The 55950-nt window shown below is 71.8% G+C and carries 54 protein-coding genes; 24 read left to right on the top strand and 30 right to left on the bottom strand.

The annotated features are described in order from the left end of the window. The first annotated feature begins 74 nt into the window (after positions 1 to 74). The 3 genes from ABD327_RS13320 to ABD327_RS13310 all read left to right on the top strand — a co-directional run bounded on the left by ABD327_RS13320 (position 75) and on the right by ABD327_RS13310 (position 2477). Entirely contained in the window at positions 75 to 887 is an 813-nt protein-coding gene (locus ABD327_RS13320) for an SAM-dependent methyltransferase (protein WP_344450649.1), read from the top strand. A 118-nt stretch (positions 888 to 1005) separates the two neighbouring features. Then, positions 1006 to 1878 carry a metalloregulator ArsR/SmtB family transcription factor gene (locus tag ABD327_RS13315; protein ID WP_344450648.1) on the top strand — a complete coding sequence of 291 codons (873 nt, stop codon included), beginning with the start codon at positions 1006 to 1008 and terminating at the stop codon, positions 1876 to 1878. Then, entirely contained in the window at positions 1875 to 2477 is a 603-nt protein-coding gene (locus tag ABD327_RS13310; protein WP_344450647.1) for a dihydrofolate reductase family protein, read from the top strand. The genes ABD327_RS13315 and ABD327_RS13310 overlap by 4 nt, the downstream gene beginning before the upstream one ends. A 7-nt stretch (positions 2478 to 2484) precedes the next feature. On the opposite strand, the gene ABD327_RS13305 is transcribed toward ABD327_RS13310, so the two are convergent. Then, positions 2485 to 2832 carry a zinc ribbon domain-containing protein YjdM gene (locus ABD327_RS13305; protein WP_344450646.1) on the bottom strand — a complete coding sequence of 116 codons (348 nt, stop codon included), beginning with the start codon at positions 2830 to 2832 and terminating at the stop codon, positions 2485 to 2487. Between the two features lie 166 nt (positions 2833 to 2998). Here ABD327_RS13305 and ABD327_RS13300 point away from each other — a divergent pair, with 166 nt between their 5' ends. Continuing rightward, positions 2999 to 3577: a hypothetical protein gene (locus ABD327_RS13300; RefSeq protein WP_344450645.1), complete on the top strand. Its 579-nt coding sequence runs from the start codon at positions 2999 to 3001 to the stop codon at positions 3575 to 3577. A 30-nt stretch (positions 3578 to 3607) separates the two neighbouring features. Here the strand turns inward: ABD327_RS13300 and ABD327_RS13295 are convergent, their stop codons facing one another. The 3 genes from ABD327_RS13295 to soxR are packed head-to-tail and all read right to left on the bottom strand — an operon-like array spanning position 3608 to position 6576. Further along, positions 3608 to 5392, bottom strand: coding sequence for a carboxyl transferase domain-containing protein (locus ABD327_RS13295; protein ID WP_344450644.1), 1785 nt, complete (start codon positions 5390 to 5392; stop codon positions 3608 to 3610). A 34-nt stretch (positions 5393 to 5426) separates the two neighbouring features. Continuing rightward, a complete protein-coding gene (locus ABD327_RS13290) occupies positions 5427 to 6074 on the bottom strand; it encodes an SDR family oxidoreductase (RefSeq protein WP_344450643.1) in 648 nt (215 codons plus the stop codon). 43 nt (positions 6075 to 6117) lie between these two features. Continuing rightward, positions 6118 to 6576, bottom strand: coding sequence for a redox-sensitive transcriptional activator SoxR (gene soxR / locus ABD327_RS13285; RefSeq protein WP_344450642.1), 459 nt, complete (start codon positions 6574 to 6576; stop codon positions 6118 to 6120). Positions 6577 to 6637: 61 nt separating this feature from the next. Here soxR and ABD327_RS13280 point away from each other — a divergent pair, with 61 nt between their 5' ends. After that, positions 6638 to 8092 (top strand): MFS transporter, encoded by a 1455-nt coding sequence (locus tag ABD327_RS13280; protein ID WP_344450641.1) that lies wholly within the window; start codon positions 6638 to 6640, stop codon positions 8090 to 8092. Then, positions 8070 to 9056 (top strand): alcohol dehydrogenase catalytic domain-containing protein, encoded by a 987-nt coding sequence (locus ABD327_RS13275; RefSeq protein WP_344450640.1) that lies wholly within the window; start codon positions 8070 to 8072, stop codon positions 9054 to 9056. The genes ABD327_RS13280 and ABD327_RS13275 overlap by 23 nt, the downstream gene beginning before the upstream one ends. Here ABD327_RS13275 and ABD327_RS13270 read toward each other — a convergent pair. Beyond that, positions 9037 to 9639, bottom strand: a complete 603-nt coding sequence (locus ABD327_RS13270; protein ID WP_344450639.1) for a TetR/AcrR family transcriptional regulator — start codon at positions 9637 to 9639, stop codon at positions 9037 to 9039. The two genes, ABD327_RS13275 and ABD327_RS13270, sit on opposite strands and share 20 nt — an antisense overlap. A 71-nt stretch (positions 9640 to 9710) precedes the next feature. On the opposite strand from ABD327_RS13270, the gene ABD327_RS13265 reads away from it, so the two are divergent. Beyond that, positions 9711 to 10553, top strand: coding sequence for an oxygenase MpaB family protein (locus ABD327_RS13265; RefSeq protein WP_344450638.1), 843 nt, complete (start codon positions 9711 to 9713; stop codon positions 10551 to 10553). A gap of 25 nt (positions 10554 to 10578) precedes the next feature. Here the strand turns inward: ABD327_RS13265 and ABD327_RS13260 are convergent, their stop codons facing one another. Together ABD327_RS13260 and ABD327_RS13255 are read right to left on the bottom strand one after the other, a co-directional pair. Beyond that, positions 10579 to 12048, bottom strand: a complete 1470-nt coding sequence (locus ABD327_RS13260; RefSeq protein WP_344450637.1) for a serine/threonine-protein kinase — start codon at positions 12046 to 12048, stop codon at positions 10579 to 10581. 112 nt (positions 12049 to 12160) lie between these two features. After that, positions 12161 to 13354 (bottom strand): PucR family transcriptional regulator, encoded by a 1194-nt coding sequence (locus ABD327_RS13255; RefSeq protein ID WP_344450636.1) that lies wholly within the window; start codon positions 13352 to 13354, stop codon positions 12161 to 12163. Positions 13355 to 13553: 199 nt separating this feature from the next. Between ABD327_RS13255 and ABD327_RS13250 the strand changes: the two genes are divergently transcribed. The 6 genes from ABD327_RS13250 (at position 13554) to ABD327_RS13225 (ending at position 19269) form a co-directional block, all read left to right on the top strand. Continuing rightward, on the top strand, positions 13554 to 14408 hold the full coding sequence (locus tag ABD327_RS13250) for an ABC transporter ATP-binding protein (protein WP_344450635.1): 855 nt from the start codon (positions 13554 to 13556) through the stop codon (positions 14406 to 14408). Continuing rightward, positions 14405 to 15211 carry an ABC transporter ATP-binding protein gene (locus tag ABD327_RS13245; RefSeq protein WP_344450634.1) on the top strand — a complete coding sequence of 269 codons (807 nt, stop codon included), beginning with the start codon at positions 14405 to 14407 and terminating at the stop codon, positions 15209 to 15211. The genes ABD327_RS13250 and ABD327_RS13245 overlap by 4 nt, the downstream gene beginning before the upstream one ends. After that, entirely contained in the window at positions 15208 to 16098 is an 891-nt protein-coding gene (locus tag ABD327_RS13240) for a branched-chain amino acid ABC transporter permease (protein ID WP_344450633.1), read from the top strand. Before ABD327_RS13245 ends, ABD327_RS13240 begins: the two co-directional genes overlap by 4 nt. A 112-nt stretch (positions 16099 to 16210) precedes the next feature. After that, a complete protein-coding gene (locus ABD327_RS13235; RefSeq protein ID WP_344450975.1) occupies positions 16211 to 17239 on the top strand; it encodes a branched-chain amino acid ABC transporter permease in 1029 nt (342 codons plus the stop codon). Next, positions 17236 to 18495: an ABC transporter substrate-binding protein gene (locus tag ABD327_RS13230; RefSeq protein ID WP_344450632.1), complete on the top strand. Its 1260-nt coding sequence runs from the start codon at positions 17236 to 17238 to the stop codon at positions 18493 to 18495. Before ABD327_RS13235 ends, ABD327_RS13230 begins: the two co-directional genes overlap by 4 nt. Before the next feature lie 114 nt (positions 18496 to 18609). Then, the gene (locus ABD327_RS13225) at positions 18610 to 19269 is read left to right on the top strand and encodes a GNAT family N-acetyltransferase (protein WP_344450631.1); all 660 of its coding nucleotides are present in this window, start codon (positions 18610 to 18612) and stop codon (positions 19267 to 19269) included. On the opposite strand, the gene ABD327_RS13220 is transcribed toward ABD327_RS13225, so the two are convergent. Next, positions 19257 to 19880: a pyridoxamine 5'-phosphate oxidase family protein gene (locus ABD327_RS13220; RefSeq protein WP_344450630.1), complete on the bottom strand. Its 624-nt coding sequence runs from the start codon at positions 19878 to 19880 to the stop codon at positions 19257 to 19259. The two genes, ABD327_RS13225 and ABD327_RS13220, sit on opposite strands and share 13 nt — an antisense overlap. Before the next feature lie 89 nt (positions 19881 to 19969). Here ABD327_RS13220 and ABD327_RS13215 point away from each other — a divergent pair, with 89 nt between their 5' ends. Further along, positions 19970 to 21616 carry a serine/threonine-protein kinase gene (locus ABD327_RS13215; protein ID WP_344450629.1) on the top strand — a complete coding sequence of 549 codons (1647 nt, stop codon included), beginning with the start codon at positions 19970 to 19972 and terminating at the stop codon, positions 21614 to 21616. A 60-nt stretch (positions 21617 to 21676) separates the two neighbouring features. Continuing rightward, a complete protein-coding gene (locus tag ABD327_RS13210) occupies positions 21677 to 21895 on the top strand; it encodes a hypothetical protein (RefSeq protein WP_344450628.1) in 219 nt (72 codons plus the stop codon). Positions 21896 to 22000: 105 nt separating this feature from the next. Here the strand turns inward: ABD327_RS13210 and glnII are convergent, their stop codons facing one another. Beyond that, the gene (gene glnII / locus ABD327_RS13205; protein ID WP_344450627.1) at positions 22001 to 23017 is read right to left on the bottom strand and encodes a glutamine synthetase GlnII; all 1017 of its coding nucleotides are present in this window, start codon (positions 23015 to 23017) and stop codon (positions 22001 to 22003) included. A gap of 336 nt (positions 23018 to 23353) precedes the next feature. On the opposite strand from glnII, the gene ABD327_RS13200 reads away from it, so the two are divergent. Further along, on the top strand, positions 23354 to 23779 hold the full coding sequence (locus ABD327_RS13200) for a limonene-1,2-epoxide hydrolase family protein (RefSeq protein WP_344450626.1): 426 nt from the start codon (positions 23354 to 23356) through the stop codon (positions 23777 to 23779). A gap of 62 nt (positions 23780 to 23841) precedes the next feature. Here the strand turns inward: ABD327_RS13200 and ABD327_RS13195 are convergent, their stop codons facing one another. From ABD327_RS13195 to ABD327_RS13175, 5 genes are all read right to left on the bottom strand, one after another. Next, positions 23842 to 25113, bottom strand: coding sequence for a citrate synthase (locus ABD327_RS13195; protein WP_344450625.1), 1272 nt, complete (start codon positions 25111 to 25113; stop codon positions 23842 to 23844). Between the two features lie 197 nt (positions 25114 to 25310). After that, the gene (locus tag ABD327_RS13190; protein WP_344450624.1) at positions 25311 to 25802 is read right to left on the bottom strand and encodes a hypothetical protein; all 492 of its coding nucleotides are present in this window, start codon (positions 25800 to 25802) and stop codon (positions 25311 to 25313) included. A 124-nt stretch (positions 25803 to 25926) separates the two neighbouring features. Then, positions 25927 to 26775 carry an inositol monophosphatase family protein gene (locus ABD327_RS13185; RefSeq protein ID WP_344450623.1) on the bottom strand — a complete coding sequence of 283 codons (849 nt, stop codon included), beginning with the start codon at positions 26773 to 26775 and terminating at the stop codon, positions 25927 to 25929. Between the two features lie 18 nt (positions 26776 to 26793). After that, complete coding sequence (locus tag ABD327_RS13180; protein WP_344450622.1) at positions 26794 to 27534, bottom strand: hypothetical protein; 741 nt, start codon at positions 27532 to 27534, stop codon at positions 26794 to 26796. Positions 27535 to 27543: 9 nt separating this feature from the next. Continuing rightward, the gene (locus tag ABD327_RS13175; protein WP_344450621.1) at positions 27544 to 28443 is read right to left on the bottom strand and encodes a cyclase family protein; all 900 of its coding nucleotides are present in this window, start codon (positions 28441 to 28443) and stop codon (positions 27544 to 27546) included. A 114-nt stretch (positions 28444 to 28557) separates the two neighbouring features. On the opposite strand from ABD327_RS13175, the gene ABD327_RS13170 reads away from it, so the two are divergent. Then, a complete protein-coding gene (locus ABD327_RS13170; protein ID WP_344450620.1) occupies positions 28558 to 29046 on the top strand; it encodes a YfbM family protein in 489 nt (162 codons plus the stop codon). Here ABD327_RS13170 and ABD327_RS13165 read toward each other — a convergent pair. Continuing rightward, positions 28956 to 29747: a DUF4184 family protein gene (locus ABD327_RS13165; RefSeq protein WP_344450619.1), complete on the bottom strand. Its 792-nt coding sequence runs from the start codon at positions 29745 to 29747 to the stop codon at positions 28956 to 28958. The two genes, ABD327_RS13170 and ABD327_RS13165, sit on opposite strands and share 91 nt — an antisense overlap. Positions 29748 to 29987: 240 nt before the next feature. Between ABD327_RS13165 and ABD327_RS13160 the strand changes: the two genes are divergently transcribed. Beyond that, positions 29988 to 31901, top strand: a complete 1914-nt coding sequence (locus ABD327_RS13160) for a PhoX family protein (RefSeq protein ID WP_344450618.1) — start codon at positions 29988 to 29990, stop codon at positions 31899 to 31901. Between the two features lie 34 nt (positions 31902 to 31935). After that, the gene (locus tag ABD327_RS13155; protein WP_344450617.1) at positions 31936 to 32502 is read left to right on the top strand and encodes a DinB family protein; all 567 of its coding nucleotides are present in this window, start codon (positions 31936 to 31938) and stop codon (positions 32500 to 32502) included. Here ABD327_RS13155 and ABD327_RS13150 read toward each other — a convergent pair. The 13 genes from ABD327_RS13150 to ABD327_RS13090 all read right to left on the bottom strand — a co-directional run bounded on the left by ABD327_RS13150 (position 32493) and on the right by ABD327_RS13090 (position 47671). Next, positions 32493 to 34415, bottom strand: coding sequence for a CASTOR/POLLUX-related putative ion channel (locus ABD327_RS13150; protein WP_344450616.1), 1923 nt, complete (start codon positions 34413 to 34415; stop codon positions 32493 to 32495). The two genes, ABD327_RS13155 and ABD327_RS13150, sit on opposite strands and share 10 nt — an antisense overlap. Continuing rightward, positions 34416 to 35264, bottom strand: a complete 849-nt coding sequence (locus ABD327_RS13145) for a spermidine synthase (protein WP_344450615.1) — start codon at positions 35262 to 35264, stop codon at positions 34416 to 34418. A 24-nt stretch (positions 35265 to 35288) separates the two neighbouring features. Continuing rightward, positions 35289 to 35987 (bottom strand): purine nucleoside phosphorylase YfiH/LACC1 family protein, encoded by a 699-nt coding sequence (locus ABD327_RS13140; protein ID WP_344450614.1) that lies wholly within the window; start codon positions 35985 to 35987, stop codon positions 35289 to 35291. Between the two features lie 27 nt (positions 35988 to 36014). Beyond that, positions 36015 to 36497 (bottom strand): helix-turn-helix transcriptional regulator, encoded by a 483-nt coding sequence (locus ABD327_RS13135; protein WP_344450613.1) that lies wholly within the window; start codon positions 36495 to 36497, stop codon positions 36015 to 36017. A 26-nt stretch (positions 36498 to 36523) separates the two neighbouring features. After that, positions 36524 to 37231, bottom strand: coding sequence for an ABC transporter ATP-binding protein (locus tag ABD327_RS13130; RefSeq protein ID WP_344450612.1), 708 nt, complete (start codon positions 37229 to 37231; stop codon positions 36524 to 36526). Continuing rightward, entirely contained in the window at positions 37228 to 39033 is a 1806-nt protein-coding gene (locus ABD327_RS13125) for a dipeptide/oligopeptide/nickel ABC transporter permease/ATP-binding protein (RefSeq protein ID WP_344450611.1), read from the bottom strand. Before ABD327_RS13125 ends, ABD327_RS13130 begins: the two co-directional genes overlap by 4 nt. A 16-nt stretch (positions 39034 to 39049) precedes the next feature. Then, positions 39050 to 39985 carry an ABC transporter permease gene (locus tag ABD327_RS13120; protein WP_344450610.1) on the bottom strand — a complete coding sequence of 312 codons (936 nt, stop codon included), beginning with the start codon at positions 39983 to 39985 and terminating at the stop codon, positions 39050 to 39052. Between the two features lie 3 nt (positions 39986 to 39988). After that, a complete protein-coding gene (locus ABD327_RS13115) occupies positions 39989 to 41572 on the bottom strand; it encodes an ABC transporter substrate-binding protein (protein WP_344450609.1) in 1584 nt (527 codons plus the stop codon). A 104-nt stretch (positions 41573 to 41676) separates the two neighbouring features. Continuing rightward, on the bottom strand, positions 41677 to 43242 hold the full coding sequence (locus ABD327_RS13110; RefSeq protein ID WP_344450608.1) for a PucR family transcriptional regulator: 1566 nt from the start codon (positions 43240 to 43242) through the stop codon (positions 41677 to 41679). A 33-nt stretch (positions 43243 to 43275) separates the two neighbouring features. Next, a complete protein-coding gene (menC, locus tag ABD327_RS13105) occupies positions 43276 to 44379 on the bottom strand; it encodes an o-succinylbenzoate synthase (protein WP_344450607.1) in 1104 nt (367 codons plus the stop codon). Then, positions 44376 to 45173 (bottom strand): GNAT family N-acetyltransferase, encoded by a 798-nt coding sequence (locus ABD327_RS13100; RefSeq protein ID WP_344450606.1) that lies wholly within the window; start codon positions 45171 to 45173, stop codon positions 44376 to 44378. Before ABD327_RS13100 ends, menC begins: the two co-directional genes overlap by 4 nt. A 91-nt stretch (positions 45174 to 45264) precedes the next feature. Further along, positions 45265 to 46356, bottom strand: coding sequence for a M20 family metallopeptidase (locus ABD327_RS13095; RefSeq protein ID WP_344450605.1), 1092 nt, complete (start codon positions 46354 to 46356; stop codon positions 45265 to 45267). Continuing rightward, complete coding sequence (locus tag ABD327_RS13090) at positions 46346 to 47671, bottom strand: serine hydrolase domain-containing protein (RefSeq protein ID WP_344450604.1); 1326 nt, start codon at positions 47669 to 47671, stop codon at positions 46346 to 46348. Before ABD327_RS13090 ends, ABD327_RS13095 begins: the two co-directional genes overlap by 11 nt. A 140-nt stretch (positions 47672 to 47811) precedes the next feature. Here ABD327_RS13090 and ABD327_RS13085 point away from each other — a divergent pair, with 140 nt between their 5' ends. Beyond that, positions 47812 to 49350 carry an N-acyl-D-amino-acid deacylase family protein gene (locus tag ABD327_RS13085; protein WP_344450603.1) on the top strand — a complete coding sequence of 513 codons (1539 nt, stop codon included), beginning with the start codon at positions 47812 to 47814 and terminating at the stop codon, positions 49348 to 49350. Positions 49351 to 49396: 46 nt separating this feature from the next. After that, complete coding sequence (locus ABD327_RS13080) at positions 49397 to 50071, top strand: uracil-DNA glycosylase (RefSeq protein WP_344450602.1); 675 nt, start codon at positions 49397 to 49399, stop codon at positions 50069 to 50071. A gap of 15 nt (positions 50072 to 50086) precedes the next feature. Here ABD327_RS13080 and ABD327_RS13075 read toward each other — a convergent pair whose 3' ends face one another. Beyond that, complete coding sequence (locus ABD327_RS13075; RefSeq protein ID WP_344450601.1) at positions 50087 to 51544, bottom strand: WS/DGAT/MGAT family O-acyltransferase; 1458 nt, start codon at positions 51542 to 51544, stop codon at positions 50087 to 50089. Between the two features lie 204 nt (positions 51545 to 51748). Next, complete coding sequence (locus ABD327_RS13070) at positions 51749 to 52492, bottom strand: iron-containing redox enzyme family protein (protein WP_344450600.1); 744 nt, start codon at positions 52490 to 52492, stop codon at positions 51749 to 51751. Positions 52493 to 52716: 224 nt separating this feature from the next. Here ABD327_RS13070 and ABD327_RS13065 point away from each other — a divergent pair, with 224 nt between their 5' ends. The 3 genes from ABD327_RS13065 to ABD327_RS13055 form a co-directional block, all read left to right on the top strand. Further along, positions 52717 to 54081, top strand: a complete 1365-nt coding sequence (locus ABD327_RS13065; protein ID WP_344450599.1) for an NAD(P)/FAD-dependent oxidoreductase — start codon at positions 52717 to 52719, stop codon at positions 54079 to 54081. 80 nt (positions 54082 to 54161) lie between these two features. Beyond that, the gene (locus ABD327_RS13060; protein ID WP_344450598.1) at positions 54162 to 54950 is read left to right on the top strand and encodes a lysophospholipid acyltransferase family protein; all 789 of its coding nucleotides are present in this window, start codon (positions 54162 to 54164) and stop codon (positions 54948 to 54950) included. Between the two features lie 57 nt (positions 54951 to 55007). Further along, a partial coding sequence (locus ABD327_RS13055) for a trans-sulfuration enzyme family protein (protein ID WP_344450597.1) occupies positions 55008 to 55950 on the top strand: 943 nt, incomplete at its 3' end.

The following is a 55950-nucleotide window of genomic DNA, read 5'->3' as shown; positions in this document are numbered from 1 at the left end:
TTCGAGAGGAATGCCCGTAAGATCATCTTTTACATGCGAAAAGGTGGCCTTACGGAGGGTGCGCGGTGGGGGACATGAACGAACGACCGGAGGAATGGGCCTCGCGGGGCATCGACATCACCAGGCCCAGCATCGCGCGGGCCTATGACGTCGTGCTCAGGGGCAAGGACAACTTCAAGGTCGACCGCGCGTTCGTCTCCGAGATCGCCAAGGTGATCCCGGAGATCTACGACGTGGCCTCCCACAACCGCCGGATCCTCGGACGGGGTGTGCGGTTCCTGGCCGAGCAGGGCATCCGCCAGTTCCTCGACCTGGGCTCGGGACTTCCCACCGTGCAGAACACCCACCAGGTCGCCCAGTCCGTCGCCCCCGACTCCCACGTCGTCTACGTCGACAACGACCCCATGGTCCTGGTGCACGGGCGGGCGCTGCTGGACGAGAACGACCGCACCTCCGTGGTCACCGCCGACCTGCGCGACGCCCGGGCCGTGCTGGAGGACCCGGACGTCAACCGGCTCATCGACTTCGACCGGCCGGTGGCGCTCATGATGGTGGGCATCCTGCATCACCTGCACGACGACGAGAACCCCCAGGGCATCGTCGAGACCTACCTGGACGCCGTCCCGTCCGGCAGCCACCTGTTCGTCACCCACTTCTGCGCCTCCAGCCAGGAGGCCCGCGACGCCGAGAAGCAGTACCTTGCGATGCTGGGCACCGGCCGGTTCCGCACCCCCGAAGAGATCACCGCCTACTTCGACGGCCTGGACCTCCTCGAGCCCGGCGTGGTCCCCCTCCCCCTCTGGCGCCCCGACGGCCCGGTCCCCCTCGAGGCGGAGCTGTCGATCGGCCAGAAGCTCATGTACGGCGGCATCGCCCGCAAACCCTGACCTCCCGGGTCCGCCGGAGGATCCCGTGCGCGGATCCCGTCCAGCCGGTCCCGCCCCGTTCCAGCCGTCCCAAAGCATTCCTTGACACGAATATTCTCCATGGAGAATACTCACCTGCATGGACGCACTCCTCACCGCGCTGGCCGACCCGGCCCGCTGGCGGCTCGTGACGCTGCTGGCCGAGAGGCCCCGCCCGGTCGGGGTCCTCGCCCGGCTCGCCGAGGCGCGCCAGCCGCAGACGACCAAGCACCTGCAGACTCTCGAACGCGCGGGTGTCGTCGTCTCCCAGCGCACCGGCCAGCGCCGCGTCTACGCGCTCCGGCCCGGTGCCCTGAGGGACCTGGCGGCCGTGCTCAGCGGGCTCGCCGACACCGCGGACCGGGCCGGCGGCCCGCTCGAGACCTACGAGCGCTACGGGATCGGCCTCCACGCCGAGCGGCTCGCCGCAGAGGACGCGGGGTGGGCCGACGGCCGCTCGTTCAGGTTCCTCCGTTCGCTGACGGGCCGCCCCGAACTCGTCTGGCGCCACCTGACCGAGACCTCCCTGCTCGCCCGGTGGTGGACGCCCGACGGCCTCCGCGTCTCCGAACTCGCCTTCGAGGCGCGACCGGGCGGGCGGATCATCCACGAGTACCGCGACGCCGAGGACGCCGACGGCTCCGAGCCGGTCGCCGGACGCGCGGAGGGAGTCGTCGACGACGCACGCCCTGGTGAGCACCTCGCCTACCGGCTCTCCCCGCTGCTCCCCGACGGCGGCATCGCCTTCACCGCCCACGTCGACCTCGACCTCCGGCCCACCGGCACCGGCACCGGCACCGGCACCGGCACGGACCTCGACGTCCACTGGCGGATCACCGACAGCACGGTCGACTCCGCGGACTTCATCGCGGGCATCGAGATCGGCTTCGGCCAGAGCCTCGACAGGCTCGCGGCGACCCTCGCCGCGGACGTCCGCCGCACCGACGACACCGACACGAGGAGCACGAAGTGACACGGCAGACCACCGGCCGCAGGGTGACCGCGAACATCGGCATTTCCCTCGACGGGCGCTACAACGGCCCCGGCGGGGCCGGCGACATGGGCGCGATCGTTCGGTATGCAACTACCGAGGTCGCGCGAGACCACCTCACCCGCATCTGGGAGGGCGCGACGACGGTGCTGCTCGGCCGCGTCAACGCCGAGGGGTTCCTGCAGTTCTGGCCTTCCGTCGCCGAGGACGAGAACGCCGATCCGCGTGATCGCGGATACGCGAAGTGGCTGGTCGACGTGGAGAAGGTGGTCTTCTCGACCACCCTGACCGAAGCACCTTGGGAACGCACCCGCGTGGTGAACGCCCCCGTCGCGGACGTCGTCGCCGAACTCAAGGCCACCGGTACGGGCGACATCCTCGTCAACAGCAGTGCGAGCCTCATCAAGGCCCTCCTGTCGGCGGACCTGATCGACCGGCTGCATCTCATGATCACTCCCGAGATCGCCGGGGACGGGCAGCGGCTGTTCGACGACGGCCTGCCGGCCGCCAGGTGGACGCTCACCCGCCAGGAGACCGGCGACCTGGGAGAGATCGTCATGGCCTACGACCGGATCCGCTGAGCCCGGGTCAGGCCTTCTTGACGACGGCGGACTTGAGCTGCATGGAGCCGAAGCCGTCGATCCTGCAGTCGATGTCGTGGCCGTCCACGCCGTCCACCAGGCGGATGTTGCGGACCTTGGTGCCGGACTTGATGCCGGCGGGACTGCCCTTGACCTTGAGGTTCTTGATCACGGTGACGGTGTCGCCGTCGGCCAGGACGTTGCCCACCGAGTCCCGGACGACACCGGTCTCGGGGGCGTCCTCGGCGGCGGCGGGCGCCCACTCGTGGGCGCACTCGGGGCACACCAGGAGCTCGCCCATCTCGTAGACGTACTCGCTGGAGCATCGGGGGCAGGGGGGCGGCGTCGCGGTCACCGGGGAAGCATACGGCCCGGCTCCGCCGGGAGGCCTGCGGGGCGGGCTGTCGCAGACGGCGCAGTCGGCGCGGCCGGTTTCGGCCGTGGACGGGGTGGCGGACGGGACTGGATGTTCTGCATGGTGCTAGGTGACTGATCTGCGATCTATCGCACTGGAGGATGGCATGTCCGTTGCTTCTCGGTTCGTCCTGGCGGGGGCGCTCGTGGCCGCGTCGATGACGGTGGCCGCGCCCGCCGGGGCCGCCAAGGCCTGCGTGCTCGGCAAGTGGCGGGGGACCTCCTACACCTCGATCATCGCGGGGTCGGGCGCGGAGACCCACGGGAGCGGGGCCAAAGGGGTGCGGTTGAAGATCACCCGCACGTCGCTCGCCTACGACTTCGACAAGTCCACGAGGGAGAAGCTGGTCGGGTCCAGTTTCGGCTCGCCCCTCTTCGAGTCCTGGACGACGTACAGGAAGAAGCTCGGCGTCAAGGCGACGGTGAAGGGCTCCAAGAAGGGGACCGTCGTCCTGAAGCACAAGACCGCGACCGGCACCGCGACCGGCACCGGCGTCACGACGTGGCCGGAGAAGGGGAAGCCGAAGAAGTGGAAGATCGCCGCGAACCTGCGCACCGGCGTGCCTGAGACGCTCGTCCCGGTGAAGTCCTCCTTCAGCTGCTCCGGCAAGACCCTGAAGTTCTTCTCGTCCTACAGGTACCGGGGTTACGACATCTCCATCGGCCGGGTCTTCACCCGCGCCTGACCCCTGACGGGCGGGCTCCCGACGTGACCGTCACCAGGTGTCGATGAAGCGGCGTCGGCCCTGGCGGGGCGGGCGGTCCTTGAAGGAGGCCAGGATCCAGCGGCGGGTCTCGGCGGGGTCGATGACGTCGTCTAGCTCGAAGGCGGAAGCGGCGTTGAGGGCCTTGCTGTGCTCGTAGGCGACGGCGACCATCTCGTCGAAGAGCGCGTCGGGGTCCTCGGCCGCCTCCAGCTCCTTGCGGAAGCCCAGGCGGACGGCGCCTTCCAGGCCCATGCCGCCTATCTCGCCGGTGGGCCAGGAGATCGTGGCGACGGGGGCCTTGAAGCTGCCGCCGGCCATGGCCTGGGCGCCCAGTCCGTAGGCCTTGCGGAGGACGACCGTGATCAGCGGGACGGTCAGGTTGGCGCCGGTGACGAACAGGCGGCTGAAGTGGCGGACGGTCGCCGTGGTCTCGGCCTCGGGTCCGACCATGAAGCCGGGGGTGTCGCAGAGCGAGACGACGGGGAGGTCATGGGCGTCGCAGAGCTGGAGGAAGCGGGCGGCCTTGTCGGCTCCGTCGCGGTCGATGGCGCCGCCCAGGTGGGTGGGATCGTTGGCGAGGAGGCCCATGGGGACGCCTCCGACGCGGACCAGGGCCGTGCGGATGCCGGGGGCGAAACCCCCGCGCAGCTCCAGCACCGAATCGGTGTCGGCGAGGGTCTCGACGACTCGGGCGACGTCGTAGGGGGTCTTGCGGTTCTCCGGAATCAGGTGGCGGAGGAGACGTTGGTCGGGAGCCGTCCAGTCCTCCCGCGGGCCTGAGAAGTACGACAGGTAGCGCCGGGCCGCCGCGACGGCCTCGGCCTCGTCGGACGCCACGATGTCCACGACCCCGTTCGCCGACTGGACGCCGATCGGGCCGATCTCCTCGGGACGGAAGGTCCCGAGGCCGCCGCCCTCGATCATGGCGGGGCCGCCCATGCCGATGTTGGCGTCGGGGGTGGCGATGATGACGTCGCAGCAGCCGAGCAGGGCGGCGTTCCCCGCGAAGCAGCGGCCGGAGGCGATGCCGACGAGGGGGACCTCGCCGCTGAGGCGGCCCATCGCCCAGAAGCTGGTGACGTCCAGGCCGGAGACCGTGGTGGTGTCGGTGTCTCCGGGACGGCCGCCGCCGCCTTCGGCGAACAGCACGAGCGGGAGCCGGCGTTCGGCCGCGAGCTCCAGCATCCGGTCGGTCTTGCGGTGGTTGAGGTAGCCCTGGGTGCCCGCCAGGACGGTGTAGTCGTAGGACATGACGGCCGCGGGACGGCCGCCGATCTCCCCGACGCCGCAGACGAGTCCGTCGGCGGGGGTGCGCTCGATGAGCTCCTCCACCGGGCGCCGCCGCCGCTGGGCGGCGATGGCCAGCGCGCCGTACTCGGTGAACGTGCCGTCGTCGCACAGGTCGGCGATGTTCTCGCGGGCGGTGCGGCGGCCCTGCTCGTGGCGTCGGCGGACGGCCTCGGGGCGTCCGGCGTCCAGGCCGGTCTCATGGCGGGCGCGGACGGCCGCCAGGTCAGCCCGTACCGCGTCGAGGTCGATGGAAGCGCCCTCCTCGCGGGCGGCGGCCGCCACCTCGGCCGCCCTCACCCGCACGAGCGGCGCGTCCCGCTTCACCGTCCAAGACGCCTCGACGAGGACCTCTTCGACGATCCCGTCGTACTCCGCCCGGACGACGTGCTCCATCTTCATCGCCTCGAGCACGACCAGCGCGGCTCCGGCCCGGACCTCTTGGCCCGCCGTCACCTTCACGCTCACCACGGTCCCCTGCATGGGGGCGCCCACAAAGCCCTTCACGTTCCCGACTCTACGGACAGCCCCCGGCGGGCGGCTAGAGCGCCGCCACCGCTTCCGCGATCGGCACGGCGCCGCCGTGCAGTTCCAGCGTCCGGTGGACGCCCGCGCCCGTCCGCAGCAGCTCGGCGATCACCGCCGCGACGTCGTCGCGGGGGATGTCGCCGCGCTCGGCGGGCGGGTCGGTGAGCAGCACCAGCCCGGTTCCGGGGTCGTCGGTCAGCCGTCCGGGGCGCAGGATCGTCCAGTCGAGGTCGCGTTCGCGCAGGTCCTCCTCCGCCACGCGCTTCGCGGTGACGTAGGCGGCCCAGGACTCCTCGGTGCCCGGCGGGACCGGCTGGTCCACCCCTGTCGCCGAGATCTGGATGAACCGCCGCACCCCGGCCTCCTGCGCGGCCTCGGCGGACAGGATCGCGCCGTTCTGGTCGACCGTCGCCTTGCGTACGGCGCCGCTGCCCGGCCCGGCCCCTGCGGCGAAGACCACGGCGTCGGCCCCCTGGAGCAGGATGGCCAGCTCCGCCAGGTGCCCTTCTTCGAGGTCGAAGACCGCAGCCTCCTGGCCGAGCGCCTCCAGGTCGGGGATCTGGTCCGGGTCGCGGATCACCCCGGTCGCGGTGCCGCCGGGCAGCATCCGCAGCAGCCGGAGCGCGATCTGGCCATGTCCACCCACGATGACGATGCTCATGCTCCGATACTCGCAGATCCTCGGAGGGACCCGTCACTCACGGTCACGAAACCGTCCAGCGCCGGGGGCCCGGGCCCGCGGATCCCAGCCGGTCGGAGGGGTTCTGCAAGGCGCAGCTCTCCAGGCTCAGGCAGCCGCACCCGATGCAGTCGGTGAGGTCGTCGCGCAGCTGCTCGAGCGCCTTGATGCGGCTTTCGAGCTCCTCGCGCCAGCGTTTGGAGAGGCGCTCCCAGTCGTGTCTGGTGGGCGTGCGGCCGGACGGGAGGGATTCCAGCGCCGAGCGGATGTCCTTGAGCGGCACCCCGACCCGCTGGGAGACGCGGATGAACGACAGGCGGCGCAGGACGTCGCGGCGGTAGCGCCGCTGGTTGCCCGCTGTCCGCTCCGCCTCGATGAGGTTCTCACGCTCGTAGAAGTGCAGCGTGGAGACGCTGACGCCACTGCGTTCGGCGACCTCCCCCACGGAAAGCGGGTGGGCGGGCCCGGAGCGGGGGTCGGGCATCGGGATCCTCCGTCCGAAAAGAACTTGACCTCAAGTTCTGTTGAGGTTTTACGGTCATCTCATGATCTCGCAAGAAACGCCGGAAACATCTGGCAAGTCCGGTCTGGGAGTGCTGAGCCGGGCCTTCCTCTGGGTCACGATCGGCTCGTGCGCGCTCGCCTTCCTCGCCGCCTTCGAGAACGTCGCGGTGACCGCCGTGATGCCGACCGTCAGCACCGAGCTGGACGGCGCCGGGCTGTACGCGATCGCGTTCGCGGGCCCGTTCGCGACGGGCGTCATCGGCATGGTCGTGTGCGGGATGTGGGCCGACCGGCGGGGGCCGACGGGGCCGCTCTACGCGTCCGTCGCGCTGTTCTCCGCCGGGCTGCTGCTGTGCGGGCTGGCCGGCTCCATGGAGGTGCTCGTCGCCGGACGGCTCGTGCAGGGGCTCGGCAGCGGGGCCATGATGGTCGCCCTCTACGTGGTGGTCGCCCGGGTGTACCCCGAGGAGCTCCATCCCAAGATCTTCGCCTGGTTCGCCGCCGCCTGGATCGTTCCCGCACTCGTCGGCCCGGTCACCGCCGGCGCCGTCACCGACCTGCTGGGCTGGCGCTGGGTGTTCCTCGGCGTGGTCGTGCTGGCCGCCCTGGCGATGCTCATGGTGGTCCCGGCGCTCGGCGGGCTCGGCCCCGAGAAGGCGAAGGAGCACGGCGGGGAGGGCTCCGGCAGGAGCCCGGCGCTGCTCGTCTGGGCGAGCCTGGCCGCGCTCGCGGTGCTCGTCCTGAACCTGGCGGGCGAGGTTCCCCGGGTGGGCTGGGCGCTGGCGCTCGCCGCGGCCGCCGTCGCGCTCCTCGCGGTGCGCCCCCTGCTGCCCGCCGGAACCCTCGTCTCCCGGCGCGGGCTGCCCAGCATCATCCTGATGCGCGGGCTCGGCGCCGCCGCGTTCTTCGCCGCCGACGTCTACCTGCCCTACCTCTTCACCGACCGGTACGGCTTCTCCCCCACGCTCGCCGGGCTCACCCTGACGTTCGGGGGCCTCGCCTGGTCGGCGGCGTCCGCCCTCCAGGGACGGCTGGGCGAACGGCTGCCCCACGCCCTGGCCGTCCGGATCGGGACGGCCCTCGTCTTCGCCGCGATCCTGTCCGCCCTGGCGACCGCCGCCCTCGGCCTGCACCCCGCCGTTCCGGTCGTCGGCTGGATGGTGGGCGGCGCGGGAATGGGGTTCATGTACCCGCGGCTCAGCACCCTGACGCTCTCCCTCTCGGCCCCGGAGAGCCGGGGCGCCAACTCCTCGGCCCTGGCCATCTCCGACTCGCTGGGCGCGGCGCTGTCCCTGGCGCTCGCCGGCCTCGTCTTCACCGCGTTCTCGGCGCTCCCCACGAGCACGGGCTCCTTCTCCGGAGTGTTCGCCTTCTCCGCGGCCATCGCGCTGGCGGCGGCCCTCCTGGCCCACCGGGTCGTCCCGAAGGACCACCAGATTTCTACAACTCCCCACAACAGGAAAAGGTGCCCGCATGAAAGCCATCGTCCAGCGTGAGTTCGGCCCCGCCGACGTGCTCGTCCTCGAAGAAGTCGACCGCCCGGCGCCCGGATCCGGACAGGTGCTGGTGAAGGTCGAGGCGGCGGGGGTCCACGCCGTGGACACCAACATCCGCCGGGGGGTCTTCCCCGCGACGATGCCCGCGCCCCGATTCCCGATGACCCCGGGGCGCGAGGTGGCCGGGACGGTCGAAGCCGCCGGCCCGGACGTCGAAGGCTCCTGGATCGGCGAGCGCGTCGTCGCCCATGTCGGCTTCCTGAACGGCGGGTACGCCGAGTACGCGCTCGCCCCGGCGGCCTCCCTCCACGCGCTCCCCGCGGGGGTCCCCTTCTCCGAGGCGATCGCGGCCATCGGCACGGGGCGCACCGCGCAACTGGTCCTCGACTCGGCCCGCATCACCGGTGACGACATCGTCGTCGTGACGGGTGCGTCCGGCGGTCTCGGCAACCAGCTCATGCAGCTGGCCCTCTCCCTGGACGCCCGCGTCGTCGCCCTCTACGGTGGCGAGGCCAAACGCGCGGCCGTGGAGGGCTACCGGGTCGACGGGCTGATCCCCGTCGACATCTCCGAGCAGGACTGGGCTGAGCGGATGAAGCACGAACTCAAGGACGAATCCCCGTCAGTCGTCCTGGACGGCGTGGGCGGGGACGTCGCCCGCACGGCGCTGGAGTCCCTGAGGCGCGGAGGCCGTCACGTCATCTTCGGGTGGTCCGCCGGCGCCCCCGTCCAGGTGACGACGGAGGACATCGTGGAGCGCTCGATCACCGTGGGCAGCATCCTGGGAGCGCCCATCACGGCCATGCGCGACCTGGAGACCCGTTCCCTGGACGCGGTCGCCGAGGGCCGGGTGCGCCCCCTCGTGGACGAGTACCCCCTCCGGGACGCCGCCAAGGCCCACACCGCGATCGAGAACCGTACGTCGCGCGGCAAGGTCGTCCTGGTCACAGATACGGAAGGATGACGCTCAGCACCAGCTCGCTCGCCCTCTCCGCCAGCTCGTCCGGAGTGAGGGCGAGCGAGCCGCCGAGCCAGTTGATGACCAGTTCGCCCGCGCCGCCGAGGGCGAAGAGCATCGCGACGGTGAACGCCTCCTCGTCGGCGGGCCGCAGCGAGTCCCGGGCGAACCGCGCGAAGAGGTGGTAGGTGTCCCGGCGCCGCTGCTCCAGCGCCGGACTGCCCGCCGGTTCGGCCAGTCCGATCCTGGCCCGCCGCGAGTCGGACGCCATGGCGTTCACGAACACGGACATTCCCGCCCGGATGCGCTCCTCCGGCAGGGGCTCGGAGGCGATCGCCCGTTCGACGTAGGTGAGCAGGTCGCTCAGCGCCTGGTCGTAGACGGCCAGCAGCAGCGCCTCGACGTCGGGGAAGCTCTCGTAGAAGTACCTGTCGTTGAGCCCCGCGTGGGCGCACACGCCGCGCATGGTGACGGCGGCCCAGCCGTGGTCGCCCCACAGCTCCAGCCCGGCCGCCAGCAGCCGCCCGCGCCGCTCGGTCCGGCGCTCCTCGGCGGTGCGCCCTTTGTACGGACGTGTCGTAGATCCCATCGTGCCCATCTTGACGCTCCGGATCTTCGAAACCACTATTGGTGGCACCCGCCACCAACTTGAGGAGAACCGTGCAGCCCCTCGGCCCCGACTCGCTGACCTGGCGTTTCTTCGGTGACAACCGGGCACTCCTCACCGGTCCCCGGGCCGGCGTCCTGCAGCTCATGCTCCCCGAGCTCGGGCTGGGCGTCATGGAGCACTCGGTCTTCTTCAACGACACCTTCGGCCGCCTCAAGAGGTCGGCCGGCCCCATCCTCAACACCGTCTACGGCGGCGCCAAGGCGGCCGAGACCGGCGCCAAGGTCCGCGACTACCACGTGGACATCAAGGGCACGATGCCCGGCGGCGAGCGCTACCACGCCCTCGACCCCGAGACGTACTTCTGGGCGCACGCGACGTTCCTCGACCACATGCTCTACGGCGTGGAGACGTTCATGCGCCCCCTCACCGAGGCGGAGAAGCAGAAGATCTACGAGGAGTCCAAGGTCTGGTACGCGATGTACGGCGTCAGCGACCGCGCCATGCCCGAGGACTGGCCCGCCTTCCAGGAGTACTGGAAGCGCATGCTCAACGAGCGCCTGGACGCCAACAAGACGGCCGCCTACAGCGTCGGCTACGCCAAGAAGGGCCTCCCCCGCCCCCCGCGGATCCCCGCCCCGGTCTGGAAGGTCCTCGGCGTCCCCGTCAACGCCGTCGCCCGCTTCCTCACCGTCGGCGGCATGCCCCCCGAGGCCCGCGACATCCTCGGCCTGCGGTGGACCCGCGCCGACGAACGCCGCTACCAGAAGTTCGCCGGATTCGTCCGCGACCTCGACGGCCTCTGGTCCGTCCTGCCGGAGTTCGTCAAGTACTCCCCCCAGGCACGCAAGGCCTTCAAACGCGACGGCCGCCCCCGCCCCCTGTCCCACGTCTGACGGGGATCCGCCCGACGAGGCGGAATCAGCCCGGGTCCGCCCAACGGGGTCCGGCGAAGCCGCGGATCCGCTCTACGACGGCCTCCGGGGCGGCTTTGAGCTCTTCCAGGTGGCAGAGGGTCACGTTGCCGGTCTTGCGGTCGAACCAGGGGGAGCGGCCCGGGGTGCCGGTGAGGAGCGGGGGGAGGAGCGGGGCGGGGGTGACCGGGGTGCCCCCGGTGGGGTGGACGGTGAGGGCGCGGCGGCGGAAAGGCCCTCGGCGGGTGACGGTGACGGTGACGGTGTCCAAGTCCTCCCAGGTGTAGCCGGCCGAGTGGCGGCCCCGGCGCAGGGCGATGCCTCGGGGGCCGACCTCCAGGGTGTTGTGGCCCAGGGCGCCGGTCACGCCCTGGTAGACCACGTAGGCGGTGCGGGCCAGGGCCGCGACTCCGATGATCATGAGGAACGGGGCCAGGGTCAAGGTGGGCGGGCCCTCGAACAGGGAGGACATGCCGGCCAGGGCCGCCAGGCAGGCCAGCAGCGTCCACGCCACCCGGGAGACGGTCTCGGTGACCAGGCCGGACGTCCTCACCCCGGTCTCGAAGGGGGGCGGGGCGCCGGGGAGCGCGGTGACGGGCGCGTCCGGCTCCGCGTGCCGCTCGGCGGCCGGGGCGGGCCGAGGGGACGGGACGAGCGGGAGGGGCGGGGCCTCTGCCGCCTCGGTGAGCGACCGGCGGATCTCCTCCGGGCGGGGGCGGGCCCCGGGGTCCTTGTGCAGCAGGCCGGCCAGCAGCGGCTCCAGCGGGCCCGCGTTCAGCGGGCGGGCGGGGACCCCGTCGAGGATCTTGGCGAGGACCGCGGAGAACGCCGGGGCCTCGAAGGCGTCCCTGCCCTCCAGCGCGAAGTAGAGCGTCGCGCCCAGCGACCACAGGTCCGACACGGGGGTGCACGGCCGGCCGCGCGCCTGCTCCGGCGCCAGGTAGGCGGGCGAGCCGAGGAACGCGCCGGTCCCCGTCAGCCGCGCCTCGCCCTGGAGGCCCGAGACGCCGAAGTCGCCGAGCTTCACCCGGTCCCCGGGGAGCACCAGCACGTTCCCCGGCTTCACCTCGCAGTGCACGACGCCCACGCCGTGCGCGGCCGTCAGCACGTCCAGCAGCTGCAGCCCGAGCCGGGACGCCCGGTCCAGCGGCAGCGGCCCGCCCTCCCGGACGAGTTCCTCCAGCGAGACGGCCTCGACCAGCTCCATGACGACGTAGAGTCCGTCGTCCTCCTCGAGCACGTCGTGGATCGCCACCGCGTGGGGGTGGTCCAGCGCGGCCAGCGCCCGCCACTCCACCGCGATCCGGGCCAGCCCGCCGGTGACCACCTCGTCGGACAGGTCGGACGGTACGAGCACCCGCTTCACCGCGACCTCGCGTCCCGTCAGCGTGTCCGCCGCACGCCAGACGACCCCCATGCCGCCCTGCCCCAGTTCCTCCACCAGGGTGAAGCGTCCGGCGACGGACTCATCGATCATGCTGCCCTCTTCACATAAGAAGCCCGATATCCCGTTTCTTTCCCGGAAGCTGCCTTCTCACCGGTGATCGTCCAACTCGATCGTCCACATCAGGACAGCGGGGAACGGGTGGTCAGCCCGCGTCGGCGATGCGGTACGCGTCCAGGGCGAGGGCGAGTTCCAGCGCCTCGCGGGGACGGTCCGGGGAGCGGCCGGTGAGGGTCTCGATGCGGCGGATCCGGTTGAAGACCGTGTTGCGGTGGCAGTAGAGCACCGCGGCGGTGCGGGCGGCCGAGCCGTCGCAGTCCAGCCAGCGGGTGAGGGTGTTCAGCAGGGTCTCGCGCTCCGGCGGGTCGAGGTCGAGGACGGGCCGGAGCACCGCCTCCACCAGGCGCTCGGCCAGGTCGGGCTGGCTGGCGGCGAGGGCGGCGGGCAGGCGGTCGTCCAGGCGGACGGTCTCGGCGCCCCGGCAGGTGCGCAGGGCGACCATCGCGTGGCGGCGGGCCTCGCACAGCTCCGGCAGCCCGTCCACGGCCGGGCTCACCCCCGAGCTTCCGGAGAGCAGCGGCTCCACCGCCCGCAGCGCCTCGTCCGGGTCGCCGCCGGCGAGCGAGACCACCATCAGCTCGCAGTCGGGGCGGGTCCGCCACAGCAGGCGCAGCCCTCCGGCCTCCGCGGGACGGGACGCCCCCTCCGGGCGGGGCCGTTCGGGACGGGTGGCCACGACGAGGTACCCGCCGAACTGGGGGACGTCCAGCGCCGACGCCGCGGCGCGGACGACGGCGGTGTCGGCACGGCCTTCCAGCAGCGCGTCCAGCAGGGCCTGCGCGCGTTCCGCGTGCCGGCTGCGCAGCTCGTTCTCGCGCCGCCGGTAGGCGTCGGCGGCGACGACCGCCTGCCGGTCGACCCCGTGCCAGACGCGTTCGGCGCCGCGCAGCAGGGCCGTCGCCTCGCCCGGGTATTCGGACGTCAGGACGTCGACCATCGCCTCCCAGGTGATCTGGGTCGCCAGCCTGTAGCCGCGCAGCAGCGAGTCCAGCGGGACTCCCTGCTCCGCGCGTTTGACGGCGGTCTCGGCGGCGACGACGAGGTCCTGCCGCTCCCGCCAGGGCTGCCCCATGGCGCCGATGCCCGCGCGGAAGCCGCGTTCGAGGTCCCGCCGGTGCTCGTGCTCGGGCACCCTGCGGTAGGCGCTCTCGGTGGAGCGCAGTTCGGTGAGGAGCTTGTCGGCCAGTTCGGGGACCCGCTCCAGCAGCCGCGAGGCCACCCGCCTGATGACGGCGGACGTCTCCTCGCCGGATCTCGCCGGATCCTGTACAGCGTTCACGTTCTGCCTCCGCCCTGCCCCCGAGCGGCCGTTCTTCCAGTAACGAACGTTATCCGAAGCCTGTGCATTTGCACAGGATCCTTCCCGCACCTCAGAGCCCCTGGTTGTGCATCCGTCTCCAGTTGCCCCCAAGGTCTGGACGATCACCGGTCCGGGGGATTTGTGTTTCCCATCACACCCCTGGAGTAAGAGGAGCACCATGGCCGCCGACGACCCTCTTCCCCCCGACCGTCCGGTTCCCGAGACGGAGACGTCCGAGGGCGGCGGGCTGCGCGTGCGGGATCTGCGGGTCTCCTACGGGCCGGTCCAGGCGCTGAACGGAGTTTCACTCGAGGTGCCTCAGGGCTCGGTCGTCGCCGTGCTCGGTTCCAACGGAGCGGGCAAGTCGACGCTGCTGCGCGCGATCTCCGGCACCCTGCGCTTCCACCGCGGATCCGTCCCCTCGGGCTCGGTGGAGTACGCCGGAGCCCGGCTGTCGGGACTGGACGCCCCCGCCGTGGTGGCGCGCGGCATCACCCAGGTGCCGGAGGGGCGGCGGGTCTTCGGCCGCATGACCGTCGCGGAGAACCTCCGCGCCGGGACGCTGGGCGTCCGGGGCCGCAAGGCCGCGGCCGCCGCGCGCGAGCACGTCCTGGAGCTGTTCCCGGTGCTGGCCGAACGCGCCGGGCAGCGCGCCGGGCTGCTGTCGGGCGGCGAGCAGCAGATGCTCGCGATCGGACGGGCGCTCATGGCCCGGCCCCGGGTACTGCTGCTGGACGAGCCGACCCTCGGCCTGGCCCCGCTGATGTCCGCCCGGATCGCCGACACCGTCCGGCGGATCAACTCCGAGGGCACCACGGTGCTGCTGGTCGAGCAGAACGCCGCGATGGCCCTGTCCCTGGCCTCCCACGCCTACGTGCTGGAGGTCGGCGAGGTCGTCATGTCCGGGCCGGCCGACGAGCTGGCCGCCAGCGACGAGGTGCGCCGCCGCTACCTCGGCGAGGTCGACGAGGAGCCCGGCGCCGAAGGGTCCGCGCCCGCCGAGCGGCCCGTCCTGACGAGGTGGTCGGCATGAGCGCCCCTCCCCCGCTGGAGGTCCGCGACGTGACCGTCCGGTTCTCCGGACTCGTCGCCCTGGACTCGGTGGGCTTCACCGTCGAGCCCGGCTCGATCCACGCCGTCATCGGCCCCAACGGCGCGGGCAAGTCCACCTGCTTCAACGTGCTGTCGGGCGTCTACAGGGCGTCCTCGGGCAGCCTGCGGTTCGGCGGCGCCGAGCTCACGAAGCTGCCCACGCACGAGATCGCGGCCCTCGGCGTGGCCCGCACCTTCCAGAACATCGCGCTGTCCCCGCACCTTTCGGTCGCCGACAACCTGATGCTGGGACGGCACCGGCTGACCCGCACCGGTTTCGTGTCCGCGGGCCTGCGCCTGCCGGCCGCCCGGCGCGAGAGGGCCCTCCACTCCGAGCGGGTCGCCGAGATCGCCGCGTTCGTCGGGCTGGCCGGACGGCTGCCCGTCCCGGTCGGGCTGCTGCCCTACGGCGTGCAGAAGCGGGTGGAGCTCGCCCGCGCCCTGTGCATGGAGCCGAGGCTGCTGCTGCTCGACGAGCCCGTCGCCGGCATGAACGGCGGGGAGCGCCGCGAGATGGCCGCCCTCATCTCCGCCATCCGCGAGGACCTGGGCATCTCGCTGCTGCTGGTCGAGCACGACATGGGCATGGTGATGCGCCTCGCCGACGCCGTCACCGTCCTCGACTTCGGCAGGCGCATCGCCGGCGGCACCCCCGCCGAGGTCCAGCGCGACCCCGAGGTCATCCGGGCCTACCTCGGCGCCGCCGCGGAGCAGCCCGCCGCACACGACGAGGAGCAAGTGTGACCACCTTCGCCGAACTCCTGCTGAACGGCGTCTCGATGGGAGCGGTGTACGCGCTCATCGCCCTCGGGTTCGTCATCATCTTCAAGGCCAGCGAGGTCGTGAACTTCGCGCACGCCTCGCTCCTGCTGGCGGGCGGCTTCGTCATCGCCAAGCTGCACGGCCAGATCGGCTTCTGGCCCGCGCTGGCCGCGGGCATCGCCGGAGCGGCCCTGGTCGGCTGCCTGGTGGAGTTCCTGGTGATCCGGCGCTCCAAGGCCCCCGACCACAGCGTGCTGGCGATCGCCACCATCGGCGTCGACATCGTCCTGGCCACCGAGATCGCCCGGCACATCGGCACGGACGTGCTGGCGATGGGCGACCCCTGGGGCGACCGGGTCGTGCACCTCGGACCGGTCTCCATCGCGCAGACCCGCATCGCCGCCCTGCTCGTGGCCCTGGTGCTGATCACCGCGTTCCTGCTGGCGTTCAAGCACACCGGCTGGGGCGTGGCGATGCGGGCCGCCGCCGAGGACGGCGAGACCGCCGCGCTCATGGGCGTGCGGCTCGGCCGGATCTCGATGAGCGCCTGGGCCGTGGCGGGGGCGCTCGCCGCCGTCGCCGCGCTGTTCCTGGCCGTCTTCCCCACCCCCGGCATGGACAAGGCGACCGGCCTGGTGGCGCTCAAGGCGTTCCCCGCCGCGATCCTCGGCGGGCTGGACTCCACCACCGGAGCGCTCGTCGGCGGGCTGCTCATCGGCGTCACCGAGGCGCTGATGAGCGGCTACCAGGGCGACCTGGCCTTCCTCGGCCGGGGCATCGGGGACGTCGCGCCCTTCCTGGTCATGCTGCTCGTGCTGCTCATCCGTCCGGCCGGCCTCTTCGGAACGAGGGAGCTGACCCGTGTCTGAGACCTCCGTGTCCAAGAAGCCCCCGTCCGAGCGGCCCGCGCCCCGAGCACTCCCGGCCGGAGCGTCCCTCGTCCGGGTGCTCGCCTGGGCGGCCGTCGCCGTCGTCACGATCATGATCCCCTTCTACCTCGACGCCTTCTGGCTGACGGCCGGGATGTTCGCGATGTCCGCCGCGGTGGGCGCGATCGGCATCAACCTGCTGACCGGCGCGACCGGGCAGCTGTCCATGGGCCACGCCTTCTTCCTGGCGGTCGGCGCGTACGGCTACGTCTACTTCTCCTCCGAGCCCGACGGCCACCTCGGCGGCCTGGGCCTGCCCACCCCGCTGGCCGCCGTGCTGGCGATCGCCCTGACCGGGCTGGCGGGCGGGGTCTTCAGCCCGATCGCGGGCCGCCTCAAGGGCGCCTACCTGGGCATCGCGACCCTCGCCCTGATCTTCCTCGGCCAGCACGTGCTGTTCAGCGCCGAGCCCGTCACCGGCGGGTACAACGGGCGCGCGGTGCCCCCGCTGGAGCTGCTCGGCTTCGGCTTCTCCGACGACACCGAACTCGTCGTCCTCGGCGTCCCCTTCGGCGCGCCCGAACGGCTGTGGTACCTGGGGGCGGCGCTGCTGGTGCTCTCCGCCTGGTTCGCCCGCGGCGTCCTGCGCGACCGGCCCGGCCGCGCCATGAACACCATCCGCGACCACGAGACGGCCGCCGGCGTCATGGGCGTCCCGGTCGCGCGGTACCGGGCGGGCGTGTTCGTCCTGTCCTCCATGTACGGCGGCCTGGCCGGCGTGATGCTGGCCCTGTCCTTCCAGCGGGCCGTGCCGGAGTACTTCGGCGTGATGCTGTCCCTCGACTACCTGGCCATGATCGTGATCGGCGGCCTCGGCTCGGTCGGCGGGGCCGTCATCGGCGCCTTCTTCGTCTCCCTCCTGCCCCAGCTGCTCACCCGCTACAGCGACTCGCTGCCGCTGGTCGCGCAGCCGGGCGAGAGCGGCTTCTCCCCCGCGGAGGCGGCCCGGGTGCTCTACGGCGCCGCGGTCGTCGCCGTGGTCCTGTTCCTGCCGGGCGGCCTGCTCGGGCTGGCCTCCCGGATCCGCGCCTCCCTGGCCGGAAGACTCCCCCACCCCCGCGATACAAGGAGTTCCTCATGAACGGGTTCCGACTGCGCGCCGGAGCGCTCGGCGTCGCCGCGATGCTGGCGCTCGCCGCCTGCGGCAGCGACAAGAGCGCCGACAACGGCGACAAGACCGGCGCCGACGGCGTCAAGCTCGGCCCCGGCGTGACCGACAAGACGATCGGCGTCGGCATGATCACCGACCTGACCGGCCCCTACGCCCCGCTGGGCAAGAGCATCTCGCAGGGCGCCCAGCTGTACTTCGAGCAGGTGAACCAGGCCGGCGGCATCTGCGGGCGCACGGTCGAGCCGCAGGTCCGCGACATGGGCTACGACGTGCAGAAGAGCGTGGCCTCCTACACCGAGCTGGAGCCCAAGGTCGCGGCGTTCGCGCACTTCATCGGCTCGGCGACGGTCGGCGCCGTCCAGGACCGCATCGCCAAGAACGGGCCGCTGACCCTGGTGCTGGCCTGGTCCCCGCAGATGCTGGGCGCCAAGCAGATCCAGATGACCGGCACCACCTACGCCGTCGACGTCATCAACGGCGTCGACTACGCGGTGAAGACGCACGGCCTGAAGTCCGGCGACAAGATCGGCCACATCTACGTCGAGGGCGACTACGGCGTCGACTCCCTGGCCGGCTCCACCTTCGCCGCCCAGCAGCACGGCATGACCGTCGTCGAGCAGAAGGTCAAGGCCACCGACGCCGACATGACCTCGCAGGTCGCGGCCATGAAGTCCGAGGGCGTCAAGGCCATCGTGCTGTCCGTCAGCCCCAAGCAGACCGCCTCCGCGGTCGGCGTGGCCGCCGCGCAGGGCCTGAACGTGCCGTTCCTGGGCAGCAACTCCTCCTACGCCCCGCAGCTGCTGGACACCCCCGTCGGCCCGGCCCTGGTCAAGAACTTCGTGGTCATGCAGGCCGCCAGCCCGCTGAGCGCGGACCTGGACGCCATGAAGAAGCTGGCCACCGACTACAAGGCCAAGTACCCCGACGCCACCCTGGACAACGGCGTGATGGCCGGCTTCACCACCGCCGCGATCACCGGTGACGCCCTGAAGCTCGCCTGCGAGAAGAAGGACCTCACCCGCGACGGCATCATCTCGGCGCACCGCTCCCAGAACGCGTGGGACGGCGGGTTCGGCAGCAAGATGGACTTCACCGACGTGAGCCAGCCCCCGTCGCGCGACACCAACATCCTCCAGCCCGACAAGGACTCCCTGGGCGGTCTGAAGACCATCCAGGAGGCCTCCGCCTCGGACAACGCCAAGAAGTACGAGATCAAGGTCGGCTGACCCCCGTTCCCGTAAGGCCGGACGGCCCGTCTCGCGGCGGACCGCCCGGCCTTCGCCGTGCCGGGGCGAAAACCAGATGACAGCCGTGCGCCGCGCCGCTCAGGATGGTCAGGTATGAAGCACTGGCCTTTGTTCGGGCTGCGGCTGCGCACACCCCGTCTGGAGCTGCGGCTGCCCGGTCCGAAGGAACTGGACGAGCTCGCCGACGCCGCGGTGGACGGGGTGCACCCGCCCGACGAGATGCCCTTCGCCTTTCCCTGGACGCACGCGCCTCGGGAAGAGCTCGGCGGACGGCTGGTTCAGCACCAGTGGAAGATGCTGGCCGAATGGACGCCCGAGAACTGGAACCTCCCCTTGGCCGTCGTCCATGACGGGCGTGCGATCGGCATCCAAGAGCTCATGGGCCGTGACTTCGCCGTCGTCCGGGAGGTCTCCTCGGGCTCGTGGATCGGCCTGCGGCACCAGGGCCGCGGGCTCGGCACGGAGATGCGCGCGGCGGTGCTGGAGCTGGCCTTCACCGGTCTGGGCGCCCGGTTCGCGACGACCGGGGCGCACACCGACAACCCCTCGTCCCTCGGCGTCACCCGCAAGCTCGGCTACCGGCCGAACGGGACGACCCGCTCGGCGGTCCTGGGCCGTCCGGTCGAGGAGCTGCGGTTCGTCCTCGACCGGGAGGGCTGGCTGGGCCACCGGAGGACCGGCGTCGCGATCGAGGGCCTGGAGCCCTGCCTGCGGTTCTTCGGCCTGGGGGCGGGGGACGGTCAGTCGCGGTAGAGCTTGGCCTCGTAGTTCTCGGGAGCGTAGTAGGCGGTGAGCTCCTCCACGCTCTCGGCGACCTTCTGCACCTCCTTGACCAGGAGGGCGTGGGGGGGCAGCGCGTCGGGCTCCCAGGTCTCGGGCCGCCAGACGCCCGAGCGCAGCATGGCCTTGGCGCAGTGGAAGAAGACCTGCTCGACCTCCACCTCGATCGCCAGGACGGGCCGGTGCCCCTTCACCACCATCCGGTCGAAGTAGGGGGCGTCGCGCAGCAGCCTCGCCCTGCCGTTCACGCGCAGGGTCTCGCCCCGCCCGGGAATGAGGAACAACAGCCCCACATGGGGGTTCTCCAGAATGTTGAGATAACCGTCCGCCCGCCTGTTGCCGGGACGTTCCGGAATCGCCAGCGTGCGTTCGTCGATGACATGGACGAAATTCCCGGCGGGATCGCCTTTGGGAGAGGCGTCGCAGTTTCCCTCGGCGTCACTGGTGGCCAGGACCAGGAACGGCGCGGCGGCGATCCATTCCCGGTCTCTCCGGTGCAGTTCGACTCGCTCCTTGGTCACGGCCCGGGGCGTCGGATCCCCCAGGAGCCCGCGGAGTTCGGCGGCACTCGTGATCTCGGTCATGGGCTCATCAAAGCAGACCGGTTTATCCGGCTCGACTCCATTAAAGTAGCCCCCACTGCTTTTGCGTGCTGTTGTGACGGGAGTGAACCATGGTGGAGACCCGGCCGCTTCGCGCGGGCGACCCCGCGTCGATCGGGTCGTACACGCTGGTGGGCGTGCTCGGCGAGGGCGGCCAGGGCACGGTGTACCTCGGCGAGCGCGGCGGGACGCGGGTGGCGGTCAAGCTGCTGCACGCCAGGTTCGCCGAGGACGGCGAGGCCCGGGGCCGGTTCGTCCGCGAACTGGAGGTCGCCAAGCAGGTCGCCCGGTTCTGCACCGCGCAGGTCCTCGACGCCGACGTGGAGGGCGACCGGCCCTACATCGTCAGCGAGTTCGTCCCCGGAGTCTCCCTCCAGGAGCAGGTGCAGGCCGAGGGCCCCCGGACGGACGGCGCGCTGGAGCGGCTGGCGATCAGCACCCTGAACGCGCTCACCGCGATCCACCAGGCCGGGATCATCCACCGCGACCTCAAGCCGCACAACGTGCTCATCGGCCCGGACGGGCCGCGCGTCATCGACTTCGGCATCGCGCGGGCGCTGAACACCACCTCCCACAGCCACAGCATCGGCACCCCCGCCTACATGTCCCCGGAGCAGCTGAACGGCCACCAGCTCACCGCGGCATCCGACCTGTTCTCCTGGGCCGCCTGCATGGTCTTCGCCGCGACCGGCACGCCGCCGTTCGGCAACGACGAGATCGGCTCGGTGCTCTACCGGATCGTGCACGCCGAGGCCGAGACCGGCGCACTGCCCATGCCGCTGCGCGAGGTCGTCCAGGCCTGCCTGGCCAAGGACCCGGCGGCCCGGCCGACCGCCGCGCAGGCGCAGGCGACGCTGATGGGCGGCACGGGCGCGCAGCGGCTCCCCGGGGCGCAGCCGCAGCCGCCGATCGTGCTGCCGCCGGCCGGGCCGCGCCGCGGTGTCACCACGTCCCCCGCGACGCGCACCGCACCTCTGCCGGGGCAGCCGGGGCAGCCGGGGCAGCCGGGAGAGCGTGAGCTCTACCCCTTCGAGATCGGCCCGGCGCCGGGTGAGAGCGACGCGCTGTCCGGGCGGAGGCCCACCATCGCCATCGCCGTCTTCCTCGTCCTGCTGCTGGCCATCGGCGTCACCGGCTGGGCCGTGACCAAGGACGGCGGAGAGGAGAAGACCGAGTACCGGCGCGCCGGCTCCGCCCCGCTGGACGGTCGCGTCCCCGAGCCCGAGGAGCCCTCCGTCGCCCCCTCGGGCCCGAAGAACTCCTCCCGTCCGACCGACAAGGGCTCCGAGCCGACCTCGACCGCCAAGGCCACCCCCGGCGCGCCCGACGAGGAGAAGCCGTCGGCCGCCACGACGCCTCCGGAGGAACCGGGCGCCGAGCGCAACCCCTACGGCGCCGTCCAGGTCTGCGACAGCGGCGGTCACGGCGGCGGGTTCCAGGTGCAGCGCTCCCGGGACTTCCCCGGTGGCAGAACGGTCCAGCTCTACAACGCGGCCGGCTTCAACTGCGTCGTCACCCTGAAGACCACCGACCTGGACCGGAAGACGAACGTCTTCGCCCGGCTCGTCCGCAAGTCCGACCGCAAGAGCGCCGCCGACCGGGGCTCCTACCAGTACTACGCGGGCCCGGTCTACCTGAAGGCGAAGGGCACCTGCGTGAGGTTCGCGGGCGGCGGGCCCTCCGGCAGCGCGTCCGCTCCTTGGGCCAACTGCAGCTGACCCCTCCGCGATCGCGGGGATCGCCTGCGCGCCGCGCCACTGCGTGAGATAGTGCTCACTGTGAGCGATCCCAGTGACTGGAGCGATCGGCAGCGCGCCGCGGTGCTCGCGTCGTTGCTGTCCGATCTGCTGGAGACCGTGCCGACCGCCAGGGACTCCTGGACCCGCGACGGCTCCGAACTCGACCGGCGCCGCCGGGGGGCCGAGGAGCTCACCGCGCAGATGGACCGGGTCCTGCGTCCCGAATCCGGGGTCCCGCGGGCGCGTCCCGCCCGCTGACCCCCTGCTCCCGGATTCACCTCCGGGAATGCGGAGACCCCCTGCCCGGGGGGACAGGGGGTCTCCGGCGACAACCGTGACCGGCGGGCCTCAGGGCCCCGCGGATCAGACCTGGCCGGCCTTCTCCAGGGCGGTGCAGCAGGTGTTGACGATCATGCGGGTGACGACGTACGGGTCCATGTTGGCGTTCGGACGGCGGTCCTCCAGGTAACCGGAGCGCTCGATCTCGACCTGCCAGGGCAGGCGGATGGAGGCGGCGCGGTTGGAGACGCCGTAGGAGAACTCGCTCCACGGGGCGGTCTCGTGGGCGCCGGTGAGGCGGTCCTCGACGCCGTCGCCGTAGGCCCTGACGTGCTCGAGGAACTTCTCGCCCAGCGCCTCGCAGGCGGTGATGATGGGGTCGTAGCCCTCGCGCATGGCCTTGGTGGAGAAGTTGGTGTGCGCGCCCGCGCCGTTCCAGTCGCCCTTGACCGGCTTGGGGTCGATGGAGAAGTGCACGCCGTACTTCTCACCGATGCGCAGGAACAGGTAGCGGGCGATCCAGATGTGGTCGGCGGCCTCTTCGGGGCCGGCCGGGCCGATCTGGAACTCCCACTGGCCGGGCATGACCTCGGCGTTGATGCCGGAGACCTTCAGACCGGCGGTGAGGCAGGCGTCCAGGTGCTCCTCGACGATGTCGCGGCCGAAGACGTAGTCGGCGCCGGCGGCGCAGTAGTACGGGCCCTGCGGGGCGGGGAAGCCGTTCTCGGGGAAGCCCAGCGGACGGCCGTCCTTGATCAGGGTGTATTCCTGCTCGATGCCGAACCAGGACTCCTGGTCGGCGAACTGCTCGGCGATCGGGGTGAGCAGCGCGCGGGTGTTGCTCTCGTGCGGGGTGCCGTCCACGTTGAGGACCTCGCACAGGACCAGGACGTCCTTGGCGGGGTCGCGCAGCGGGTCCGGGCAGGTGAAGACCGGCTTGAGCTGGCAGTCCGACGAAGTGCCCTTGGCCTGGTTGGTGCTGGAGCCGTCGAAGCCCCAGACCGGGAGCTCCGCACCGTCCGCAAGGATGCGAGTCTTCGACCGCAGCTGGGCGGTGGGCTCGGTGCCGTCGATCCAGATGTACTCAGCCTTGAAACTCATGGAAGTCCTTGCGTGGTGTGCGAGGGATGTGAAGCCGGGGTTGCCTGCAGGAGAGATACTGCCGAGCCGCGATTTCGCGTCCATTGCCCATGTGTAAACCCGGTGTTAACTCGGAAACGCTCCGACCCCCTGACCTAGCCGGGACACGGTTTGGTATAGACCACAGAAAATTCCGGAGGCCCGGGGGACCCGGAGGATCTTCCGGCGATCAAGGGGCGGAACAGCCGAACATCCGGCACGGAGGGAGCATCCGCACTCTCCCGAAGTAGTCAACAATTCCTACCGGATTACCCGATTTTTAGGATCGGTGTCGTACGAGTCCCCGGAGGGAGCCCGATGACGGACGAGAACGTGAAAGTGGTCAGGGACTTCCTGGCCGCGCTGGAGGAACTGGACCTGGAGACCGCCGGAGAACTGCTCGGACCCGGCGTCCTGTACCAGAACGTCCCGCTGCCGCCCGCCCGCGGCAAGGCCGCGACCCTGAAGACGCTGAGGCTGATGCTGCGTTACGGCACCGGTTTCGAGGCGCGGATCCACGAGATCTCCGCCGACGGCGACACCGTGCTGACCGTCCGGACGGACGTGCTGGAGAGCGGCCGGTGGCGTGCGGAGTTCTGGGTGTGCGGCACCTTCCGGGTGCGCGGCGGAAAGATCGTCCTGTGGCGGGACTACTTCGACTGGGGCGCCCTGCTGCTCGCGAGCCTGCGCGGGCTCGTCGGAATGCTGCGCCCCCGCCGGGCGGGGAGGACGGCGCGCGCCTGACCTCCGCGCCGACGCGAGAAGGTCCGCTCCCCCGAGGGGAGCGGACCTTCTTCGCGAAAGCCTTACGCCGGGTAGTGGCGCTCGGGCGAGCCGACGTAGACCTGGCGCGGACGGCCGATCTTGGTCGCCGGGTCGTTGATCATCTCGCGCCACTGGGCGATCCAGCCGGGGAGCCGGCCGATCGCGAACAGCACGGTGAAGGCGTTCACCGGGAAGCCCAGCGCCTTGTAGATCACGCCGGTGTAGAAGTCGACGTTCGGGTAGAGCTTGCGCTGCACGAAGTAGTCGTCGGCGAGGGCGACCTCCTCGAGCTGCATGGCGAGGTCGAGCAGCGGGTCGGAGACGCCCAGGGTGTCGAGCACCTTGCGGGTCGCCTTCTTCACGACCGCGGCGCGCGGGTCGTAGTTGCGGTAGACGCGGTGCCCGAAGCCCATGAGCTTCACGCCGTCTTCCTTGTTCTTGACCTTGTTCACGAACGAGGCGACGTCGCCGCCGTCGGCGTGGATCTTCTCCAGCATCTCCAGGACGGCCTGGTTGGCGCCGCCGTGCAGCGGGCCCCACAGGGCGTTGATGCCCGCGGAGACCGAGGAGTACAGGTTGGCGTTGGAGGAGCCGACCATGCGCACGGTCGAGGTGGAGCAGTTCTGCTCGTGGTCGGCGTGCAGGATGAACAGCATGTCGAGGATCTTGACGACCTCGGGGTCCACCTCGTAGGCGCCGGTGGGCAGCCCGAAGGTCATCCGCATGAAGTTCTCGACGTAGCCCAGCGAGCTGTCCGGGTACAGCAGCGGCTGCCCCTGGGCCGTCTTGTAGGCGTAGGCGGCGATCGTCGGCAGCTTGGCCATGAGCAGGGCGGTGGCGCGCTCGACCTGCGCGGGGTCGAACGGGTCCAGGGTGTCGGGGTGGTAGGTGGCCAGGGCGTTGACCGCCGAGGAGGAGACCGCCATGGGGTGCGCGGAGCTGGGGAAGCCGGCGAAGAACGACCTGAAGCGCTCGTGCAGCAGGGTCTCGCCCTGGATCTGCTCGGAGAAGGCCGACAGCTGCTCCGGCGTCGGCAGTTCGCCGTTGATCAGGAGGTAGGAGACCTCGAGGAAGGAGGACTTCTCGGCGAGTTCCTCGATGGGGTAGCCCCGGTAGCGCAGGATGCCGGCGTCACCGTCGATGTAGGTGACCGCGGACGCGCAGGAGGCGGTGTTGACGAAGCCGGGGTCGAGGGTGACGTACCCGGTCTCGCTCAGGAGTTTGCTGATGCCCAGGCCTCCGGGGCCCTCGGTGGCCTCGGTCACCTCGAGGGGCAGCCGCCCGCCTTTGTGGTCAAGCCCGAAATCGGCCATTGTTCTCCCGCTCTCCCATAATCCGTCGGTGTCCGTCTGGTCGGACCCGTCCTGCAGGGCTTTCCAGTCTGCCGTGTGCTTGTCGGCCGGCCTACCGGGGGACACCCCTGCGGAAGCGTAAACGCCTGAGCCATAAGGGTTTACACGCGGGTAGGGTGACCTACTTCACAGCATGGTAACTCAATGCTTACAGGCGCTTAAAAAACGGCCTTGATACGGGGGCGCGCGGCAAGGAAGGCCAGCAGGAGCTCCCGGGCCAGGGACAGGCCCGCCTCGCGCTGCTCCGGGGTGCAGGACTCGGGAAGGCCGCCGTACTCGGAATTGCGCATCAGCAGCAGCCTCAGGTCGTCGTCGGCGATCGCGGCCGAGCAGGCGGCGCAGACCGACCACGGCGAGGAGTAGTCGAAGGTGCGGTCGCCGATCCGGACCCTGACCGGGCGGTCCGGGTCGACGGTCCAGGTGTTGACGAAGCCCTCGGGGCGCGGCGCCGCGATCCCGCAGCAGTCGCAGTGCTTCCCGTCGTGGTCCTCCGGGTCCGCCAGGGCGGGCAGCGGGTCGTGGTCCCAGCCGCTCCCGGGGCGCAGGGGGTGCTCGAAGAGCAGGGTGCCCAGTTCGCCGTCCACCCAGGTCTCGGTGAAGGCCAGGGGCGAACTGCACTCCAGGCAGACCATGCGGATGGTGGTTTCCATGGCGGGACCTCCTCGACGCCGCGGGGGACGCGGGTAAACACTGACGGCCGTTCGTTGGTGACTCCCTGTTCAACCGTGGCCGTCTCCTGACTATTCCCTGACTTTAGTCAGGGGCGGGCGTGGGTCAAACGGGACCGCCTCGTGACCCCGCCCGGGAACCCCGCTCCGGGACCGTCCGCATGGCCTCGTGGACCGCCAGCGCGGTCGCCTCGTCGGGGGCGCTCACGAAGGGGAGGCTGTTGCCCCCCGAGAGCCGGAAGGGCGTGCCGTCCGCGGTGAGGGAGACTCCCCCGGCCTCGGCGTGCAGCAGGATCCCCGCGGCGTGGTCCCAGGGGAACTCCCAGCCGAGGATCATCGCCGACCTCCGGCCCGCCGCCAGCTCCACGTACTCCAGGCCCGAGGTGTCGAAGTAGGCCAGCGAGACCCGGCGCCGGGCCAGGGCGTGCGTCTGGGCCCGGGCCTCGGGGGTCCACCAGTGCGGCTGCGAGGTGACGATGTCCAGCGCCCGCAGGCCGCTCCCGCAGGGCCGCACCCGCACCCTGCGCCCGTCCACGCGGGCCCCGCCCCCCTTGGTCGCGGTGGCGTGGACGTCCAGGGCCGGCGCGTGGGTCCAGGAGGCCAGCAGCTCCCCCTTCCGCGCCAGCGCGACCAGCATGGTGAACCGGGGGCTGCCGTCGACGAAGTTCTTGGTCCCGTCGATGGGGTCGACGATCCACACCGGGTCGGGCCCGTCCAGCAGGGCCAGCAGCCCCGGATCGGCGGCGACGGCCTCCTCGCCCACCACCACCGAGCCGGGCAGCAGCGCGCCGAGCCGTTCGGCCAGCGCGTCCTCGGCGGCCCGGTCGGCGACGGTCACCAGATCACCCGGGCTCTTCTCGCTGATGTCGGCGGCGGCCAGCGCCCCGAACCTGGGCAGCACCTCGCGTTCGGCGACCCGGCGGATGATGGCGGAGACCTCTGCGACGTCGATCACCAGCCCAGATTTTCATACTCAGGGCAGCAGCGACAGGCGGTGCCGGGCGAAGAGCAGGAGCGCGTGGAAGGGCGCGGTCAGCTCCGCCGCCGGCACCTCGGCCAGCTCGGAGAATGCCTGGTGGAGGGTGCTGGAGGCCAGCGGCAGCGGCAGTCCCGCCACCACGACCTCGCCCTCCTCCAGGACCCGCCGGAGCTCCGAGCGCATGCCGAGCATGTCGCCGACCGCCACCAGTTGGACGGGCAGCCCCCCCGACAGGGTGATCGACAGGCCGTGGTGCCCGCTCCCGTCCGGGTAGCGGTACTCGACCAGGTACTGGGTGCGGTCCAGGGTGCCGTCCTGGATGCTGCAGGCGTCGACGGCGATCGCCGACCCCAGCTCCCCCAGCCAGGCCGGGGGGTCGGGCAGCAGCGGGCCGCGCAGGTCGGACGCGGCCTTGGCGGCGGCGGCCCGGTGGTCCTCGGGTCCGACCGCGGCCATCGCCGCCAGGAAGGCGTGCGCTCCGGGCGTCCCGGCCCGGCGCAGCACCTTGACCAGGTCGCCGAGGGCCTTGTCCAGCCCGGCCCGGTCGGGGGCGGCCGAGCCCAGCTCGCCGAGCTGGGCCGACAGCCACAGCTCCGCGCTCAGCGCGTCCGGCTGGTTCAGCAGCTCGGCTCCGGCGCGGACGTACAGGTCGTAGACCGGCACCAGTCCGGGCAGGGCCAGCCGGGGCGGCCCCGGGACTACGCGGAACAGGTTGCCGGGGTCATCGGTGCTCATCCCCCAAGGCTACTCTTCGGTAACGATCGCGTACGCACGCACCGGGAAGGTCCCCACCCCGGCGATCCGGGGCGGCGCGGCGTGGAGGCGGAAGCCGTGCGGCGGCAGCAGGTCCAGGCCGGTCATGTGCTCGACGATCGGGATCCCGGCGGCCAGCAGCCGGGAGTGCACCGGGCGTTCCCCGCCCCGGGTGCCGTCGACGTTCTGTGAGTCGATCCCCAGCAGTGCCGCGCCCTGCTCGACCAGGAGCTCCGCCGCCTCTTCGGTGAGATGAGGGTGGCCTGACAGATATTCTTCCGTACCCCAGTGCCGGGACCAGCCGGTGTGCACCAGCACCGCCCGCCCCCGCACGTCCAGGGGGAGCAGCAGCTCCCGGGTGATCACCGGGAGGCCCTCGGCCCGGACGACCAGGCCCTCCAGGTCGGCCAGCGACTCCAGCGGCACCCCCGCCAGGTCCGTCCCGTCCTCGTACCGGTGCAGCGGGGCGTCCACGTAGGTGCCGGTGTTGCCGACCATCGAGATGCTCGCGAAGTGGAATTCGGTCCCCGGCGCGTACCGGGAACGGGACTGGGCGTGCGTCTCGTGGGCGCCGATCCTGGGCGCGGGCAGGCCCGGCACGGTGGCCATGCCGTCCTTCAGAACGTGGGAGAGCTCGACCGACCGCCGGACGCGCGGCCCCGTCTCCATGCCGCGCGAGCCCTTGTGCGCCTCGCGGATCAGGGTCTTCCCGGAGATCTCCACCTCGCCGACCATGAGCAGTCCCAGGTGGCGGACGAGGAGCTCGGCCAGCTCCCCCTCCGAGACGTCCTCGCCGGGGATGTCCAGCCGGAACTCCCTGACCCGCAGGTCTCCCCCGTTCGCGAACCGGACCTCCGCGTCGAACTGCACTCGCCACTGTTCATCAGACATGACCGCATCTTCCCGGTTCCGGAAAACGTCGGTCCATCCATTTACCGTGGTGCGGATGAGTATGGGGGAGTTGCCGGTAACGTGCTCCCTTTCGTTTCGGGAAAGGAACGGGCCTTGACGAGCCTGGGTGTGCACTTCGCGTTGACCTCCGAGCTGGAGGACGGGCTCCACGAGACGAACGACGACGCCGAGGTGCGGGCCTTCGTCGAGGACATCGAGGAGACCCGGTGGAACGAACTCGACATCCTGGAGAGCGACAAGGCCTGGGACGCGCTGCACCGCTGCCTGACCGACGGCACCCTCGACGGCGACGACCACCCCCTGTGCATGGCCGTCCTCGGCGGTGAGCACTTCCACGAGGGCGAGGAGTACACCGTCAGCTACGTCTCCCCCGAGCAGGTGCGGGAGGTCTCGGCCGCGTTCGCCGGATGGGACGAGCCCCGGCTGCGCGAACGCTACGAGGCCCTCGCCGGCACCGACTACGCGGGCCCGCACGGCCCCGAGGACTTCGACTACGTCTGGGGGACGTTCGTCGACCTGGTCTCCTTCTTCTCCCGCGCGGCGTCCGCGGGCCGGGCCGTCATCTTCACCGTCGACCAGTAGAGCAGCGAGTACACCAGCGCGAGGCAGCCGATCAGGACCATCGAGTCCGTGACGAAGTACCTGAGCCTGTAGTAGCCCGAGGGCGGGACCCGCACGAACAGGGTGGTCGCGGCTCCCCCGCACACGGCCGCCGCCGTCATGAACAGCGCCGTCGCCCCCACCCAGCGGGGCGCTCCCGCGGACGGGACGGCGGGAGCGCGCCGCAGCCACCACGCCGCCCAGACGAGCACGGCGAGCGCGCCGAAGACGCCTGAGCCGTACTGCCCCCACCGGTAGACCGGCAGCCCGTTCACCACGGTCGTCAGCTCGGGGAACGCCCGGACCCCCGGCCCGGTGAAGTGGGTGAAGGCGTCCCAGACCACGTGGGTCACCGATCCCAGCAGCAGCGACGGCACCGCCGCCCACAGCACCCGCCGCCGGGACGGTCCGTTCACCACCGGCTCCAGGCGGTCCCGGACCGCCCTCGGGCACAACGCCAGCAGCGGGTGCTTCAGCAGCAGGTGGAAGGCGGCCAGCAGTACCAGGCCCATCCCCAGGTCCCAGGTCACCAGCCCGAGCGCGCTGTGGGTGGTGGGCCGGTCGCTCAACGGGACGAACAGCGGGATGTCCGGGACGGTCGAGCCGAGGACCAGCCCCGACGGCAGGAGGAAACGGGAGCGCAGCGGCAGGACCGCCGCGATGTGGCTCAGCGTGAAGGGCAAGCGGGCACCGTCCGGAACGAGGGGTCGCCGTGGCGAAGGGAATGCATTCACTTGTAAGTCGCCGTTCGGCACGTGCGGAGTTCACGCGCAGGACGCGCCCCGTTCTCGCGAGGAAGCGGGAGACGACGGGATGACCCGGCACTTCTCCCGTCGTTCATCCGGCTTTTCCTGACCGGACATCTCCCCCCTCCAGGCTCATAGGCACCCACTAAAGCACTTGTGAAACAAGAGGTTGTCCCCATGACCCGCGTCAACGTCGACGTCGACCCCGACGACGTCCCTTCGAACCCCTCCGGCAACCGGCACTTCCAGGACGTCCTGTCCCGTCGGTCGATCATCAAGGGCGGCACCGTGGTCGCCGCCGCGGGCTTCATGACGGCCGGCCTGTCATCCACCGCCATCGCCGGCCCCCGCGGCCCCAAGCCGGGCGGGCCGAACAAGCCGGGCAAGAAGCTGCTCGGGTTCAAGGCCGTGCCGACGAGCACCGCCGACGAGATCGTCGTGCCCGAGGGCTACACCGCCCAGGTGCTCATCCCCTGGGGCACCCCGCTCCACTCGCGCGGTCCGGCTTTCAAGAAGGACGCCTCCAACACCGCCGCCGACCAGGAGCGCCAGATCGGCTCCAACCACGACGGCATGCACCTGTTCCCGCTGGGCAAGGACTCCGGCCTGCTCACGCTGAACCACGAGTACGTCGACACCACCGGCCTCTACGCCGACGGCAGCGAGGTCATCACCAGGGAGAAGGTGAACAAGGCCCTCGCCGCGCACGGTGTCAGCGTCGTCAAGGTCGAGCGCGACCGCAGAAGCGGCAAGTGGAAGAACGTCGACTCCCGCTACAACCGCCGCGTCACCGGCAGCACCCCCGTGACCTTCTCCGGCCCGGTGACGCTCAAGCACGACGCGCTGAAGTCGAACAACGCCCCGCAGGGCACCCTGAACAACTGCTCCAGCGGCTTCACCCCTTGGGGCACCTACCTCGCCTGCGAGGAGAACTGGAACAGCTACTTCGGGACCGAGGACGCCTCCTGGGCCCCCGACGCCGAGCAGAAGCGCTACGGTCTGGCCGCCGCCACCGCCTACCGCTGGCACGAGGCCGACGAGCGGTTCGACCTCGCCAAGAATCCCAAGGAGCTCAACCGCTTCGGGTGGGTCGTCGAGATCGACCCGTTCGCGCCGAACTCCAAGCCGGTCAAGCGCACCGCTCTGGGCCGCTTCAAGCACGAGGGCGCGACGGTCACCGAGTCCAAGGGCCGCGTCGTCGTCTACTCCGGTGACGACCAGGACGGCGAGTACGTCTACAAGTTCGTCGGCGAAGGCCGCTGGCGCGACCGGATCCGGCGCGGCCAGAGCCCGCTGGACCACGGCACCCTGTACGTCGCGAAGTTCACCGACGACGGCAGGGGCGCGTGGCTGCCGCTGGAGTTCGGCAAGGGCGCGCTGACCGCCGCAGGAGGCTGGAAGGACCAGGCGGACGTCCTGCTGCGCACCCGGACCGCCGCCGACGCCGTCGGAGCCACCAAGCTGGACCGCCCCGAGTGGGTCGCCGTCCACCCCGGGAACAAGGACGTCTACCTCACCCTGACCAACGGCGCGGGCAACGGCGGCGCGGTCGGCCCCCGCAAGCCCAACCCGTACGGCCACATCGTCCGGTGGAGCGAGAAGAACGGCGACAACACCTCGCTGTCCTTCGAATGGGACATCTTCGTCCTCTCGGGCGACCCGGCCCACGACCCGGCCGTGAAGCTCGGCGCGGAGGCGATCCACGGCTCCCCCGACGGCATCGGCTTCGACGAGGACGGCCGCCTGTGGATCCAGACGGACATCTCCAACTCCTCGCAGAACCTCCCGTCCAAGGGCTACGGCAACATCGGCAACAACATGCTGCTGGCCTCCGACCCGAAGACCGGGGAGATCAAGCGGTTCCTCGTCGGCCCGCGCGGCGCCGAGGTCACCGGCCTGACCTTCGCCGCCGACGGCCGCTCGCTGTTCGTCAACATCCAGCACCCGGGCGAGGCCACCACCGCGTGGGGGACCCCGACCGTGCAGAACCCGCGCGTGGTCTCCAACTGGCCGGACTTCGACCCGGCGGGCCGTCCCCGCTCCGCCACCGTCGTGATCACCAAGGACGACGGGGGCAAGATCGGGACTTGATGGCCCGTTCCCGGGTCCGGCTACCCTGTCAGGCGTGAGCATCGCCCCTGACACCAAAGACTGGACCTGGGTCCTGGACAGGGAGTGCCCCGAGTGCGGATTCGAGGCGTCGGCCGTCCCCCTGGAGAGGGTGGGCGGGCTGCTGCTGGAGAACTCCGCGAAGTGGCACTCCCTGTTGCGGTCCCCCGGTGACCACGCCGCCCGCCCCCGCCCCGAGAAGTGGTCGCCGCTGGAGTACGCGGCGCACGTGCGGGACTGCTGCCGGATCTACCTCTACCGGCTCCGGCTGATGCTGGAGCAGGACGATCCGCTCTTCCCCAACTGGGACCAGGACGCCACGGCCCTGGAGGAGCGTTACGACGAGCAGGACCCCTCCGACGTCGCGGACGAGCTCCTGGCCTTCGCCCAGGAGCTGGCCGCCGAGTTCGCCCACGTCGAGGGCGGGCAGTGGCTGCGGACGGGGCGGCGGAGCGACGGCGCGTCCTTCACCGTCGAGACCTTCGCCCGCTACTTCCTGCACGACCCCCTCCACCACTGGTGGGACGTGCAGGTCGAGCTCTCCGAGGACGCGCGGGCGGACGGGGACCCGGCTCAGTCCTGAGCCTCGGGCCCCGTCTTGGGCCCGCCGCCCGCCTCGGCGATGATGATGACCAGGTCGTCCTCGCCCAGGGTGAGCGGGGCCGTCTTGCCGGGGTTCAGCACCACGCCGTAGTGGGGCGAGCGGTGGAAGCCGGCCCGGAACCGGTAGCCGATGACCGTCTCGCCCCGGGCTCGCCCGGCCTCCAGCAGCGTGGCGAAGTTCGCGGTCCGCCCCGGGACCAGGTAGTCGCCCGCGGGCTTGAGGTAGATCTCCGAGCCGCGGTGGTCCAGCAGGTCGTGGAAGACGTCGTAGATGTGGCGGTTCTCGCTGAGCTGGGTGAGCAGCAGGCTGATCAGCCGCTCGCTGACCACGAAGTCGTCGGCCCGGGTGACCTGGGCGATCTCCCGGTTGGCGTCGTCGTGGATCTCGCTGACGATGGAGTACTCGACCCCCTGCCGCTCCTCCATGTCCCGCAGGTGCAGCAGGGTGACCAGGGTGCGGGCGTCCGCGCGGTCGGGGTCGGCGTCCGCGTCGGCCAGCACGATGACCTTCTGGTAGGAGGCGGTGTCGAGCTCCTCCAGCCGCTCCCGGTCGGTGGGGTCGCAGCGGGTGTACCCGACGGTGAGGTTCTCCAGCTCCGGCAGGCCGCCGCGCGGGTCGGCGCAGCGGGCGGCGAGGTCCACGACGGAGCCGGGCCGCACGAACTCGTCGAGCATGGCGACGATCTGGGCGCCCCTGCCGTTCCAGCCGAGGATCAGGGTGCGCTCCGGGAGCGGCTCGGGGTGCGGCGGGGGCGGGTCGGCGATCGCGTCCCGGTGGATCGGCGGGCGGTTCCTGGCCAGCCTGATGAGGACGTCGTCCTCGGCCACCACGACGAGCTCCTCCTCGCCGGTCAGCGGGACGTCCATCGGCGGGTTGAGCGCCACGGTCCCGTCGGGGTGCCGCAGGCCGACCGGGATGCCCAGCTCGTAGGCGCACAGCGCCTCGCCGAACGTCTTCCCGGCCAGCTCCGGCTCGGGCCTCAGGTAGAACTCGTGGCCCTTGAAGTCCAGCAGGTCGGTGTAGACCGTGGACAGGCCGGACTGCCGGTGGGCCTGCACGACCAGGCGGATGGCGATGTCGTCGGCGTCGATCACCCGGGCGGACGGCCCGGCGGCCAGGCGGGCGGCGGGCAGGTTCGAGGGGTCCTGGACCGCCGCGACGATGTGGGGGCGGGGTCCGGGGCGGTCCCAGGTCCGGTTGCCGAGCGAGAGCAGCACCTTGATCACGTAGATGTCGGGCTCCTCCTCCGGAGGCGACAGCACCATGACCGAGCGCGCGGTGTCGAGGCTGGCCAGGTCCAGGTCGACGATCTTGAGCGGGTTGCCGTGCCGGCACACCACCCGGGTGCGGCCGAGGTCGCCGACCCGGGCCCGGATCGCGTCCTCCATCTCCACCTTGTCCAGGTCGGCGAGGATCACCACGCAGGAGCGGCTGCGGCTCTGGTTGGCCTCGGCCAGTTCGGCCAGCACCGTGAACACCTGGTCCGACCAGCCGAGGACCACGGTGTGGTCCCGCTCGATGACCTTGGAGCGGCCCTTGCGCAGCTCCTCGATCTTGTTCTCCAGGCCGGTGGTCAGCACGCCGATCAGGGCGCTGACGATGAAGATCCCGCCGACCGTGGAGGTCAGCATCAGCCCCAGGAAGGGCGCGGTGCCCGAATCGTCGCCCATCGTGCCGGGGTCGAGGGTGCGCAGCAGGCTGCGCCACACCAGCCCCGGCCAGTGGCCGTTCTCGTCCGCGTCCCCGGGCGCCAGCAGCACGGCCATGGTCGCCACGAACAGCACCAGGACCGCCGAGGCCAGTCCCAGCCAGCCGATCAGTGCGGGCGTCCCCCGCGCCATCGTGTTGTCGAACCAGTACTGCCAGCGCTCCCGCAGCGTGGGACGGCTCATTCAGCTCCGCCCGAAGACGGCGGGGGGCGGGACGGGCGCGGCGATCGGCTCGCCGTCGCGGATCGGCCGGTGGCCGGCGCTGAACCGCGCCAGCTCCTCGGTGTCCAGGCAGCGGGCGGGGAGGGGCCTGCCCGCGCTGACGCGGGTGAGTTCGGAGACCGGCAGCGGTGCGCGGGATCCGGCCAGGATCAGGTTGCCGAAGCGGCGGCCGCGCAGGACGCCGGGGTCGCCCAGCAGCAGGGTGTGCGGGAAGGCCTCGGCGACGGTGGCGGCGAGCCTGCGGGCGAAGCCCAAGCCGTTGCCGTCCGCTACGTTGGCGAGGTAGACGCCGTCGTCGCGCAGCACCCGCGCGGCCTGGGCGGTGAACTCCGCGGAGGCGAGCGCCACCGGCATCTCGGCGCCGGAGAATGCGTCCAGGACGAGCAGGTCGTCGGAGGCGTCCGGCATTCCCGGCACGCCCTTCCCGCCGTCGGCGACGCGGATCTTCAGATTCTGGAACTGTTTGAGGGGGAGGTGCTCGCGCACGAGCTCGACCAGCCGCCCGTCGAGCTCGTAGACGACCTGGCGGGAGCCGGGCCGGGTCGCGGCGACGTACCGGGCCAGCGTGCAGCCGGCTCCCCCGATGTGGACGGCGTCGAGGGGCCCGTCCTTCAGCCGGTCCACGACGTCGCCGAGCAGCCGCATGTACTCGAAGGCCAGGTGGGTGGGGTCGTCCAGGTCGACGTAGGACTGCGGAACCCCCTGGACGTTGATCACCCAGCCGTTGTCCCGGTCGGGGTCGCGAAGCAGTTCCGCTTCTCCCTGTCCGATGGGATAACGACCGGGAGACGGCTTTTCCCCGCGTTTCATGGGACCCAGGGTAGCCAGTGATCGTTATCCGGACATCCAGACATAACCCGCGAAACGTCCGGTGACCCCGTCCCGCCGGTAGGAGTACAGCTCAGGGGTCTCGATCGTGCAGCGGCCGTCGTGCAGCGCCTTCACGCCCAGGTCGTCGAGCTGCGCCGAGATCGCCGCCCGCAGGTCCAGCGCGGGCGTGCCCCAGCTCGTGGTGGAGCGCATCGCCTCGGGCGCGGCGTCCCGCATGGCCTCGGGCACCTCGTAGCAGCGGCCGCAGGCGGCCGGGCCGACCACGGCCACCGGGTCGCGGCCGCCCATGGCCCGCAGCTCGGCGACCAGGGCGGGCACCACGCCCAGCAGGGTGCCCACCCGCCCGGAGTGCGCGGCGCCGACCAGTCCCGCGCCGGGATCGGCGACGAGCACCGCGGGACAGTCGGCGCCCAGGGCGGCCAGGGCCAGGTTCGGCCGGTCGGTGACCACCGCGTCCGTGTCCGGAACGTCCTCTCCGCCGGAGGGCGCCCGGCCGACCCGGGCGACGTTCGCGCTGTGGATCTGGCGCATGTAGACCGCGCCCTCGACCCCCAGCTCCGCCTCGGTCCTGGCCCGGTTGCGCAGCACCGTCTCGGGCTCGTCCCCGACGTTGAGCCCGAGGTTGCGGCTGTCATAGGGGCCGGTGCCGAACCCGCCGATGCGGTCGGTGAAGGCCACCCGCACGCCGTCCGCCAGAATCATGGCCCCCATATTGCCGCATGGGTGTTCTCAGGCGGCCGCGCGCCGCCCCTGGAAGGGCAGGAAGCCGTCGGCGCGGTGGTCGCGGGAGCGGATCTCGGTGGGTTCGACCGCCTGGAGGCGGTCGAGGCGGAAGGCGCGGACGCCGCGGCGCAGGCGGCACCAGCCGACGAGGTACCAGTGGTCGCCGTGGACGATGGTGGTGACCGGCTCCACCTCCCGGCGGGAGAGGTGGCCGCGCTCGTCGGCGTACAGGACGCGGACGACCCGGCTCTCGGTGATCGCCTGGGCGAGCAGGCGGGCGCGGCGGGCGGTCTCGGGGTCGAGGGGATCGAGCAGGGTGGCCACGGAGCGGGCCTGCCGGCCGTCCGGCGAGACGAGCTGGGCCAGGGCCCGGCGGGCGGTGACGGCCTGCGGGCCGGCGCCCAGATGGGCCAGGGAGAGCGCGAGTGCGGCGAGTTCCGCGGCGGACAGGGTCGTGGTCTCCATACCCGGGAGAGTCAGCGTGTCCATGCTTTGATTTTAGCACAGATGTTCGATTATTGCAGGCGTGGAACGGCCTCTAGCAGGGCTTTCGTGTATTCGTGGGACGGCTGTTCGATCACCTGCCCCACCGTCCCGCACTCCACGATCCGCCCCTCGCGCATCACCGCGATCCGGTCGCAGACGTACCGGACGACCGCGAGGTCGTGCGAGATGAAGAGCACCGACAGGCCCAGCTCCGCGCGCAGCTCCCGGATCAGGTTGAGGATCGCGCCCTGCACCGACACGTCCAGCGCCGAGGTGACCTCGTCGGCGACGAGCAGCCGGGGACCCGCCCCCAGCGCGCGGGCGATCGCCACCCGCTGGCGCTGCCCGCCCGACAGCTGCCTCGGATACCGTCCGGCCGTCTCCCGCCCGAGCCGGACCAGCTCCAGCAGCCGCGCCGCCTCCTCCCGGCGGCCCGCCCGGCCCAGGCCGCGGGGCAGCCCCTCGGCCACCGACCGCCCGACCGTCATCCTCGGGTCGAGCGAGGCGTAGGGGTCCTGGAAGACGAGCTGGGCCTCGCGCGGGCCCAGCCCGGAGACGGTCCCGGTGCGGGGCGCCAGGCCGGTCAGGGCGCGGGCCACGCTCGACTTGCCCGAGCCGGACTCCCCCACCAGGCCGAGGATCTCCCCCTCGCCGATCTCGAAGGAGACGTCCTGGACGGCGGGGAAGCGCCCGTAGCGCACGTGCAGTCCCCGGACCTCCAGCAGCCGCTTCGTCATGCGTCCTCCGGGTTCCAGCAGGCGAGCCCGTCCTCCGGTTCCGGACGGTCGGTGCGGCAGCGCTCCAGCACCCTGCCGCAGCGGGGCGCGAAAGCGCAGCCGCCGGGGACCTCGTCCGGGGTGGGCTGGAGTCCCGGGATCGTGGCCAGCGGCAGGGAGCGGTCGGTGGACAGGTCGGGAGACGAGGCGACCAGCGCCCGCGTGTAGGGGTGCCTGGCGTGGCGCAGCCTCTCGGACGGCAGTTCCTCCACGATCCGCCCCGCGTACATCACCAGGACCCGCCGGCAGTACCGGGAGACCACCGCCAGGTCGTGGGAGATCAGCAGCCCGGCCGCCCCCGTCGTCTCGTTCACCTCCGCGAGCAGTTCCAGGACGCGTTTCTGCACGGTGACGTCCAGCGCGGTCGTCGGCTCGTCCGCGACGACCAGTTCGGGCTCGCCCATCAGCCCCATCGCGATGACGGCCCGCTGCCGCATCCCGCCGCTGAACTCGTGCGGGTGGCGGCGGGCGTCGCCCGCGGGGTCGGGCAGCCGCACCCTGCCGAGCCGGTCCACCGCCCGCCGCCACGCCTGCCCGCGGGAGGCCCCCAGGTGCGCGGTCGCCACCTCGGCGAGCTGGGAGCCGACGCGCAGGGCCGGGTTCAGCGCGGCCATCGGGTCCTGGAAGACCATGGCCAGCCGGGTGCCCAGCTCGCGCCGGGACAGCTCCTCCAGCGGCCTGCCGCCCAGCAGGACCCGGCCGGACACCTCGCCCGGACGGGGCACCAGGCCGCCGATGGCCAGCGCGGTGAGGCTCTTGCCGCTGCCGGACTCCCCCACGATCCCGACGGTCTCGCCGGGCGCGACCGAGAAGGAGATCCCGCGCACGGGCGTCGCCCCGCCGAACGAGACGCTCAGGTCCCGCACCTCCAGCACCGCCTCCGGCGTCCCGGGGAGAGGCCCGCACTCGGGGGGGAGTTCGGTGCGGGACTCACCTCGGGACGCCGAAGGCGCGGAAGTCGCTGAAGGCTCGCGGGCGGCGGCGCGGGCCAGCGACTCGCCGAGCAGGGTGAAGCCGATCCCGGCGACGGCGACGGCCAGCGCGGGCCCGGCGACCGCCTCGGGATCCACGTAGACGCGGGGCAGGGTGTCGTGCAGCAGCCTCCCCCAGTCGTAGTCCGGCGGCTGGACGCCCAGGCCCAGCAGGGACAGCGTGGCCAGGCCCAGCAGGGCGTAGCCGAGGTTCGCGGTGACCGTGAGGATCAGGGGTTCGGCGATGTTGGGCAGGATGTGCCGGACCAGGACGGCGGCGCGGGATGCTCCCAGCACCCGGGCCGCCGCCACGTAGTCGCTGGAGGCGACGGTGCCGGCGAGCGTCCGGGTGAGCCGGGCCAGGCCGGGTGCCGCGGCGACGCCGATGCCGACCACCGCGCCGCGTGCGCCCGTCCCCGCGATGAGCGCGGCGAACATGGCGAGCAGCAGCACGGGGAAGGCGACCAGCGAGTCGATGAGCCCGGAGGCGAACCGGGCGGTCCTGGGTCCCAGCACCGAGGGCAGCGCGCCGAGCGGGATCCCCAGCGCGGTGGTGATGAGGGTGGCCAGCACCGCCAGCCACACGCTCTGCCGGGTCGCGGCCAGGGTGCGGGCGAGCAGGTCCCGGCCGCCGTCATCGGTGCCCAGGAGGTGTTCGGGGCTGTGCCCCTCCAGGATGTGCAGCGGGTCGAACCTGGCGGCCTCCTCGCCCCACAGCCAGGGCCCGATCACCGCGAAGACCAGGGTGACCAGCACCAGGAGCAGGCCCGCCAGGGCGGAAGGCGATCTCATCCGGTTCATCTCGCCCCTATCCCGACTTCCGGGCCCGCGAGCGCGGGTCGAGCAGGCCCAGTGCCACGTCCACCAGGAACACGACGGTCAGCGAGACCGCCCCGTAGACCAGGATCGCGGCCTGCGCCAGGGCGTAGTCCTTGTCCGCGATCGCGTCGACCGTCGTGCCGCCGAGGCCGGGCCACTGGAAGACGTACTCGACGACCACCGAGCCGCCCAGCAGCGACGTCAGCAGCAGACCTCCCATCGTGAGGGCGGAGGTGAGCGTGTTGGGCAGCAGGTGCACCAGGTACAGCCGCACGGCGGGGATCCGCTTGGCCCGGGCCAGCCGCACGTAGTCCGACGAGAGCTCCCGCAGCGTCTCGACCCGCACCAGCCGGGCCAGCAGCGCCGTCGGTCCGGCCGCCAGCGCCAGCACCGGCATGACGAACGAGGCGGCGCCGTCCTTGCCGGCCACAGGCAGCCAGCGCAGCGTCACCCCGAACAGCGCGATCATCGCGACGGCCAGCAGGAACTCCGGGATCACCGACAACCCGCCCGTCACCGAGGTGAAGGCCAGCTCGGTCCGCCCGCCCCGGCCGCCGTGGGTGCGGGCCGCCATCGCCATGCCGAGCGGCACCGCCACCAGCAGGGCCAAGGCCATGGTGACGACGACGAGCTGGACGGTGGCGGGGAGGCGGTCGCCGATGACCTGCCCGGCGGGCTGCCGGGTCAGGAAGGACTCCCCGAAGTCCCCGGTGGCGGCCTTCTCCAGGTAGGTCCTCAGCTGCTCGGGCCAGGGCCGGTCCAGGCCCAGCTCGGCGCGGCGCTGCTCGACCGCCTCGCGCGGCGCGGTCGGGCCGAGTGCGGCGCGCACCGGATCGCCCGGGATGAGGTGGAGCATGGCGAAGGACGCCAGCACCACCAGCACCAGGGACAGGGCGAACCGGATCGCGCGCCGCAGCAGGAACATCGGTCAGTTCTTCAGCATCCGGACCGAGGTCGGCCGCACGACGCCGCCGATGACCTCCAGCATCGCGTTCTTGGACGCGACGAGCTGGGTGGGCCGCAGGACGGGCACGACGTCCACGTTCTCGACCAGGGCGGCCTCGGCGTTCGTCCACTGCTCGCAGCCGGACGCGCCGACCTTCTTCGCGGCCTCGGCGGTGAGCTGCTCGTACCCCGGGTTGCGGATGTGGGCGAAGTTCGAGCCCTGCTCGTCCGGGCCGGGCCCGGAGAGGTAGCCGACGAGCTGCGTCGGCAGGCTCAGGCCCAGCGGCACCCAGGCCATGTCCCAGTCGCCGTCCTTGAACAGCGAGTCGGCGTACTTGGCGTCCGCCGAGCCGACCAGTTCGGTCTCGACGCCCAGCGCCTTCCACTTCTGCGCGATGTACTCCATGCCCGCCTGGACGCCCGGCCCCGCCGAGGTCTGGTAGGCAACCCGGAGCTTCAGCTTCTCGCCGCCCTTGGTGCGGACGCCGTCCGTTCCGGCCTTCCATCCGGTCTCGTCGAGCAGCGTCGCCGCGGTTCCCGGGTCGGCCGGGGGCGTGTTGCCGGTGACGCTGTCGCCCCGGCACGGGTCGGGGGCGAGCGAGATGAGGCGGGTGGCGGGCACCGGGTCGCCGCCCGACGCGATGGCGCGCAGCTCGTTCAGGTCGAGTGCCCGAACGAGCGCGCCGCGCACCTTGTTCTCGGCTGCGGCGCGGCCGTCTCCCTGGTGGAAGAAGAACTCGCCGATGCCGTCGGGCGCCGATCCCTTGCGGACGCCGGGGATCGCCTCGACCCGCTTGCGGTCGGCACCGGTGAACTGGGCCCCGTTCAGTTCACCGGTGGTCATCATGTTGGCGGCCGTGGACTCGTCCTTGACCACCTTGAGCTGGACGGCCGCGGGCATGCCCGCCTCGTGCTTCGCGCCGCCGGGTCCCCACGCGTAGTCCGCACGCGCCTTGAAGGCGTAGTGGTCGTTCGCCACCGAGGTGAACAGCGGATACATCCCCGTCCCGGACGTCTTGTCCTTGAGGATCGAGCGGTCCTTCAGCCCCTCGCCGCAGACGACGTAGACCGCGGTCATCGACTCCAGCAGGAACGGGTTGGGGTCCTTGGTCGCGAGAGTGACGGTGCCGGCCGCCTCGTCGGCGGTGGCGGTCATCCCGGCGGGGATGAGCACGCCGAGCAGTGCCGCCTTGTTCTTCGGGTCCGACAGGTAGTTCATCGAGTCCGCGACGGTCTGGGGCGTCACGGGCGACTTGTCCGCACAGGTCACGCCCTTGCGGAGGGTGAAGGTCACCTTGTCGGCCTGCGCCTCCCACTTCTCGGCGAGACCGGAGACGATCTTTCCGTCGGCATCGGAGTACACCAGGGTGTCGTAGGCGAAGGCGAGCACGGTGTTGGTCGCGCCGAGCACGGCGTTGGCCGGGTCGAGCTCGCCGGGGTCGGCGGGGATCGCGTAGACGAACGTGCCGTTCTCCGCGAACTCGGACTTGTCGTCCTGCTCGTCGGAGGAGCCGCAGGCGGTCGCGGTGAGCGCGAGCGCCAGGGCCACTGCCAGAGTCTTCTTCATGGGGGGAACTCCCGGGGGCCGGAGAAGATCCTTTACATTCGCGAACGGCGACCCTCCGGGTCATCGTCCGATCCTCCAAGCCGAGCAGGCTCGTTTGTCGAGTCTTACGACTTCGAGCCGTACATCTTCAGCTGGAGCATCATCGCCAGCCGGGCGTCGTGGTCGCCCAGGTCCAGCCCGGCGATCTCGCACAGCCTCCGCAGCCGGTACCGGAAGGTGTTGGGGTGCACCTGGACGGCCGCCGCCGCCTCGTTGATGTTGCCGAAGGCCTCCAGGTAGGCGGCGAGGGTGGGCATCAGGTCGGAGCCGTGCTCGCGGTCGTGCCGAGCGAGCCGCTCGTAGGGCCCGGACGGCGGCTGGTCCTGCCGGGCCGCCAGGTCGCCGAGCTGCAGCAGCAGCGACTCGAAGTGCACGTCGCGGAAGTCCACGGCGGTCCCGGAGGTGCCCCTGGCCTGGAGCACCCGCAGCGCGCGGTCGGCGTCGGCGCGGGAGAGGGCGATCTCGGTGATCGACCCGGCCAGCCTGCCGATGCCGATGTTGGCGGAGTGCCGACCGCCGACGCGGGCGAGGAAGTCCTCGGCCACCTGCCGGGCCCGGGAGCGGCTGCCGGTCAGCGGCAGCACCGCGTAGGCGACGCCGCCGACCAGGGCCGCCGCCGCGCGGGGGTGGATCGCCCCGACGTGCAGGGCGAGCGCGTCGCAGAACCGCTGCCGCTCGCTCTCGGCGCGGGCGTTCTGCCCCTCGGCGGGGCCGCTGAGCTGGGCGGCCAGCACGCACACCCGGTTGGTGGCCAGGTCGAGCCGGGCCGCGGCCTCGGCCGCCTGCTCGCCTCCGGCCAGGACGGTGGCGAGCAGGTCGGTGCGCAGCCTCCGCTGGGCGTCGGCTCCGGCCCGCTGGCGCAGCAGGTGCAGGGCGACGATCTTCGCGGCGTCGGAGAAGGCGGCCTTGCGCTGTTCGCTGAGGGGTTCGCGGACCGCCGCCCACAGCGAACCGAGGATCTCGTCCCCGGCCCGGACCGCGATCGCCACCCGGGGCAGCATGCCGTCCACGTCCAGGTGGAGGGGCTCCCTGCTCTGGTAGAGCCGCCGGAAGAACCCCATCTCCTCGTACAGCCTGACGAACCGCTCGGGGACCTGGCGGCCGAGGATGGTCTCGACCCGGAACTCGTCGGCCTCCTCCTGGCGCACCGAGTAGGCCAGCACCCGGGACGAGCGGTCCTCGATGGTGACGGGGGCGTCGAGCAGGGCGCAGACCGCGTTGGCAACGGCGAACAGGTCGGCCTCGCTCTCGGTGTCGCCGACCTCGCCCTCCGACAGCAGGGAGCGCAGCAGCGCGGCGAGCTGCGCCCAGGACGCGGCGCGGGTGAGGCCCAGCAGCGCCACCCCGGTCTCGCGGACCCGTTCGCGCAGCGCGGGGCCGGGAACGCCCAGCGACTTGACCACCAGCCCGGCGGCGCCCCGCTCGCCGAGCTCGCCGAGCAGTTCGGCGATGCGCCTCTCGCCCTCGACGCCGACGCCCAGCAGCAGCCCTCCGGGCGCGACCAGGAGCTCGTCGAGGGGGTCGTAGATGTGCACCCCGGTGACCTCGGTGTGCCCCTCGTCGGGGAGGGCCGCGGCTCCCAGGACGGTGGAGCCCAGGTCCTCCAGAACGCGCTTCAGCCCGGTCGCCATGAGGCCACCGTACGGCTCCGGCCCCTTCTCGTACTACGCGGGTATATGGGTCGGTATGTATTCCTTTCGCAGGGTGAACTCCCGCAGCCTCTCCTCATGCGGGACCACCCCCAGACCCGGCCCTTCGGGCACCCTGAGGTGCCCGTCCTCCAGGACGAACGGCTCGGTGACGTCCTCGCGGTAGTAGCGGCCCGACGCCGAGGTGTCGCCCGGCAGGGTGAAGTTCGGCAGCGCCGCCAGCGCCACGTTCGCCGCCCGGCCGACGCCCGTCTCCAGCATCCCGCCGCACCACACCGGGACGCCGTGCGCCGCGCACACGTCGTGGACGCGGCGGGCCTCCAGAAAGCCGCCGACCCGCCCCGGCTTGACGTTCACGATGGACGCCGCGCCCCGGGTGATGGCGTCGACCGCGATCCGCGCGGAGGTGATGGACTCGTCCAGGCAGACCGGGGTGCGGATGCGGCGGGCCAGCTCGGCGTGCCCCGCCAGGTCGTCCTCGGGCAGCGGCTGCTCGATCAGCAGCAGCTCGAACGGGTCCAGCCGGGCCAGGCGGGGCGCGTCCCGCAGGGTGTAGGCGGTGTTGGCGTCGGCCTGCAGCAGGATGTCGGGGAAGCGCTCGCGGACGGCGCGCACGGGCTCGGTGTCCCAGCCCGGCTCGATCTTCAGCTTGATCCGCAGGTAGCCCTCGTCGAGATAGCCCCCGACGGCGTCCAGCAGCTCGGGGACCGAGTCCATGATGCCGACCGAGACCCCGGCGGGGACGGCGGGGCGCACCGCGCCGAGGAACTCGCCGAACGACATCCCCCTGGCCCGCAGCCAGGCGTCCAGGATCGCCGCCTCCAGCGCCGCCTTGGCCATCGGATGCCCGTGCACCGGCCGGAACGCCTGCTCGGTCCGCCAGGGGTCGGGGTGGGCCAGCGGCAGCAGGAACTCCCTGATCACCTGAGCGGCGCCGTCCACGTACTCCGAGGAGTAGACGGGCTCGCGCATCGCCACGCACTCGCCCCAGCCCTCGCCCTCGGTGGTGAGCACCCGGACGAGCAGGATCTCCCGGTCGGTCTCGGTGCCGAAGGAGGTGCGGAACGGGGAGACCAGCGGCAGGCCCACCCACCGCAGCTCCACGCCTTCGATCTTCAAGAGGTGCCTCCTTCGGGCTCTTCGAGCACGTAGTAGCCGTCCGTGGTGATCCCGGTGACGCGCATCCCCGCCTCCATCGCCGGCGCGAGCGCCTCTCGGACGGCGAAGCGCAGCCGGGCGGTCGTCTCCGGGTGCTTGGCCCTGAGCCCTTCCACGTCCTCCGGGACGGACACCAGCAGCCTGCCGGCCGGCGGAAAGCCGGCGGGGCGGTCCTCCCCCGGCGCCAGCAGGACGACCGCGCCCTCCTCGATCAGCGCCCCCGAGGTTCCGGGCGAGGGCGACACGGGCGCATGGAGGTCCCAGACGACGTACAGCCGGTCCGAAGGGGCGGCGTCGTTCAGCTCGTCCTTCATCATTCCGTAGAAGTCGGGCAGGTACCGGGTGGGCATCGCGCCGAGCACATGCATGTTGAAGTGCGCGTTCCGGCGGATGAGCGGATCGAACGTCCACACCACCGTGTCGATGCCCCGCGCCAGCGACCAGTCCCGCTGGTGGATCTTCAGCAGCCGGCCCACCCCGGCCCCGCGCGCCTCGGGAACCACCCCGGTGATGTGCGAGTGCAGCTCGCCCCCGGCCGTGAGGAACCCCGCTGAGGCGCCCACCATCTCCTCGCCCCGGTAGGCCGCGGCCACGTAGTTGCCCGAATGCGCCAGGGCCCGGAGCAGGCCCGCCTCCATCAGCGGCTCGCCCCAGATCCGCTGGAACAGCGCCGCGACCCGGTGATGCTCCGATGCTCCGGGCGAATCGCCCAATTCCACGATCCTGATCCGGCCCTCACCGCTGTGCTCTCTCACACCGACCAGCGTGCCCACGCAGCCCCCTGACACTCATCGTCGGAGTTCCCCAACCGCGCCGGTGGATTCGTGCGATCGGCCAGTGAACGGCTCAACGCAGCCTGGTCAGCAGCGCCGCCAGCAGAGCCGCGCGCTCCGGCATTCCGCGCAGGTCCACCCACTCGTCCTCGCTGTGCGCGCCGCCGCCGACCGCGCCCAGGCCGTCCAGGGTGGGGACGCCCAGCGCCGCGATGAGGTTGCCGTCCGAGCCGCCGCCGACCGCGGCCTCGCGCAGCGGCGGCAGCCCCAGCTCGACCGAGAGGGTGACGGCCCGCTGGAACAGGCCGAACGAGGCCGAACGCCGGAGCGGTCCACGCCGGGCCCCCTCCCGGACCGCCAGCCGGACGCCGGGCAGGACCGGGCGGCGGTTGCGCATCCAGCGGTCGACGCGGTCGAGCTCGGCCCGGTCGAAGGCCCGGACGTCCACCGCGAGCCGCGCCGAGTCCGGGACGGTGTTGACGGTCGTTCCCGCCGCGGCCACCGAGGGCGTCACCGTGGTGCCGCGCTCCGGGGCGGCCAGCGCGGAGACCGCCAGGATCTGGTGCGCCAGCTCGACGGCGGCGTTGACGCCCTTCTGCGGGTCGAGGCCGGTGTGCGCGGCCCGGCCGGTGATCTCCAGCTCGTAGCGGGCCAGGCCCTTGCGGGAGGTCTTGAGCGCGCCGTCCGCGCTCGGCTCGGCGACCAGGACGGCGGTCGCGGACCCCGCGGTCTCCTCGATCAGCCCGCGGGAGGTGGCCGAGCCGGTCTCCTCGTCGGAGGTGACCAGCAGGCCGACCCCCTCCAGGCCCCCGGTCCGCGCGACCAGGGACAGCGCGTGGAAGGCCTGCACCAGCCCTGCTTTCATGTCGAAGCAGCCGGGGCCGGTCGCCCGGTGCCCGTCGACCGTGAACGGCCTGCGGGCCAGCGTCCCGACCGGCCAGACCGTGTCGTAGTGGCCCAGCACCAGGACCTTCGGGCGCTCCGGACCCCAGCGCAGGTGCTCGCCGTGCGCCACGGGAGACGAGCCCAGCAGCCGCTCGCCCAGCGCGGCGACCTCGGCACGGCAGCGGGCCAGCGCCTCGGGCTCCCCGCTGGGCGATTCCGCGGACACCAGGGTTCCCAGGTCGGCCGTCATCACGGCCTGGTCGAAGCGATCAGGAGACACGCGGATTGGTCCTCGCACTGAAGTGGACGTGCGGTGCGCCGTCCGGCAACTCATAGAACACGAACGGGACCTTCGAGGGGTTGTCACCGGAGACGCCGAGGAACGTCGTCTCGTCCACCGGAAGCAGGTCCAGCTCCAGCGGCGGGCCGAGTTCCGCCAGGCCGGGCGTGGTCGTCTCGACCCGTGCGTGCAGCCCACCGTCCTTCTCGGTGATGGTCGTCCGCACGTGCCTGCGCTCGTACAGCCCCGTGTAGCGCGCGGTGTCGACTGCCATCGGCTCGGGCGGCAGCTCCGGGACGGGACGCACCGTGAGACCCGCGAGCTCGGCGAACAGCTCACGCGAGAGGTCGGTACGCAACGCGCCGTCGTAGCCGCCGTTGCTCAGCAGCGCCACCACGAGCCCGCGCTCGGGCACCACCCACAGGGCGGCGTGCTGCCCGATGGTGCTGCCCGAGTGCCACAGCACCTGGACGCCGTCCCAGGTGTCGAGGATCCAGCCCAGGCCCCACGCCTCGCCGAGGCCGTGCTTGTTGGGCACCTCCACCTGCGGGGTGGCCATGGCCTCGCGGGAGGCGTCCTTCAGCAGCGAGGAGTCCAGGTGCGCCCGCCCGAAGCGCACGACGTCGGCGGCGGACGCGCAGATCAGGCCCGCGGGGCCGATCGGCCGCATCAGGCCCCAGACCGGCGTCGGCCTGATGTCCTTCCCCTCGCCCAGGTGCCCCACGGCGGCGCGGTGCAGGAGGGCCTCCTCCGGCAGCGTCACGGTGTGCGCGAGGCCGAGCGGCTCCACGAGCATCTCGCGGAGGGACACGTCCCACACCCGGCCGGTCAGCCGTTCGATGATCCGTCCGAGCACCGGATATCCGGCGTTCACGTACGACTGCGTCGCGCCGGGCGGATGGAGCTGGACGAGGTCCGCGCAGGCCGCGACGTACTTCTCCAGGCAGTCGTCGCCGCGCCCGGTGTCGAGGAAGAGGTCGCCGTCGATGCCCGACGTGTGGGTGAGCAGGTGCCGCACCGTCACCGACCGCGTCACCTCGGGATCGGCGACCGCGAACTCCGGCAGCAGTTCGCGCACCGGGGTGTCCAGGCCGAGCACGCCCCGCTCCGCGAGCAGCATGATCTGGGTCGCCGTCCACACCTTGGTGACCGAGCCGATCTGGAACAGGGAGTCCGGCGTGGCCTCCACTCCCGTCGCCAGGTTCAGCACGCCCGCGGCGTGCTCGGTGAGAGCGCCGTCGTGCCAGACGGCCAGCGACGCGCCCGGCACCCCGTACGTCTCGATGAGCTCCCCGAGTCGTGCACCCCAGTTCACCAGAACTCCTCTCCGACGGCTTAGGCACCCTAGCCGGATGCGCCGAGTTCCCTCATCGGGAAAGTTCACAATCCTTTCTAATGGTTTTGTCAGGTTTGTCTGCTAGCTGATCAGCCTCATCTCACTTACGGTGAACGATCATGCATGAACTGGTGCTGCGCGGCGGCGAGGTCCACGACGGTCTGGGGTCCCCGGCGGTCACCGCCGACGTCGCGGTGGACGGAGGCAGGATCACCGCCGTCGGGCCCGGGCTCGGCCCGGCGCGGCGCGTCGTCGACGTGGGCGGGCTGGCCGTCGCGCCCGGTTTCGTCGACCCGCACTGCCACTCCGACCTGGTGCCGGCGCTGCCCGAGGCGCAGCCGTTCAAGCTGCTCCAGGGCGTGACCACCGAGGTCAACGGCAACTGCGGCTTCTCCTACGGGCCGGTCACCTCCGAGCACACCGAGATCATGTCGGCCTACGCGGGAGCACCCGTCCCCGCCGGGTCCTTCGCCGAGCACCTGGCCGACATGGAGAAGGCCGGGCCCACCAACCACATGGCCACCCTCGTCGGCCACTCCACCCTCCGCCTGGCCGTGGCCGGATGGGACGCCGAACTCCCGCCCGGCGGCCTGGACGAGATGTGCAGGCTGGCCGCCGAGTCGTTCGAGGCCGGGGCCTGCGGACTGTCCAGCGGGCTGGTCTACCCGCCCGGATCCTTCGCCGGCACCGACGAACTCGTCGCCCTGGCCAAGGTCGCCCACCGTTACGGGCGCCCGTACACCACGCACATGCGCGACGAAGGCGCCGGCCTCGCGCAGGCTCTGGACGAGGCCGTCGAGATCGCGCGCCGCGCCCGGGTCCGGCTCCAGGTCTCCCACTGCAAGACCGCCGGGACGCGCAACCACGGACGGGCCTCCATGCTGCTGGACAAGCTGCACTCCGCCCGGCGGGAGGGAATCGACGTGCGCGGCGACCAGTACCCCTACCTCGCGGGCGCCACCACCCTCTCGGCGCTCCTGCCTCCGGCGGCGCTGGAGGGCGGCCCCGAGGCCCTGCGCGCCAGGCTGTCCGACCCCGCCGAGGTCACGGCCCTGCGCGCCGCCGCGGAGGACCCGCTCCCCCTCACCGGAACCGGCATGTGGCGCGACACCACCCCGGGAGGCGTCCTCGTCGTCACCCACGCCGACCCGTCCGCCGTCGGCCGCCGGCTCGACTCCTTCCCCGGCGACCCGTTCGAGGCGGCCTGCGCCCTGATCGCGGCCGACCCCGCCGCCTACATGGTCATCACGATGATGGACGAGCCCGACGTCCGCGCCATCATGGCCGACCCGTTGATCGGCATCGGCTCCGACAACGGCATGCCCGTGGGCCTTGAGCACCCCCGCACCTGGGGCTGCTTCCCCCACTTCCTGGGCGCCTACGTCCGGGAGGCGGGCATCGTCGGCCTCCCGGAGGCCGTCCGCAAGATGACCTCCGCGAACGCCGTGCCCTTCTCTCTCCACGGACGCGGCGTCCTCACCCCCGGCGCGTACGCCGACATCACCTGCTTCGACCCCGCAGAGGTCGGGCACCCCGGCTCCTACACCGCTCCCGACCTCCGGCCCACCGGAATCCCCTACGTGCTGCTCGAAGGCCGTGTGGTCGTCGACGGGGGCGAGTTCACCGGCGAACGCCGCGGCAGGATGCTGCGGTCCTGACCGTTCGGGGCACTTCTGTCCTACCCCGCCATTAGGCTCTGACCCCGTGGCAAGACCGTTGAATGAGATCGTCGAAGCGGGATGGGCGCGGGCGCTGGAGCCCGTCGCCGGGGACATCGCCGCCATGGGGGACTTCCTGAGGTCCGAACTCGCGGCGGGGCGCCGCTACCTGCCGACCGGCCAGAACGTCCTGAGGGCGTTCCAGCAGCCGTTCGACCAGGTGCGGGTCCTCATCGTCGGGCAGGACCCGTACCCGACGCCGGGGCACGCCGTCGGGCTCAGCTTCTCGGTCGCCCCCGACGTGTGGCCGCTGCCGCCCAGCCTGATCAACATCTACACCGAGTACATGCAGGACCTCGGCCTGCCCGGCCCCGCCAACGGCGACCTGACCCGCTGGAGCGAGAACGGCGTCCTGCTGCTCAACAGGTCCCTGACCGTCGCGCCGCGCAAGCCCGCCTCCCACCGGGGCAAGGGCTGGGAGAAGGTCACCGAGCAGGCGATCCGGGCGCTGGCCGCCCGCGGGACGCCGCTGACGGCGATCCTGTGGGGCCGGGACGCCCAGACCCTGCAGCCGATGCTCGGCGGCTACCCGTGCATCACCTCCGCCCATCCCAGCCCCATGTCCGCCGACCGCGGCTTCTTCGGCTCCCGGCCCTTCAGCCGGGCCAACGCCCACCTGGAGCAGCAGGGCGCGCCCCCGGTGGACTGGAAGCTGCCCTGAGCCGGGCCCTCCGCCCTACACCCGGACCGGGCTCTCCTCGGCCTCGACCATCTTCAGCAGCTCGGTGAGGGACTCGCGCAGGTAGTCGACGAGGTTCCAGGTGTCGGGGACCAGGTCGGGGCAGGCGATGACGCCGACGTCCAGGTTGCCGTCGTAGGAGAAGACGGTGATGTTGACGCCGCCGGTGGCGTCGCTGATGACCGAGGCCGGGTAGTAGGCCAGCACCCGCGCGCCCCGCGCGTACAGCGGCTGCTGCGGGCCCGGCACGTTGGAGACCAGCAGGTTCACCGGGTTGAGGGCGGGCGCGACCTGCATGGCCAGCCTGGTCGCCAGCCCCGACAGGGCGGACGGCATCAGCGCGCTGACCTCCTCGAACCAGCTGCCGTGCGAGACCGCGAACCGGCGCTTGACGTTCACCATCGCGGCGCGCACCGCCAGGAAGCGCTCGGCCGGGTCGGCGATGTGCACGGGCAGCGGCGCGAACATCGCCGACAGCGCGTTCCCGTCGCCGCACTCGGCGCGGCGCCGCATCGAGACCGGGACGCAGGCGACGAGCGGCCGGTCGGGCAGCGCGTCGTGGTCGATCAGCCACTGCCGCAGCGCCCCGGTGCACATCGCCATCACCACGTCGTTGACGCTGACGCCCAGGCCGCGGCGGACCTTCTTGACGTCCTCCAGCGGCAGGGAGCCGAACGCGAAGGCCCGGTGCTGGGAGATGGGCGCGTTGAACGGGGTGCGCGGCGGCGGGCTCTGCTCCCCCGTGGGGGCCGGCTGCCGCTGCCCCAGCACCGACCGCACCGCCCTGGACATCTCGCGGACGCCCGGCATCCCGCCGACGACGGGAAGCTGGTCGAGGTGGCCCGCCGTCCGGACGAGGGCCTCGGCGGAGCGGACGGGGTGGAGGGCGAAGCGGGTGACGCTCCGGGTGAGCATGGGCAGCAGCTCGGGCCGCAGCTCCCGGTCGGCGGTCGGCGCGGGCGGGGTGGCGGCCTCGGGCTGCAGGTCGAGCAGGGCGGCGAGCAGTTCCGCGGCGAGCACCCCGTCGACGCACGCGTGGTGGACCTTGGCGTAGATGGCCGCGCGTCCCCCGGCCAGCCCCTGGATGAGGAAGAGCTCCCACAGGGGGCGCCGCCTGTCCAGCGGGCGCTCGTGGATGCGGGCCACCTCGGCGCCGAGCTGCAGGTCGTCCCCCGGAGAGGGCAGCGCCACCTCGTGGACGTGCCGGCCCGGGTCGAAGTTCGGATCCTCCTCCCAGTAGGGGCGGTCCAGCCGGAAGGGCACGGCGGCGAGCCTGCGCCGCAGCGGTTTGGCGAGGTGGGCGCGTTCCCGGATGAGTTCCACCATGTCGCCGCGGGTGAGCCTGCCGCCGTCGCACAGGGTGGTGTCGAGAATGGCGAGTCCCCCGATGTGCGAGAGCGTCCGCCTCGACTCGATGTCGAGGAAATTGGTGTCCACCGCGGTCAGTTGGCCCATCGCTTCTTGTCCCCGTTCGCGTTCGTCGCCCTGCGTCCCACCCCTAGAGCTATGCCGTGAAGTGACGGCCGTCAACAGAGGTCAAGGATTAATAACAATGACTTAACCCAGGTTTCCTAGGGAGCATGCACTCAAACGCGAAACCGCGTCCCCTTCCGGACTGGGGACGCGGTTCCGGTGAGCTCTGGTGCGCGTGGGGCGGCGTCAGCCCAGGCAGGCGTCGAAGCCCCGCCTGAACAGTTCCAGCGAACGCCTCACCGCCTCCTTGACGGCGGCCCGGTCGTCCGCGTCGCGGACGGTGAGCTTGATGAGCTCGAGCGCCTCGCGGGGGTGCGCGTCGTCGTACTCGGCGTGTTCGGCGAGCCACATCAGCGCGTACTTGTCCTCGCCGAAGCGCTCCCGGAAGGCGGGCATGACGAGCTGGGTCCAGTCGCCGGTCGTGCCCTCGATGGCGTAGTTGACGGCGCCGAACGCCTCGGCCACCGAGCCCCGGTAGGAGACCGACCACAGGAACTCGTACAGGGAGGCGACCTCGGGAGACGGCCTGTGGTCGAGGATCTCGTCCTCGGTGAGGCCGAGGCCGACCCCCCAGTCGATGAACCACTGGGCGTGCAGCGCCTCGGTGCGGATGTTGCCGATGAGCCAGTCCCGGGCCAGCAGGTCGCCCGGGGCCTTGCCGTAGGTGGTGCGCCCCAGGTACACGCCCATGTACTTGGGGAACGCCTCGACGACGCAGAAGAACTCGAGGACGATCCGGCGCCAGACCTCGTCGTCGACGCCCCCGTCGACGGTGCGGGCGAAGACGGGGCTGTCGGTCACCGCGTCCCACTGCGGCTTCAGCTCCCCGAGCATGTCCTCGACCCACGCGGGATGCGGGGTCTCGGAGAGCTCGCGCTTGACGGTGCGGTGGTGCTGGGTCCTGGACGGTGGCCTGGAACGTTCCGCCATGGTGGTCACTCCGCGACAACTCCCTCGTGAGAATCCGTGAGAAGTGATGTTAACTATCGTGTCCATAATCCGTTGTGTAAATGCTCGTCTTCCCTTGCCCACATTACGGACGATACATAATCTACAAATAGGACATATGTCCATATGGCGAAGGACTTCGGCGGCACGGACAATCGGTGTCTTCGACTCCAGGCCTCAGCGGCCGAAAACTGGGAGGAATCCTCTTGCCCCGGCGCGAACACGCGGTGGTCGTCGGAGGGAGCCTCGCCGGACTGCTCTCCGCGCGGGTGCTCCTCGACCACTTCGAACAGGTGACCCTGCTGGAGCGCGACACCTTCCCCGACGAGCCGGTGTCCCGCCCCGGCGTCGCGCAGGGCAGGCACCTGCACGTGCTGTGGGACCACGGGCGCGGCCTGATCAACGGGCTGCTCCCCGGCGTCGAGGCGGCGATGCTCGCCCAGGGCGCGCCCGACCTGCGGCTGCCCGCCGACTTCCTGTGGCTCACCTCCGGCGGATGGCGCCGGCGCTTCGACACCGCCCGCATGCTCACCTTCAGCCGCGGCCTCCTGGACTGGGCCGTCCGCAAGGAGCTGTTCGCGCGGCCCCGGCTCGCCGTCCGCACCGGCGTCGAGGTCACCGGGCTCACCGGGAGCTCCGGAGACGAGACCGTCACCGGGGTGCGGTACCGGGAACGCGGCGACGCCTCGCGGACCGAGGAGCGCATGCCGGCCGACCTCGTGGTGGACGCCACCGGCCGCGGCTCGCACGCGCCCGAGTGGCTGGCGGAGCTCGGACGCCCGCTGCCCCGCGAGACGAAGATCGACCCGCTGCTGGGGTACGCCAGCCGCTACTACGCCATCCCGTCCGGCTTCGACCCCGGATGGAAGGCGCTGTACATCCAGGCGGGCCCGCCGCGGGCCAGGCGGACCGGCGGGCTGTTCCCCCAGGAGGGCGGCCGGTGGATCTGCAGCCTGAGCGGGGCGGGCGGCGACTACCCCCCGACCGACGAGGAGGGCTACCTGGAGTACGCGCGGGGACTGCGCGACCCCGTCCTGTACGAGGCCATCAAGGACGCCGAGCCGCTGACGCCCGTCGTGTCCTTCCGCCGCACCGCAGGCCACCGCCGGCACTACGAGCGGATCCGCTCCTGGCCCGAGGGCTTCGCCGCGATCGGCGACTCCGTCTGCGCCTTCAACCCGATCTACGGGCAGGGAATCACCGTCGCCGCTGCCAGCGCCCTCGAACTCGGCCGCATGCTGCGGGAGGACCGCACCACCCGCTGGTTCCAGAAGCGGGTGAAGCGGGCCGGCGCGGGCGCCTGGCTGATCTCCACCGGGGAGGACCGCCGCTACGCCGAGACGCAGGGCCCGCCCGTCCCCCCGCACACCCGCGTCATCAACGCCTACGTCGACCTCGCCGTGCGAGCCGCCAACGTCGACCCCGAGAGCTGCGCCGACATGCTGGACGTCCTGGGGCTGGCCAAACCGCCCACCTCGCTGTTCCGCCCCGCCTCGCTCGCCCGCGTCATCGCCGCCCGGACGAAGCCGCCCGTCGACCGCCCTTGGAGCACCGAACACGCTTCAAGGTGAGATCCCCCAAAAAGTCTGCGACTCGCTTGTCGGGGCAGAGCATTTCGGGGGGCACGAGATCTTAGGTTAGGTTCTCAGGCATGAGTGAGTTCGTGTATCCCCCGGTGATCGCCGCGGCCAAGACCATGTTCCGGGTGCTCGGGCTGAAGATCAAAGTCGAGGGTCACGAGAACATTCCCGCCACGGGCGGGGCCGTGCTCGCCTGCAACCACATCGGGTACCTCGACTTCATCTTCACCGGCCTGGGCGCCCACCCGGCCAAGCGGCTGGTCCGCTTCATGGCGAAGAAAGAGGTCTTCGACCACAAGATCTCCGGCCCCCTGATGCGCGGCATGCACCACATCCCCGTCGACCGGGACAACGGCGCGTCCTCCTACATCGCCGCGCTGAAGGCCCTCAAGGCGGGCGAGGCCGTCGGCGTCTTCCCCGAGGCCACCATCAGCCGGTCCTTCACCGTGAAGGAGATCAAGAGCGGCGCCGTGCGGATGGCCGTCGCCGCGAAGGTCCCGCTGATCCCGATGGCCGTCTGGGGCACCCAGCGCCTGTGGACCAAGGGCCGCAAGCGCAAGCTCTGGCAGCGCGGCACCCAGATCCTCATCCTGGCCGGCGAGCCGATGTTCCCGACCCGCGCCGACGACTACGAGCAGGTCGCCAAGGAGCTGCGCGACCGCATCCAGGAGCTCGTCGACCGCGCCCAGCGCGAGTACCCCGTCGACGGCGCCGGCCAGTGGTGGCAGCCCGCCCACCTCGGCGGCACCGCCCCCACCCCCGAGGAGGCGGCCGCCCTGGACGAGGCGGAGCTGGCCGAACGCGCCGCCCGGAGAGCGCGGCGCGAGGGGGAGCGTGAGGCCGGGAAGCCGGAAGAGTAGGCCATTTCATAGGAATTGGCTCTGTTTGCCCAGGTCAGCCGGGGTCACACTGGAAGCATGACCGACCTGCGTCCGGAGACCCGCGCCGTCCACATCCCCATCATCGAGCCCGACGGAAGCCGCCCCCTGGGCATGCCCATCTACCAGGGGCACCTGTTCTCCTTCGACAGCGCCCAGGGCATGGCCGAGGCCTTCGACGGGCCTGGACAGGCACCGTTCTACAGCCGCCTCGGCAACCCCACCGTGCAGTCGTTCGAGACCGCCCTCGCCGACCTGGAGGGAGGCGTCGGCGCCCTCGCCACCGCCTCCGGCATGGGCGCCATCAACGCCGTCCTGCACGGGCTGCTCAAGTCCGGCGACCACGTCATCGCCCAGAGCTGCCTGTACGGCGGCACCTACGGCTCCTTCCAGACCCTCGCCTCCAAGTGGGGCGTCGAGGTGACCTACATCTCGGGCCAGGACCCCGCCGAGGTCACCGCCGCCCTCCGCCCGAACACCCGCCTCCTCTACCTGGAGACGATCGCCAACCCGACCACCCGGGTCGCCCACCTCCCCGAGCTGATCGCCGCCGCGGGCCCGGACGTCAAGAAGGTCGTCGACAACACCTTCGCCACCCCGCTCCTCTGCCGCCCCCTGGAGTACGGCGCCGACGTCGTCGTGCACTCCGCCACCAAGTACATCTGCGGCCACGGCGACGCCGTGGCGGGCGTCGCGGTCTTCGCGTCCGAGGAGGACCACCGCGCCGTCTGGTCCGAGGCGGTAGAACTCGGCATGACCCTCGACCCGTTCGCCGCGTTCCTCCTGCTGCGCGGCCTCGCCACGCTGGGCCTGCGCGTCCCCCGGCACTGCGACAACGCCCTCCACCTGGCGAAGGAGTTGTCGTCCCACCCGAAGGTCGCGAGCGTCTCCTACCCGTCCCTGCCCGACCACCCCGACCACGAGGTAGCCCAGCGCATCCTCTCCGGAGGCGGCGGCGTGCTCTCCTTCGACCTGGTCGGCG

The organism is Actinocorallia aurantiaca (assembly GCF_039533685.1).
GTDB lineage: Bacteria > Actinomycetota > Actinomycetes > Streptosporangiales > Streptosporangiaceae > Actinocorallia > Actinocorallia aurantiaca.
The sequence above is the reverse complement of the archived record's forward strand: the minus strand, read 5'-3'. Positions and strand labels throughout refer to the sequence as shown.

Excerpts from the sequence above, each read along its gene's own strand:
- ABD327_RS13230 (WP_344450632.1), top strand. The coding sequence starts at position 17,236 with ATGAACGGGTTCCGACTGCGCGCCGGAGCGCTCGGCGTCGCCGCGATG.
- ABD327_RS13215 (WP_344450629.1), top strand. The coding sequence starts at position 19,970 with ATGGTGGAGACCCGGCCGCTTCGCGCGGGCGACCCCGCGTCGATCGGG.
- ABD327_RS13270 (WP_344450639.1), bottom strand. The coding sequence starts at position 9,639 with ATGGGATCTACGACACGTCCGTACAAAGGGCGCACCGCCGAGGAGCGC.
- ABD327_RS13145 (WP_344450615.1), bottom strand. The coding sequence starts at position 35,264 with ATGAAACGCGGGGAAAAGCCGTCTCCCGGTCGTTATCCCATCGGACAG.
- ABD327_RS13245 (WP_344450634.1), top strand. The coding sequence starts at position 14,405 with ATGAGCGCCCCTCCCCCGCTGGAGGTCCGCGACGTGACCGTCCGGTTC.
- ABD327_RS13260 (WP_344450637.1), bottom strand. The coding sequence starts at position 12,048 with ATGATCGATGAGTCCGTCGCCGGACGCTTCACCCTGGTGGAGGAACTG.
- ABD327_RS13200 (WP_344450626.1), top strand. The coding sequence starts at position 23,354 with ATGACGGACGAGAACGTGAAAGTGGTCAGGGACTTCCTGGCCGCGCTG.
- ABD327_RS13110 (WP_344450608.1), bottom strand. The coding sequence starts at position 43,242 with ATGGCGACCGGGCTGAAGCGCGTTCTGGAGGACCTGGGCTCCACCGTC.
- ABD327_RS13125 (WP_344450611.1), bottom strand. The coding sequence starts at position 39,033 with ATGAGATCGCCTTCCGCCCTGGCGGGCCTGCTCCTGGTGCTGGTCACC.
- ABD327_RS13275 (WP_344450640.1), top strand. The coding sequence starts at position 8,070 with ATGAAAGCCATCGTCCAGCGTGAGTTCGGCCCCGCCGACGTGCTCGTC.
- ABD327_RS13195 (WP_344450625.1), bottom strand. The coding sequence starts at position 25,113 with ATGGCCGATTTCGGGCTTGACCACAAAGGCGGGCGGCTGCCCCTCGAG.
- ABD327_RS13085 (WP_344450603.1), top strand. The coding sequence starts at position 47,812 with ATGCATGAACTGGTGCTGCGCGGCGGCGAGGTCCACGACGGTCTGGGG.
- glnII (WP_344450627.1), bottom strand. The coding sequence starts at position 23,017 with ATGAGTTTCAAGGCTGAGTACATCTGGATCGACGGCACCGAGCCCACC.
- ABD327_RS13150 (WP_344450616.1), bottom strand. The coding sequence starts at position 34,415 with ATGAGCCGTCCCACGCTGCGGGAGCGCTGGCAGTACTGGTTCGACAAC.
- ABD327_RS13300 (WP_344450645.1), top strand. The coding sequence starts at position 2,999 with ATGTCCGTTGCTTCTCGGTTCGTCCTGGCGGGGGCGCTCGTGGCCGCG.
- ABD327_RS13190 (WP_344450624.1), bottom strand. The coding sequence starts at position 25,802 with ATGGAAACCACCATCCGCATGGTCTGCCTGGAGTGCAGTTCGCCCCTG.
- ABD327_RS13320 (WP_344450649.1), top strand. The coding sequence starts at position 75 with ATGAACGAACGACCGGAGGAATGGGCCTCGCGGGGCATCGACATCACC.
- ABD327_RS13315 (WP_344450648.1), top strand. The coding sequence starts at position 1,006 with ATGGACGCACTCCTCACCGCGCTGGCCGACCCGGCCCGCTGGCGGCTC.
- ABD327_RS13140 (WP_344450614.1), bottom strand. The coding sequence starts at position 35,987 with ATGATTCTGGCGGACGGCGTGCGGGTGGCCTTCACCGACCGCATCGGC.
- ABD327_RS13235 (WP_344450975.1), top strand. The coding sequence starts at position 16,211 with ATGATCCCCTTCTACCTCGACGCCTTCTGGCTGACGGCCGGGATGTTC.
- ABD327_RS13130 (WP_344450612.1), bottom strand. The coding sequence starts at position 37,231 with ATGACGAAGCGGCTGCTGGAGGTCCGGGGACTGCACGTGCGCTACGGG.
- ABD327_RS13180 (WP_344450622.1), bottom strand. The coding sequence starts at position 27,534 with ATGAGCACCGATGACCCCGGCAACCTGTTCCGCGTAGTCCCGGGGCCG.
- ABD327_RS13115 (WP_344450609.1), bottom strand. The coding sequence starts at position 41,572 with ATGAAGAAGACTCTGGCAGTGGCCCTGGCGCTCGCGCTCACCGCGACC.
- ABD327_RS13070 (WP_344450600.1), bottom strand. The coding sequence starts at position 52,492 with ATGGCGGAACGTTCCAGGCCACCGTCCAGGACCCAGCACCACCGCACC.
- ABD327_RS13225 (WP_344450631.1), top strand. The coding sequence starts at position 18,610 with ATGAAGCACTGGCCTTTGTTCGGGCTGCGGCTGCGCACACCCCGTCTG.
- ABD327_RS13290 (WP_344450643.1), bottom strand. The coding sequence starts at position 6,074 with ATGAGCATCGTCATCGTGGGTGGACATGGCCAGATCGCGCTCCGGCTG.
- soxR (WP_344450642.1), bottom strand. The coding sequence starts at position 6,576 with ATGCCCGACCCCCGCTCCGGGCCCGCCCACCCGCTTTCCGTGGGGGAG.
- ABD327_RS13135 (WP_344450613.1), bottom strand. The coding sequence starts at position 36,497 with ATGGACACGCTGACTCTCCCGGGTATGGAGACCACGACCCTGTCCGCC.
- ABD327_RS13175 (WP_344450621.1), bottom strand. The coding sequence starts at position 28,443 with ATGTCTGATGAACAGTGGCGAGTGCAGTTCGACGCGGAGGTCCGGTTC.
- ABD327_RS13075 (WP_344450601.1), bottom strand. The coding sequence starts at position 51,544 with ATGGGCCAACTGACCGCGGTGGACACCAATTTCCTCGACATCGAGTCG.
- ABD327_RS13160 (WP_344450618.1), top strand. The coding sequence starts at position 29,988 with ATGACCCGCGTCAACGTCGACGTCGACCCCGACGACGTCCCTTCGAAC.
- ABD327_RS13250 (WP_344450635.1), top strand. The coding sequence starts at position 13,554 with ATGGCCGCCGACGACCCTCTTCCCCCCGACCGTCCGGTTCCCGAGACG.
- ABD327_RS13060 (WP_344450598.1), top strand. The coding sequence starts at position 54,162 with ATGAGTGAGTTCGTGTATCCCCCGGTGATCGCCGCGGCCAAGACCATG.
- ABD327_RS13280 (WP_344450641.1), top strand. The coding sequence starts at position 6,638 with ATGATCTCGCAAGAAACGCCGGAAACATCTGGCAAGTCCGGTCTGGGA.
- ABD327_RS13220 (WP_344450630.1), bottom strand. The coding sequence starts at position 19,880 with ATGACCGAGATCACGAGTGCCGCCGAACTCCGCGGGCTCCTGGGGGAT.
- ABD327_RS13120 (WP_344450610.1), bottom strand. The coding sequence starts at position 39,985 with ATGTTCCTGCTGCGGCGCGCGATCCGGTTCGCCCTGTCCCTGGTGCTG.